Here is a 52325-nt window from a genome sequence, read left to right as displayed (position 1 = left end):
CCGGGGCGCTGTAGGCCACGGCAATCCAGGGGCGCATCCCAAGGCGATAGCTCAGTTCCCACTCCCGACCCATCCAGCAAAAGATGCCGATCAGGAAGTGAAAAATGATCAGTTGGTAAGGCCCTCCGTTGTAGAGCCATTCATCCAGGCTGCTGGCTTCCCAGATGGGATAAAAGTGCAGGCCGATGGCATTGGAGCTGGGCACCACAGCGGCCGTGATGATGTTGTTGCCGTAGAGCAGCCCGCCAGACGCGGGTTCGCGCACGCCGTCGATGTCGACAGGCGGTGCAGCGATGAAGGCGAGCACAAAGCAGATCGTCGCCGTGAGCAGGGTGGGGATCATCAGGGTGCCGAACCAGCCGATGTAAAGGCGGTTGTCGGTGCTGGTGACCCAGTCCCTGAAGGCCAGCCAGCGCGATCCACGCGCAGGGGCCAAGGAGGTTGTGGTCATGGTTGCAAAGAGTGCAGGACCGGAAGCCAAGGAGGTCATCCCCTCTTCCTATAACTACACTACCGTTATGAACTCCTAAGCGCGAGATTTCGCCATGCGTATTTCTGCTCAAATGTTTTGGGGCCTCCTGCTGGCCTTGGTTTTCGTGTTCCTTCCAGCCGGCGCCGGGGCGGCGGAGATCCAGCGCTGGGATCTCCGCGATGGCGATGGTGAGCCTTGGGGGCTGGTGGTGTTCCCGCAGCCTGATCCCGCTTACGCCCCGGGCTGGAGGCTGCGGCTCACGGCCCGCACACCTGCAGCGGCCCTGGATCACCATCAGCCCTTGCAGCTCGATGACGGCCTTGGCCACCGCTGGCAGCTCGACAACCGCAGTGCCGAGCTCGTGGCGCCAGGTGAGTCGGCATTGCCGCTTCAGTCGGCTCAGTTCGATCTGGAGGGCCTGCAGCCTCGCCCGAGTGCGGTGTTGCCCCTGCATCTCAAGCTGGTTCTGGCGGATGGGGAGGCAGAGCTTCTGCTCGGCCCCGACCAGGTGGCTGCCCTCAGCAACCTGCCCGCAGCGCCATCAAACCAGCCTTGAGCCCGAGGCGCGTTGCCGCTGCGCTGGATCCAGCACAGCCGCAATCGTGCGGATCAGCCAGCGGCCTTCGGTTGTCACCGTGGCCTGCCCGCGGCCGCTGTGTTCACTTAAGTGCACCAGCCCATCGCCGGCCAACTCCTGAAGCTGTTGCCACTCGAGGGCATAGCGCTCGAGCTCAAGCTCGAGGCTGAATGTGCACATCACCTGGCGAATCAGCTCACGGCGCTCCAGGACCTCCGGATCGCGCACCACCAAGCCTCGTTCCACGGGTAGATGCCCTTCGGCCAGGGCCGTGCTGTAGGCCTTGAGATCACGCTCGTTCTGGGCGAACAGGTGGGGAAATTGGCTGATCGCCGTGGGCCCCACCCCCAGCAGCTCCAGCTCGCCGCCGGTGGTGTAGCCCTGGAAATTGCGATACAAGCGGCCGCTTCGGGCCGCGGCGGCCAGGCTGTCGCCAGCCAGGGCGTAGTGATCCATGCCGATGGCTTCGTAGCCGCCGGAGCAGAGCAGGCGTTGGGCGTCTTCCAGCATCACGATCCGCTCCCGCTGGCTCGGTAGATCATCAGCCGCGATCTTGCGTTGCAGTGGCAGTTGCTCCGGCAGATAGGCAAACGAAAAGAGCGAGATGCGATCGGGGCGTAGCTCCTGCACCAGCTCCAGGGTCGTGCGGAAGCGATCGGGGGTCTGCAGGGGGAGGCCGCAGATCAGATCCACGTTCACGCTCGCGAAGTCTGCCTCCCGCAGCCAACCCATGACCCGCCTCAGCTGCTCGGCGGGCACCACCCGATTCACCGCCTTCTGCACCTCAGGGTCGGCATCTTGAATGCCGAAGCTGATGCGGTTGAAGCCCAGGGCACGCAGCTGCAGGGCCGCATCACGGCTGAGGAATTCGGGATTCACCTCAATCGAGGCCTCCAGATCCGGCTCCAGATCGAAATGGCGCTCGATCAGTTGCCAGAGCTGCCGCGTTTCGTCGGCATTGAGATAGTTGGGCGTGCCACCGCCCCAATGCAGCTGGGCCAGGCGCCGCCGCTGTGGCATCGCCGCGCTGATCAGCTCCAGTTCCTTGGCCAAGGCCGCCAGATACGGCTCCACCACCTTCGAGCCCAGCTGCGTGGTGATGCGGTTGCAGCCGCAATACCAGCAGGCATGGCGGCAGAAGGGCACATGCACATACAGCGACAACGGCGCCGTGGTGGGCTGAGCCAACTGCGCCCGCAGCTCCGCATCCCCCACCGCCGGGGTGAAGGCTGCCGCCGTGGGGTAGCTGGTGTAACGGGGAACCGGCTTGTCGTATTTGAGCAGCAGCTCGATCGGGCTGAGGCTGGTGGTGGCGGCAGCAGGCATGGCAGAGGTGGAGGGTGGGCGTGGGAATCAATGGCGCAGGCGGTTCAGCCCAGCTGGGCCAGCTCAGCCAGCAAGCGCTGGGTGGTGTGGAAGGCCAGAACGGCTTCCTCCAGCAGCTCCTCCTCTTCTTCTGCGGAGAGGTCCATCTCCTCGAAGCCGTCGTGAAGTTGATGCTTGAGGGTGGAGCGATCCTGGTCAAAGGCCCAGAAGTTCAGGGCCGGTCGCTCGTGGCTGCGCAGGATGGCGTTGGCCTGCTCCCCCAGCTGCTGGCCGCCGGAGAGGTCGCCGCCGTAGCGCACATACACATGGGCCATAAAGCGGTGGGGATCCTGGCGGGCCAGTAGCCGGAGCTGCTCCAGCCAGATCGCAGCGGCCGCGGATGGGGGTGTGGCCTCCACCGTGGAGAGCGCGGCTAGATCGTGTTGCAGAGCGGTGGTGCGCTCCAGCGCTGCCCAGGGAATCGAGCGGGCTCCAAGGGCGGAGGCCAGCTCTGGTCCTGCCTGCTCCAGCAGGGCGTAGGCCGGTGCCAGGGCGCGCATCAAGGCGGCCAACTGGCGGGGCGAAGCCTGGCCGTTGAGCAGGGCCCGGGAGAAGACCATGCCCTCCGCCTGGTGATGGGCCTTACCGATGCGGGCATGCAGCTTGCGCACCCGCGGGCCGAAGCCCTTGCGCAGCTGGGCGTCGGCGGGGCCGGCGTGGTCGGAAATCGAAGGCAGCTGAGCTGTGGAATCAAGCATGGATGCAACCGCGGCACCGCGGTGCGAACTAAGCCAACGTTATAACGCTACTGTTGTTACACAGTTCTCTGGTTGTAATTTCGTTGTAACCGCGCCGATGGCTCATCCCTTCGCTTCTCAGCCGTTTCAGTCGCAGCTTGATGTGCAGCTGTTGCTGGCCCCCAGTCGCCAGCTCAGCGGTGATGGTCAGCTGCGCGAATTGATGCAGGAACGCCGCCGCCATCTCGGCGATGGCAGCGGCGGCCTCTGGTATCTGTCGCCGGAGCGCCTGGCCGAGCTCCGGTTTTGCGGTTTGGAGCTCAGCGCGGGCAGCAACGAGGCTCTGGCGATCCGTGAACCGCGAGCGGCGGAGTGGTTGCAGTTGCGCTTCGGGGGGGCAGTTGCAGCCCATCAGCCTGAGCAGCGCCTGGCTGATGGATGAGGCGCTGCAGCTTCCCGCTCCTGTGCCGTTGGCCAACGTCGGCTGAGCGTCGCTCAGACCATGGCCGCCGCGGCCCCGGCCAGAATCCGCCGGGCCGCAGGCGGCTCGAAACCAACCGTTTCCAGCGCCTGCTGGAAGAGCTCACTGAAGCTGGCCAGCAGCTCGATCGGATCCATGCCGATCGCCTGGAGGTCGGCGGCGAGGCTCTGCAGGATGCTGAGGGTGATCGGCAGAGCCCGCTTCGCGATCGCGGCAGCAGACGTTTCCACGGCGGCAAAGCGCTCCCGCAGCCAGCGCTCGGCATAGCCGAGGTGTTCGCCTTCATCCGCGATCACAGCCGCGGTGATCGGTGCCGCATAGGCATCGGCCACGGGGAGATAGTGGCTGTAGGCCGCCACGGCGAAGCACTCCACCACCAGCCCCTAGATCACCAGGCAGCCGGCCAGATCGCCCGCGCGGTCGCGCTCCAGAAACAGGGCGTGCAGGGGCGCGAAGAGCTGCCGGGCTAGCCCCACATCGGGCTTCACCCCAAGATTGCGGCCGCAGCCCACGAAATCGCTGGCGTGGCGGCCCTCCATGGCCGCCAGCCTCTCCAGCTCCTGCTGGTCTTCCGGAATGGCCCTGGCGAGGAGGCGGAAGTGCCGGTCAGCCAGACCTTCTCCCACAACCACCATGCCGTTGATGCGGCTGTAGGCGTTGCGGTAGGCGGAAGAGGTGATGTCGAGCTGTGTTGTGGATGGTGTGGTCATCACAGTGGAAGGGGTGCGGATCAGGAGGGCGAGCCTGCAGCGGCTCGGGTCACCAGCACCGGGGCCAGGCGGATCCGGCGCGCCAGGCCGAGGCGATGCAGCAGGCGGATGTGCTGCCAGGTGAGGTCGACCTCCCACCAGCGGAACCCCATGCGGGCGCTGCTGGGATAGGCGTGATGGTTGTTATGCCAACCCTCGCCGAAGGTGAGCAGCGCCACCCACCAGTTGTTGCGGGAGCCATCGCCGCTGGCATGGCTGACATAGCCCCATCGATGGGTGGCGGAATTCACCAGCCAGGTGACGTGGTACACAAGCACGAGCCGCAGCGGAATGCCCCACAGCACCAGGGGCCAGCCGCCTAGGGCGTAGAGCAGTGCCGCCAGCGGCAGCTGCAGTAGCAGAAAGTTGCGGTTCAGCCAGCGGTAGTAGGGCACACGTTGCATGTCGGGCGTGAGCTGGTGCACGTAGCGCTGGGCCGGCACATCCCGCAGCATCCAGCCGAAGTGGCTCCACCAGAAACCGAGATGGCTGTTGTGGTGGTCGGCCGGATCGTCGGAATGGAGATGGTGGTGGCGGTGCAGCCCCACCCAGTCGATCGGGCCGTGCTGGCAGCTGAGGGTGCCGCAGGTGGTGATCAGCGCCTCCAGCCAGCGGGGCACCGTGAAGGCGCCATGGGCCAGGAGGCGGTGGTAACCGAGCGTGACCCCTACACAGGCGGTGAGCCAATAGAGCACCAACAGCGTGCCGATCGCCTCCCAGCTCCAGAAGCGGGGCAACAACGCCACCAGGGCGAGGGCGTGAATCACCACCATGAACACGGTGGTGCCCCAGCGGCGCCGCTGGCGGCGGGGGCTCACGCTGATGCCTCTCCTCAGCGGCGGCATGCTCCAGAGGGTGGTCATGCCGATACCTCAGCCAGCGGGGCATCGGAACGCTCCATCGGCTGCAGGAACTGGCGCAGCAGCAGGCTGGCGAAGTGCAGCTTCAGCCCGAGTTGGCGCATGGGTTGCGCCTGGCAGGCCTTCATCCCTCGGAAGGTGTCGACCAACTGATCGCGCAGCTCGAAATAGGTGGGCGTTAGCTGATACACCACCGGAAAGGCGCGGCGGGCCGTGCGGTTTGTCTGGCGCATCACCTCCGCATCAAAACGGTCGGGATCCATGCCGAGAAGGCGATAAAAGTTGCCGCGCTCACACACCGTGAGGCTGTGGGTGAGAAACACGCTCCAGAGGAAGAAGCGGCTGAGCAACCGGCCGCGCAGCCCGCTGTTGAGGCCGGGCCAGCAGCGGATCAGCATGTTGAAGATGTCGCCGTGGCGGTTCTCGTCTTGACACCAGGGCTCAAAGAAATCGAACAGCGGTGCGAAGGCGTTCTCGGGATTGGCCTTGAGATGGCGATCGATCAGGATGTAGCGCCAGTAGCCAATCTTTTCGGATAGATATACCGAATAGAGCACCCAATTCAACGGGAACCAGGTCACCGGCCGTTTGCCACTGAGGGACGGCAAATCGATCACAATGCCCTCGGCCACTAGGGCTCGATTCAGAAAGCCCGCGTGGCGAGCTTCATCGCGTGCCATCAGGTTGAACAGGCGGCTGAGCTCAGGCCGTTTGGCGAGCTTGAGCTGGCGGGAGAGTTCTTTGAAGAGCAGGAATCCCGAAAACTCCGACACGCAGGAGCGCACCAGATAGCTTTCATAGGCTTCTTTTTGCTCGGGGGCGAGGTCGCGCACGCGATCCAGGGGCGCCTTGCGATCGAAGTGGTCGCGGTTGTAGTCGGCCTCCATTTCGCCAAGCATTGCCTCGAAGGCGGGGCGCTCCGCATCGAGATCCGTGCGGGCTGCCTTGGCGATTTCGGTTGTGTAAAAGCGCGGGGTGAGTAGGTCTTCGCTCAGGTGCGGGGCAGCCGAGGCCTGGGGAGCGGTGAGCTGGGGAGAGGTGGCAGTCATCAGCGGGCAGAAGCGTTGGAGCGGGCGATGCCGTAGGCCGTGGCATCGGGGCCGTGGCGGTGGTTGGTGAACCAGCTCTGCAGTGCGAGCAACCAGCGCAGGCGTGCCTGGCGATCGCCGGAGGTCTCGAGCAGAGCGGCTTTTGTGTTTTCGACGGCTTGCCGATGCAAGCCGCGGTGTCCGGGGCAGAGGCAGCCCTGCGCTGAGAGCCAGCGTTCCTCCAGGCGCAGTTGCAGGCGCAAGTCCCAGCTCAGCCAGCGGCAACCACGCTCAATGGCCACAGCTTCTGCCGCAGTCCAGGCAGGGTGCATTGGGCCGTGGATCGAGAGCAGTTCAACTAGGTAGGCCTCGAGCCCGTCGTGTTGACGTTCGAGCAAAGGCTCTTGGTCGACCCAGCCCGGCGGCCATGACCAGGGCTTGGCGCGGATGGGTTGAGCGAGCAGCACAGCCATGGAGCAGGCCTCCGAAGCGAAGCGGATTCAGCATATAACGGCAGCATGATCCTGCAGATCACGCAACTGTGAGATCCCTGGAGCGCTGGAGCGCGCTATCTTTCTGCTGCGTGGCTAATGGGGCTATGGAGCACCTCGCTGAATACTTCAAGGTGTTTTCGGAGCCCAATCGCCTGGCGGTGCTTGAGGCTCTCCGGGGCGGCCCGCTCAACGTGACGGCAGTGGTGGAGAAGACCAGGCTCAGTCAGGCCTTGGTGTCGAAGCACCTCAAGCTGCTCACGATTGCCGGTGTGGTGCAGCGCCGGCCGGAGGGGTCGCTGGTGTTTTACGAGGTGAACGACAAGGCCGTGTTCAAGTTGGTGGCCCAGGCCGAGAAGTTGTTGCTCGCCTCGCGCCGTCAGCAGCTCAACGCTCTGGCCGCAATCCTCTAATGGAACCGCAGCCCAGTGACCTTGTTCAGCTGTATGAGGCGTTAGCGGCTGGACGCAAGGATCTTCGCTCTCTGAAGCTTGGGGAGATCGATGGTCTGGACCTCGATCTGTCCGGATGCAACCTGGATGGAAGCTGCTTCAAAGAGGCCCGCTTTGGCCATGCAACGTTTCGAAGAGCGCAGGCGCGTGGGTGTTGCTTTCAGCAAGCATTGATCTGGGGCGCCGACCTTTCTGAACTTGATGCGTCTTCGTCGTTTTGGCATGAAGCTGACCTGTCGGGATCACGGCTCCAGGGGGCCAATTTCAGCCTTGCGCTGATGCACAGGTGTTGTCTACGCGGTGTGGTGGCTGCCGGGAGTCGCTGGCAGGGTGCTCGGCTTGTCGAGGCCGACTTCCGCTCAGGCCTGGATCAACTCACCGACCTCGGTCACGCTGATTTTTCTGGAGCAGATCTGAGCTTTGCACTGCTTCAGGGGGCCAATCTGCATGCCGCCATTTTGAAGGACAGTTGCCTCTACGGAGCCAATCTGGGCGGATGTGATCTCAGGGAGGCTGATCTGCGCGGATGCGATCTTCGGGATACCCAATTGCAAGATGCTCAGCTGGAGGGCGCACTCATCGACTGAGCGCCTCGATCGCGATGAGCCGCCGACCGTCAAGCCATCCCAGTTTCAGGATGGCAGGGCCATGCTCTTGGGTCATCGCCGCTGCGTGGTTTGCGCGTCACTGAATACGATGTGGAAAGGCGCAATGGCGCTAGCTCCTGGGTGTTGGCTCGGATGAAACCGCCCTCGCCAGATCGATCGGTCCAGAGGTTGCGTCGCCGATCCGGTCTCTTGGTCTCGATGGATCGTCGCGGCGGCTGGCTGCGGCACTGGCGTGAGCCTTACCTCTTGGCGCTGGCTATGTCCTGGCCGGCCTTCCTCGTCACGGTGGCGCTGGTCTACCTGGCGATCAATCTGCTGTTTGCGGGGTTGTACTCGCTGGATCCTGCAGGGATCGGTGGTGCAACGGGAGAAGCCCTCAGCTTTGCTGAGGCCTTCTTCTTCAGTGTGCAAACCCTCGGCTCCATTGGCTATGGCGTTCTGCACCCAGTGAGCCTTTATGCCCATCTCGTGGTGACGGCGGAATCCCTCAGTGGGTTGCTGTTCATCGCCCTCACCACCGGTTTGGCCTTCGCGCGGTTTTCCCGGAGTACGGCGCGGATTCGCTTCTCCCACCTGGCAGTGATTCACACCTACAACGGCTCGCCAACGTTGGCGTTTCGCTTGGCCAATGAGCGCCGCAACGGATTGTTGGAGGCTCGCCTGCGGGTGTTCCTCTCGGTGGATGAGGTGAGCGTCGAGGGTCATCGCATGCGCCGTCTGAAGCCGTTGGCTCTGGAGCGTGATCAAGGCATTGCGTTTTTGTTGATCTGGACGGCCATGCATCGCATCGATGCCAGCAGTCCGCTGCATGGAATGGGCCCGGATCAGTTGCGCGAGCTCAATGCAGAACTGGTGGTGGCCTTCTCCGGTATTGATGAAACCCTCGAGCGGCCGGTTCATGCCCGGGCTAGCTGGCCGGTGGAGCAGATCGTCTTTGGCCGCTGCTTTGTCGACATGCTCGAGCATCAGGGCGATACAACCCAGATCGATTGGGCAGCGTTTGATCGCACGCGCCCCTGCTCGCTTTCTGCTGTCGCGTCATGACGTCTCCTGTGCCCGATACCGGTTCCTGGTGGGATCAGCGCTACCTCGACGGCACGGATCGCTGGGAGCTCGGTGCGCCGGCGCCGCCACTTGCACGCTTTCTGAAGGAGCAGGCCCAGGCACCGCAGCCGCCGGGGCGGGTGCTGGTGCCTGGCTGCGGCCGCGGCCACGAGGCAGCGCTGTTGGCTTCGCTGGGCTTTGAGGTGGTGGGGCTGGATTTCAGCGCTGAAGCTGTGCGGGAAGCCCGCCGTCTCCATGGTGAACAGGCCGGGCGCCTGACCTGGGTGCAGGCGGATCTGCTCGATGCGGAGGCGCTGGACGCGGCTGGTCTTGGCTCTGCCAGTTGCGATGGCGTGCTCGAGCACACCTGTTATTGCGCCATCGATCCGGCCCTACGCCAGGCCTACCGCAGCACTGTCGCCAGGCTGCTGCAGCCCGAAGGCTGGTTGCTTGGGCTGTTCTGGTGCCATCGCCGCCCGGGCGGACCGCCCTACGGCAGCGATGCCGACCAGCTGGTGGCTGACTTCACGGCGGCTGGTTTCAGCCAGGAGTTGTGGTTCCCCGCCACCAATTCCGCCCCTGGCCCCGACAACCAACCTCGTGACAACGAATGGCTCGGCCTCTGGCGCCGGGCTGCACACTGAAGGGCAGCGCGAACGAGCGGCCCTGAAAGCCCAGCAGCATCCTGATCTGATCATTGTGGGCAGCGGCCTCGGGGGCCTCTGCTGCGGAGCCCTGGCCGCGCGCCACGGCCTGGAGGTGCTGGTGCTGGAGGCCCACGATCGTCCCGGGGGGGCTGCTCACGGCTTCGAGCGCCGCGGCTTTCAGTTCGAATCCGGGCCGTCTCTCTGGAGCGGCCTGGGGCGCTGGCCTTCCGCTAATCCCCTGGCCCAGGTGCTGCGGGCGGTGGGGGAATCGGTGCCGGTGGTGTCCTACGCAGAGTGGGGGCTGCTGCTGCCGGAAGGCCAGTTGCGCATCGGCGTGGGTGCCGAGCCGTTTTTCGAGGCTGTGCGTCAGCTGAGGGGAGCGGCGGCGGTCGAGGAGTGGCGGGCGTTCATGGCCTGGTTGGAGCCCTATTGCCGCGCCGCCGGATCACTCCCGCTGCTGGCGATGCGGCCCGGCCTGGGCATGGCTGGAGTGTTGGGTGCGCGGGGTTCGGCCACGCTGTTGCGCCAGGCACCGCGGTTGGCTGCGCTGGGTGGGGCCTTCGGGCCGATGGCACGGCGGCATCTGCGCGATCCCTTCCTGCTCCATTGGGTGGAGATGCTCTGTTTCCTGATCTCCGGCCTGCCGATGGATCAGACCAGCGCCGCCGCGATGGCCACCCTGTTCGGCGAATGGTTTGAGCCGAATGCCAGCCTCGACTACCCCCTTGGCGGTAGCGCCGCGGTGGCCGAGGCGTTGGTGCGCGGTTTGCGGCGCCACGGCGGTGAGCTGCGCTGCCGAGCTGCTGTGCGCCAGATCCGCCTCGAGGGCAACCGCGCCATCGGTGTGGAGCTGGAGAACGGCGAGCTCCTTGATGCACGGCTCGGTGTGGTGAGCAATGCCAGCCCCTGGGACACGCTCGATCTTCTGCCCGAAGACGGCGTGCCACGGCGTTGGCACCGGCAGACTGCCGCCACGCCGGCTTGCGCCAGCTTTCTGCACTGGCATGTGGGTCTGCGTGGTGGTGAGGGAGTCGACGCCTTGCCGATCCACCATGTGTGGGTGGGCGACTGGCAGCGCGGCATTGGTGCCGAGCGCAACATGCTCGTGTTCTCCATGCCATCGCTGCTGGATCCGCAGCTGGCGCCGGAGGGCCATCACCTGCTGCATGCCTACAGCCCGGCCAATGAGCCGTGGGAGCTCTGGCGGGATCTGGAGCCGGGCAGTGCGGTCTATGAGGCGCTGAAGGCGGAGCGTTGTGAGATTTTTCGTGAGGTGTTCAGCCAGCTGGTGCCCGATCTGGCCGATCGGATCGTGCTGGAGCTTCAGGGCACGCCCCACACGCACCGTCGCTACCTGCGGGTGCATCAGGGGAGCTATGGACCAGCCATCGGCGCCGATCGTTCGCCATTCCCCGCTGGCAACACGCCGATTGAGGGGCTGCAGCTCTGCGGTGCCGGCGTGTTCCCAGGAATCGGTGTACCACCGGTGGCTGTGAGCGGGGCGATGGCGGCCCACAGCTTTGTGCCTTTGGCCAAGCAGAAGGCCTTGCTGCAGGAGCTGGGGCTCTAGGCGCCCTCAGCTGATCCAGTCAGTGTTGAAGGTGCTGATGCCATTCAGGCGGATCTGAAGTTCAGCTCTGCCATCGCCGTTGAGGTCGCCTTGAAGCAGGCCGCTGTCAAAGCGCAGTTGGCCAGCGCTGCCATCGAATGAATCGGAGCCGATGTAAGTCCATCCCGCTCCGCTCAGGCTGTTGGATAGGCCGAGCACAGCATTGATGCCTAGACGGTCGCCTTGTTCGGGATTGAAATCAAGGATCCGATCAAGCCCGCCCACTGCCGTGTCGGCCTGAGTGAAGCGAAAGAAGTCTGCCCCGGCGTCGCCCCGGAGACGCTCATCGCCACCTCGTCCTTCGAGGAGATCATCGCCCGGTCCGCCGGAGATCAGTTCCCCCCGGCCACGGCCAATCAGCACGTCATTGCCGCGTCGCCCTTGCAAAACCTGATCACGGCTTTGACCGATGATCAGATCATTCTCGCGTGTGCCATGAATCACGGGAGCTCGACTCTTGATCGTATTGGTGAGCGTGGCTTCAGCTGTGCGGCTCCGAACGCTCTTGAGTGTGAGTTCAATCGCATTGCCCAGCATGTGGTGGCCACTGCTAGTCGGATGCAGGTCATCGAAGTAGAGATAACTCTTTGTGGGTTGGCCTTGATCAATCGAGCTTTGTGCCGCGATCAGGGTGTTCTCGATGCCGTAGTCGGAAAAATCGCCCAGTTTCTTGCCAAACTTGTTGTACTGAGCTTGGTATTCCGGGTTAAAGTTGATGAGATTCGTGTACGGAAAGGCTTTCTGGACGTCGGCCACCATGGCCTCTACATCTGACCGGAATTGATCGATGATGCCGGCATCGATCTGAGCGACCCATTGCTTGAGCCAGTCGGGGGCTGTGGGAGCATTCCCGGCCAGGATCAAGCCCGTGAGGAAAGGCGCCTGGTACTCCACGCCATTCACGTCGCCTGTGATCGGTGCAATGGCGGCCAGAATCGCTTGCCGCGCATCGCCAAAGCGCAGGGTTGTTTCCAAGTCGTTGCGCAATTGGTTAACGACTTGATTCAGGGTTGAATCCAGCGGCTGTTCGGCGCCAGCTGCAAGTAGAAGGTCGTTGCCGCCAGCCCAGACGACGGCGAGTTGATCGCTATCAAGGCGTACTCCCTGCTGACCGAGGGCTGTGTTGATCTGAGTTGCAACCCCAAGGTTGTCCAGTTGCAGCTGCGCCGATAGCGCAGGGTCGCTGACTTGATAAATGGTGGAGGTTCCTGTGGTGGCGCCTCCAATGGCGTAAGACGTGCCGCGGCGCGTTTTGTTGGCTAGATCTGGTGGGCTGACCAGGTTGTTGGCGTACAGGTAATAGGGATCTGCTGGGAGATTGGCTTGATTGGTGAGCCGTCCCGGATGTAGACCAAGTGTTTTGGACAGGCGTGTCTGCCAATTGCTTTGTCCGTTACTGAAGGTAACGCCACTCCAGGATGGTGATGCATCGGGATAGAAGACCTCTCTCTCGGCTTCCGCAGCGCGAGAGCCGTAGTCGCTAAGGCTGTCGCCGAAAACATACAAGCCATCGAAGTGGCGGCGAAGGCTTTTTGCTTGAGAAGATGTCGCCATTATTTGATTCATTCTCTGGGCACCTTAGTCGTGGACCCTGGTGTTGCCTTGGTTGTGATGAATGTTCACCAACGCAGGAGGTCTTTTGGTTGGTTTGTGTGTTGCTCTGCCGCCTGGCCTGCATAGGGGTTTAGTGGTGGTTTCTGGGCGGGATTGGGCTGCTGGCTGGCTCAAGCTCGCTGTTGTCAATTTGGCTGAACGTTGATCCCCGAATGAAGTTGTTCAGCCCCTACCTTCTGCAGCTGCTCCGCCAGCGCCTCGGCGCTGCGCAGAGCGCCTTCCACCCGCCCGAAACCCAGGCCCGCGATCGCATCCCCGCAGAAGCCGATGTGGCTGTCCGGGCAGAGGCTCAGCTTGGGGGGCAGGCCCGGTTCCTTCGGAAAGGCTGCGCCCCAGCGCATCAGCTGACCCTCGCCGCCGGCGGTGCTCAGGTTGAGCGCATCCTGCAGGGCCTGATCCAGGGCTTTGATCACCTGCGCTTCGGCCTGGGGCTGCGGTGCCGCGCCCAGGACCTGGGCCGCTGAAGAGCGCGAGCCATGCACCTGCAGATGTCGCTCGGCGAAGGCGGCGCTGGATTCCACCACAACACCCCAGCGCCCGTCTGCCATCGCCTGCAGCGAGACCCGCCGGATACCCCAGCGCTCCTGTGCGTCCGGGGTGAACTGCAGAAGTGACCAAGGTTGCAGCCTCCAGGCGGCGGCGCTCACCTCGCCGAGGCTGAGCAGCAGGTTGCTGCTCGCGGTTGATTTGATTGCCGCCAGAGCTGCCGAAGCCTGCAGCAGTTGTGGATCGCCCCGCTGATCAGCAGCCCGCTGCAGCGGCACCTCAGACCACCCGAACACGCCTTGGCAGCGGGGATCCGCCAGCAGGGTTCCACTGAGCACCAGCCAGTGGCAATCCAGCAGCGGTTGCCCTTCGCTCCCGTAGAGCCTCCAGCCCTTGCCGTCGGTCAGGGGCTCGAGCTGGCGCACCAGGGTGCCGCTCATCAGCCGCGTTGGTTGGTTCTGTTGCGCCAGAGAGAGCAAGCCGCGGCAGAGGCCATCCATGTGAGGTGACCCTTGCCAAAGCGCGCCGCTGCTGAGCGGGGCCGGCAGCGCTGCCCCTAGCCGCCCATCACCATCAAGGCTGTAGATCGCACCCTTGAAGGGCGCGATCCAGCCGCCCTGGCGTAGCGGTTCAAGCAGTCTGGGCTCGGGGTTGGCGCTGATGTTGAACAGCGGAGCGCCGTGGTTGAGGGCGAAGCTCGGATCCCTGCGGGAACGCCGTGTGGCGGTGCGCCCTCCCGTGCCCCGACCGATCTCCAGCAGCGTGATCGACCCACTCCAGCCCCTGAGGCGCAGGGCGGCTGCCAGGGCGCAGCCCGCGGTGCCGGCCCCGATCACGGCCAGATCCACGGTGGACAGATCAGTTGCCAAGTTTCTCCAGCAACACGTCGGTGAGCTTGATCTCGCAGTTGGCCACGAAGATGCCAAAGCCGGTGCCCTGCAGCGACAGCGAGTTCATGTAGATGCAGGCGGTGTTGCGGGCTGCACGGAAAGCCTCGTATTGCTGCAGCGGATCAGGCGTGGTTTTGAAGACGTTGGTGAGGCTGTCTGTCCAGATGGGTTGAAAGGTTCCACCGGGTGTGGCTGCGGCCTCGCGTGCAACAGCCTGCATCGCCTGCCGGAGCTGTTGGTTTTTGCGCTCGAGGGCTTCGCGCGTGCACGCCGTGAGTTCCACGGTGCTGAAGGCTTGGTTGCAATCAACGGGTTGGGCCTGGGCAGGATGCCCCGGCGCAACAGCGATCAGCGCAGCAGCCGAGATGGCTGAAGAGAGGCCTCGCAAGGCGATGAAGCAGCTGTTAGGCAGTGTGATCGCTCAGATCAGCCTTGCCACCGTTAGCGTCTCGGGCCAGTCGTGCGGTGGTTGTGGCGGTTCAGGTGCTCACGGAGGCGCAGCGCCGCAAATGGGACAGCAGCGATGACCAGCTGTTCTATGCCGAACCCCGGTTCGTGCAGCATCTCGACGATGCCTTTCGCGCCCGGCTCACCCAGCTCTATCGCGACCGCATCCCGGCCCGTGCTGTGGTGCTCGACCTGATGTCGAGCTGGGTGTCGCATCTGCCGGACGACGGGATCTATGAGCGCGTGATCGGCCACGGCCTCAATGAGAAGGAGCTGGCGGCGAACAAGCGGCTCGATAGCTATTGGCTGCAGAACCTCAACCTCAATCAGGAGATTCCGCTCAAGGTCAACAGCGTGGATGCCGTGCTGATCGTGGCGGGTTGGCAATACCTGCAATACCCCGAGGCGGTGGCCGCCGAATTGCTGCGCATCACCCGTCCCGGCGGGCAGGTGATGGTGTCGTTTTCCAATCGGATGTTTTTCACCAAAGCCCCGCAGATCTGGGCGGATGGCAGCGACCGTGATCACCTCACCTATGTGGCCGAGGTGTTGATGGCCCAGGGATGGCTCAAACCCGAGATCGTGGCGGAAGAAACCCGCGCCGCGGGCCTGAAAGGGCTAGTGGGCGGCAAGGGGGATCCGTTCTTTTCCGTGATCGCTACCAAGCCGCAATGAGCGCATCCGCATCGTCAGAGGTGAGCGCCCGTGAGCTGCTGCAACTGGAGCAACAGGCGCGCCGCTCAGGCAGTGGCGTGGAGGCTGATGCGCTGCAGGGTTGCTGGCAGCTTCAGCTGGTGTGGCCCAAGGGGCAGCAGCGCGCCTCAGCTTTCAGTGGTTGGCTGTTGCGTGGGCTGTCCGCTCGGCTGGAGATCGGCACCGATCCAGAGGGCCTGCTGCTCAGCAATGCCGTGAATCTGGGGGCGGTGGAGCTGCGCTTCCGCGGTCGCGGCCGGCTGGAGGGCAAGCGGCCCCTGCTGCTGTTCAGCTTTGAGCAGCTGCAGCTCAGCCTGGGGGGATGGCGCCTTGTGGAGCGCACCTTGCCGGCGCCTGCTCCGCAGCGCATGCCTTTCTTCGCCTTGATCCACCGGGATCCATCGGGTTGGTTGGCGGCGCGGGGGCGTGGCGGTGGCCTTGCCCTATGGCGACTCGCCGATAACGCGTCCGCCGTTGCCAACATGACCGCAACCGCGCCCTGAGCTCGCCATGGCCTGTCCGCGTTGCGGCAGCTGGTCCGTTCGGGCCGATCGCAGCCTGGGGGGGCGCATGGTGTGCGGCCGTTGCGGTACCCCTCTGCAGGGCGTGAAGCAGGGCGGAAAAGGCATCCTGCCGCTCAGGTCTGGGCGGAGGTCTTGGCGTTGGTGGCTCCTGGGCCTGGTGATGGCCGCGGCGGCGCTGGCGGCCCTGGATCCAGGATCACGGTTGCCCTTCACACCCCATGGTTCCAGCGATCGCCCTCTCGATCGGTGGCAGTGATTCCGGCGGTGGTGCCGGCATCCAGGCCGATCTGAAAACCTTTCTGGCCCTGCAGGTGCATGGCTGCTCGGCCATCACCTGCGTCACGGCGCAGAACACCTGCGGTGTGAACCGTGTGGATGCCCTGCCCCCCGAGGGACTGACTGCCCAGATCGAGGCCGTGTTGAGCGATCTGCCGGTGGCGGCGCTGAAAACCGGGATGTTGCTCAACCGAGCACTGATCGAGGCCACCGCTGCCGCGTTGCGCCCATTGGCCATTCCGCGGCTGATTGATCCAGTAATGGTGTCGCGGGCGGGTTCGGTACTGCTAGAAGCCGATGCGATTGAGGCTTACCAGCAGCAGCTCCTGCCGCTGGCGGAGCTGATCACACCCAACATCCACGAAGCGCAGCTGCTGAGCGGGTTGCCGGTGGAAAGCGCGAGCGATGTGGAGCGGGCGGCTGCAGCCCTGCTGGAGCTGGGGCCTCAAGCGGTGCTGATCAAAGGCGGCGGCATCCCGGCATTGCGCGGTAGCGATTACTTGCTGCAGCGCCAGGCATCCGGCCAGTGGTTGCGGCATCAACCGGTGGCAACCACCCACACCCACGGCAGTGGTTGCACCCTGGGGGCGGCGATCACGGCGTTGCGGGCCAAGGGCTTGCCGCTGCTGGAGGCCGTTGAGCAAGCCAAGCGCTTTGTGGAGCGTGGCCTGCGCTTTGGGCTAGCCATTGGGGCTGGCCAGGGTCCACTGTGTCATTGGCATCCGTTGCTTGAGTCCGATGGCTGACGCTCCTTATCTGATTGCGCTGGCCCTGCTGGAGCAGAACGGCGAGCGGGCGATGCCGCTGCAGGGCAAATCGCTGCGAGAACCCCTGGCAGCCGATGCCGATCCTGGTGAAGTGGGGCACCAACAGGCGCTCGAACTCATGCTCCGGGTGTGGCAACGCAGCGACCAAGGAGCCCTCAGCCGAGCTGGCGGCGATCACAGCCTGTTGCTGGTCGCCGTTCCCATTGAAGCTCTGCAGGATGCACTGCCGGCGATGAAGGCCCGTTGGCTGAATACCGGCGACACCAAGGCCTTGCTGCAAGACCTCAAAGGTCAGGCGAGTGGGGGGATCTGGAGCCTCAAGCTGGAGCCGCGTCAGCCCTTGGCGTACGAACGGTTGTATTAGTTGTATTCGCCCGGGATGTCGTTTTTACGAACCGTCACCCGATCGAATTTTTTGCCTGAAGCCCTCAGCAGTTCATCCCCTGAGAACTCAAAGCCAAGCTTCAGTGCGATTTGAGCAACATCGTCGGCTGTAGCTGCAGCGAGCACCTGCCTCTTGAGGCTTTCATCGGCCTGCATCTTGGCCAGGAACGCCTTCAGTTGATCGAGAGACATGGCCCCTGCCGCTGCTGGTGCACCAGTTTCACAGGAAGGGGTCAAGGAAGCTGAGGGGCCGGTTCATCGTGGCGGAGAAACCGAGGATGCCTGGATCACGGTGGCTGTAGAGGAGGCTGTCGTCGGGATCGATCAGGAAGGTGCCGCCGCGTTGGGTGATGAAGTCGTTGCGGGGTACATAGGTGCCCCAGTTGCCCAGCACCTCCGTCATGTTGCGCAGCCGCACGGTGGCGAGTTCAAAGGGCCGTTGGAACCCCTCTCCACCAGCGAAGCGGAACAGCGGGCTGTCGATGCGCTGCGGGGCGTTGCGATCACCGGTGTAGCCGCGCAGCACCTCAGCCAAGGTGCCTGGCGAGCCGATGCCGGCACACATCAACAGCAACCCGGGCCATGGGCCGCCAGGGGTTTTCAGGCCTTCGTAGAGCCCCAGGTCTCGATGGAGCGTGGGCTCGGCATCCACCTCCAAGGCGGTGCGGGGAAACCCGGTGTGGCGGCAGAAGCGTTCGGCTCCGGCGGCGTCGCCAATGGCAATCGCCAGGGTGTGGATGCCAGCCCCTTCCAGCTTCGGCAGCTCTGGTGCCAGGGCCTGGGCGTACTCCATCGAGTCGAAGTCGCCAAGCTGGGTGAGCAGCAGCACCAGCCGGCGCCCGCCTTGCATGCCGGCTGTTGCTTGCAGGCGTTGCAGCAGAGGGGCTGGGGCTTGCATCAGCGCACGTTGAGATCGCGGCGCACATCCTCGAGCGGCCGATCGATCCAGGTCCAGAAGTCCCAATGGATATCTTTGATCGGACCCACCACGTTGGAGCCGCGCTCCAGGGCAGCAGCAAAGGCGGGGGCGCGGAGCTGATCTTTCAGTTTCGGCGCCACACTGCCAGCGAGGGGATCGGCAATGCCCACCTGGAACTGCATCAGCGGTGGGATTGCGATCAGCAAGGCGTGTTCGGGGAAGAGGCCCATGGTGAAGGCCAGCACCTGGAGTTCACCATCGGGGTCAGTGGCATAGCCACCAATCACGTGATGCACGTCATGCAGGGCGACGTAGTCGTAAGGCAGTCCTTTGCGACTACCGGGGTAGGGAAAGCCGTTGTGTTGGTAGTACGTGTTCAGCGCGGCTCCCAAGCTGCCGGGGGATGAGGCGGGCAGGGCTTCGTAGCGGGCCTGATGGGTTGTATCGATGCCGATCCCCAGCATCGGCAGGATGAAGCGACTGAAGCCCTTCACCATCCCGTCGTTGTTGAGGTCGTGGAAGCTGCGCCGGTAGAGATCGCCAAAGGCCTTGAGCACATGGCCGCGGCACACCTGCTCGAGATCCTCCACCACACCGGCTTCAAGTCCCAGGTCATCCGCCAGGCGCCTGAACACGTCGATCTTCTGGGCTTCCAGCTGAGGCTCCAGAAAGGCCAGCAGGGTGAACAGTTGCATCACCTCCTGGCGTTGCCGCTTTTGTGTGATCAGGCCCGACAGTCCCACTGGCAGTTGCGGCACTACATCGGCGGGCCAGGCCGTGCCCACCAGAGCGGGAAAGATCTCCTGCAGCTGCTCGCGCTCCTGCGCGCTGGGGGAGATCTGGCCTTCGGCACTTACCAGGGCCTCGCAGGCCTGGGCTAGTGCCGTGATGGCCGCGGGTTGGAGTGACTCCAGTGCGTGGAAGGCCATCTCGGGAAACGGTGCAGCATCTGGTATCAGGATGGCAACGGTGAGCTGCAATGGCCCACAGTTGTTGCTGGGTTGCGTTGGATGGATCGCCGTCACTGGCTGCTGCTGTTGGCCGCTATCGCCTGTATCGCCGGCCTGCTGCTCTGGATCGGTGAGATCGATCTGGGCATGGAAGACTCGATCACTCCGGCCCCAGCGCCTGCCGCTGCCCCCCAGTCATGACTGCCTTGCTGCTCACGCTCACCCTGGCGCTGTTCCACTGGGTGGGGCCGGTTCCCGCTGATTTAGGTGTGCGTAGCGGTGCGCTTGCGCCCTGCGCGAGCCCTGCGCATTGCGCCCGTGCTGATTGGGCCGTGACTGATCCGCAGGCGGCCCTCAACGCTTTGGTGCCGGTGATTGAAGCCATGCCCCGCACCGAAATCGTGGAGCAAGTTGATGGCTATCTCCATGCCACTGCTACGAGTGCGTTCTTTGGCTTTGTCGATGATTTGGAGTTGTATGCCGACTCGGCGACGGGTGTGCTGCAGGCCCGTTCGGTGTCGCGGCTGGGTGATTCCGACTTGGGTGTGAACGCCAAGCGCTTGGCGGCTCTTCACGATCAACTCAAGGGTTGAGCCGATCCTCCTGCCAGGCCTGATCCGCCCGCCAGCGGCGGCGCTGGTGGGGATGGCCGGTGAGCTCCAGCAGCTCCACCTGCTCGATCGCAATCCGCACCAGCTCAAAGCAGGCCGGCATTGGGCTGCCATCGGCCAACTCGGCTGGAAAGGCGGCATCCCCCTCGAAGGGGGCGCCGGGTTCGGGCCAGCCCCAGAGGGATCGGGCTCCTGGATGGAGTTGTTGCCAATGCTGCTGGCTGGCTTCCTCGATCGCCTGCGGTGGCATCGCCAGGCGCTGGCCCCGCAGGCGGAACTGCGAGCGGGCTTTGGGCAGGAGCCAGCACAGTTCCACCCGTGGTTCGGCCGAGAGCTCCGCGCTTTTGCTGCTGCGGCGATCGGTGAGCAGGTCGAGTTCAGCGGGGCCAGCCCAGCCCCGAAATACCAGTGTGCGAACCCTCGGGGCGCCATCGGCTCCAAGGGTGGCCAGCTGCAGCCAGCGGGCCTGGGGGGAGCGCCCCTCCCGCTGGCGGGCGCCGCGGAGCAACGGCCGCCAGGGGGGGAGGGACATGGATCGTCAGCCGACCGGAGGGGTCTTCAGCAGATAGCCACTGTCGATTGTGCTCTCTGGTAGCGGTTGGCTCTCCTCGTTCGGAATCATCACTTCCACATAGGCCGCGCTGTCGTACGCGTCGATCTGATCGAGCACCAAGTCGAGTTCGGCCACTGTGCTCACCCGGGCGCTGATCCAGTTCTTGCAGCCGAAGGCCTCGGGCAGCAGGTGATAGTTCACCGGGGCGAGGTCGTCATAGCCATGGCCGCGCTCGCTGATCACATCCTCCACGCCGTAGAGGCCGTTGTTGAGCACGAAGATCCGCGGCTTCACGCCGTAGCGGCCCATCACGGCCAGTTCGTTGAGGGTGAGTTGGTGCGCTCCATCGCCGGTCACCATCCAGGTGTGGCCTGAGGTTTTGGCCATCGCCACCCCGAGACAGGCCGGCGTAGCCCAGCCGATGGAGCCCCAGAGGCCCTGGCCTTCGGCGCTCACGCCCTCCGGGAGCAGCACCTTGTTGAGGTGAATCATGCCGGTGCCGGTCTCGATCACAAGCGTGTCGCCGGAGCGCAGCCGTTGCTGCAGGCGTGGGTAAAGGTTGGCGGAACAGGTGGGATCGCCAGGCTCACCCACCAGCGGCATGGTGTCCAGTTTCAGCCCGTGATCAGGGCAGCGGGTGGTGACGCGGCTGCAGAGGGCGTTGAGCACGTCGTCGATCGCCACATTCACGAACACCTTGCCGCCGGCGCGCACGAAGTTGTCCTGAATCGACACCACCTTGGCGGGGTCATAGTTGCCGGTCCATAGGCCGGTGTTGAGTTCGGTGGTGACGATCCCGCCAATGTCGAGCACGAAGTCGGCATGGCCGACTAGATCGCGCACCTCGTTCGACGATGACCAGTCGCCGGCGTACATCCCGGCGTATTGCGGCATCGCTTCGTCGATGGTGCCCTTGTCGTTCGGGGTGATGGCGGTGGGCAGATTGGTTTTGCGAATCAGCTCCAGGGCCTGCTCGCGCACGCCGTAACGACTCACAAGGTGGGTGAGCACCGCCACTGGGCGTTGCGCTGCAGCCAAACGGGTCAGGATCGTGCCCACCGCGGCCTCCAGTTCTTCGGGCACGCTGTGTTGCCGCTTGATCGCCGTGAGCGGTTGTCCGGTCACCGGTGTGCCAAGCACGGGTTGGCCGCCGTTCAGCTCCGAGATCACCAGGTAGGCCGGCATGCTCTGGCGCAGGGCCTCGCGGATCACGCGCTCCAGCTCGTCCACGCAGTTGTCGGGCGTGAGCACGGCAGTCACGCAGGCCGCTTCTGCGGAGAGGGCCTGGAAGCGGTCGTAGACCGCATCGCCCAGGTTGTGGTGGGTGATCAGCCCCAGCTTCTGGATGCGTTCGCCGGGCATGCCCACCAGATGAAACACCGGCAGGCGATGCGCTTTGCTGCCCAGCACGCCGTTGATCGCCGACATCTCACCCACGCCGTAGGTGGTGGAGAGAATCGCCGCACCGCGGATGCGGGCGTAGCCGTCGGCGGCGTAGGCGGCATTCAGTTCATTGGCGCAGGCCACCCACGACAGGCCGGGCACCTGCTCGGCTGCATCGTTAATGGCAAAGGCGTAGTCGCCCGGCACTCCGAAGATGCGGTCGATGCCCAGCTGCGACAGGCGGCTGAGGGCGTATTGAGCAACGGTGGGAGCAGTCATCCGTGGATGCCAGCGAGCAGAACTTCTGCCGTTCTAGAGAGCGCGACTGCAGACCACAGCCAATCGGCAGAGATCGAGATAGGAGCTTCTGTGAAGAGCGCATTCTCGGTAAGACGCTTTACGTCTTTGGCTGACATTTCTGTGCTTTCGCCAACCTGTTCTGTCGCCATGGCGAACAGTTCGCCTGAGTGTTGACTGCTTCGCAGCGCCTGGGGCTTCACTTGCTCCAGTGCGCCAAGGCGTGACGATGACGGGGGATCGCAGATGGATGACAGCGTGGCGGGTCGTCGCTAGCCAAGGGCAGCCCGTCCTGTTCCCATGGATGCTGTCGCTGCTGAGCTGATCCTTTCAGGCGGATCGATTCTCACGATGGAGGGTGTTTGCCCTCGCGCTGAGGCGATCGCCATTGCCGGCGGCCGCATCCTGGCGGTGGGTGCCCGCGCTGCGGTGATGGCCCATGCCGGGCCCGACACCAAGCAGATCGATCTGGCTGGCCGCACCCTGCTGCCGGGCTTCATCGATGCCCATGGCCACTTTGCCAATGCCCTGCAGGTGGTGGGTTGGGCCAACATCCAACGGCTGCCGGCTGGGCCCGTCACCAGCATTGCCGACCTGCAACAGGTGTTGCGCGAGCACGTGGTGAGCCATCCCGTGGCCAAGGGCGAATGGGTGATCGCCTACGGCTACGACCCTGACGGCTTCAGCGACGGCCGCCCGCTCGACAAGGCTGATCTGGACGGGCTGTTTCCGGACAACCCGGTGATGGTGATCCACAACTCCAACCACGGCGCCGTGCTCAACAGCGCGGCCCTGGCCCTGGCGGGTTATGACGCCAGCACCCCCGATCCGGCCGGTGGTGTGATCGTGCGCCGGCCCGGGAGCACCGAGCCGGCGGGTCTGGTGATGGAGACCGCCTTCATCCCGCTGTTTTTGCACATGCCGCAGCCCTCGGAGGACGCGCGGCTGGCGGAGTTTGAGGCGGCCCAGCGGCTGTACACCTCCAAGGGCATCACCACCGTGCAGGACGGTGCCACGGTGGCCGCCGATCTGACGCTGTTTCAACGGGCCGCCCGGGAAGGTCGCCTCTGCGTCGACCTGGTGCTACTGCCGCTGGTGCTCGATGTGCCATCGATGCTGCGCGAGCGGTTCCCTGACTTCCAGGGCCAACCGCTCGAGCTCCCCCAGCCGGCGCGTGAGGCCTTCGGCAGCTATCGCGATCGCCTCAAGCTGCAGGGCATCAAGCTGCTGGTGGATGGCTCACCTCAGGGCAAGACGGCCTTCTGGGGCGAGCCGCTGCTCACCCCTGGTCCTAATGGGGAGGCCAACTGGCGCGGTCAGCCGGTGTGTGCGCCTGAGCAACTGATGGAGGCGGTGGCGCAGCTGAGCGCTCAGGGCATCCAGTTGTTTTCGCACTGCAATGGCGATGCCGCCATCGACCTGATGATCGAGGCCTGCCGCCGGGCTGGACTCAACCCTGAGCAGGACCACCGCACCGTGATCATCCACTCGCAGTTCATGGCGCCCGCTCAGCTCGAGCAGTACGCGGAGCTGGGCTTGCACCCAAGCTTCTTCACGGTGCATGCCTTTTTCTTCGGCGATGTGCACCTGGCCAACCTGGGGCCCGAGCGCGCCGGGCGCATGAGCCCGATGGCCAGCGCCATGGCTTTGGGGCTGCATTGCTCGAACCACAACGACTTTTCAGTGACGCCGATCGAGCCGATGCGCATGTTGGAAACGGCGATGACCCGCCGTACCCGCACGGGTGTGGTGCTGGGGGCATCGGAGCGGGTCAGCGCCGAAGCGGCCCTCCGCGCCCTCACGATCGAGGCCGCCTGGCAGATCCGCGAGGAAAGCAGCAAGGGCAGTCTGGCCACCGGCAAGCGCGCCGATCTCGTCATCCTCGATGCCAATCCCACCGAAACAGCACCCGAACGCCTGAACGACATCGCTGTGGTGGCCACGCTCAAGGACGGGGTGTGCGTCTACGGCTCCCTGGAAGGAGACAACGCATGAATGATGTCTCTGTGAACCAATCACCCCTGGGGCGCCTGCGTGGCGTGCCGGCCACCGTGGTGGGCGGCTACCTGGGCTCAGGTAAAACCACCTTGATCAATGGTTGGCTCCGGGACGGCGCCTGTCAGGGCTGGGCCCTGCTCGTGAACGACCTCGGCAGCATCAACGTGGATGCCGAGCGGCTACGCCAGGGCGATGGACGCGTGGTGGAGCTCGGCGGTGGCTGCGTGTGCTGCACCCTGCGCGATGGTCTGGGGGCGGCGCTGCTGGAGTTGGCCAAGCGTGACCAACCTCCAGCCCACGTGCTGATCGAAGCCAGTGGCATGGCTGTGCCAGAGCGATTGGCCGGCCAGTTGTCGTTGCACGGGCTGGCTCTGGTGCGGGTGCTGTTGGTGGTGGATCTAGAGCGGATCGAGGCCCTCTGGCATGACCGCTGGGTGGGCGAGTTGGTGCAGCAGCAATTCGAGGGCGTTGATCTGCTGCAGTTCAGCAAGCGCGACCTGCTGACTCCGCCTGAAGCCGAGCGCCGTGAGCAGTGGCTGCACCAACAGCTGGACGCGAGCGGGCAGCGGACCTCGCCGCCGTTGCACCGGGAACGGCAACTGGCGCGCAGTGATTCCTGGCTCCAGCTCGAGCCGCTGGAACGCAGCCAGGTGCTCGCCTGGGCTGCCCAGCTGGGCCCAGAGGTGCTGCGTGCCAAAGGTGAGCTCTGGCTCGCGGAAGCTCCGGATGGTCCGGTGTCATTCGATCGCGTCGGCGATCGGGTGAGCCTGGCCGCGGCGCCTAGCCGCCCCTGGAGCGCGCCGCTTCAACGCCGCGGACAGCTGGTGGTGATCAGCCGTGCCAGTGCTCAGGCTCCCCACTGGCCCTCCCTGTTGCCGTCGACCCGTCTCATCCCCGCATGAATGCATCCACTCCCAACCCGCTGGCGGTGCCCTTCCTTGGGGTGCTGGCCAGCCTGCAACTGATCGATCCCACCGTGGCCAACACCGCCCTGGTGAAAGCCGCCGAGGCCCTGCAGATGCATGGCTCCACCATGGCTTTAGCCGCCAGCATCTCCACCTTGGCCCAGGCGGCCACGGTGTTGTTGATGGGGTTTCTGGGTGATCGCTTGGGTCGCCGTGAGGTGCTGATGGCGAGCTTGCTGCTCTCGATCGCGGGCGATGCCATTGCCCTCTCGGCTCCCAGTGCCGAGCTGTTCCTGTTGGGGCGCGCTCTGGTGGGGATTGGTGTGGGAGCGGTGCTGGCCCTCACCTTTGCGTCCGTGCGGTTTGTGAGTCGGCCTGAGCAGCTGGGTCAGGCTTTGGGTGTGTGGAACCTGCTGATCATTGCGGGGTTTATTGGTGGCTCCCTGTTAGGCGGCGTGCTGGCCGACAGCAGTTGGCGTCTGGCCTTGGGCCTGGTGCCAGTGATCGCCCTGCTGTGCCTTCCGCTTGTTCCCGTGTTGTTGCCGGAGATGCCCGCCAACCGTGAGCTGCGCGCCGACTGGCCGGGCCTGATCACCATCGCCGGGGCGATGGTGCTGGTTCTCACCGGCGTGAGCCATGCGGTGAGTGGCTTCACGTCTCCTGAATTCCTGATTCCCACCCTCGCTGGTGTGCTGCTGTTCGGCGTGCATGTGTGGATTGAGCGCAGCCGCCAGGCACCGATCTTTCCGGTGTCGTTGTATGCCCGTGGCTGTTTTGCCGCCGCCATCGTGAGCGGCATCGCCTGGAACTTTGCGCAGGCCGTGGTGCAGTTGCAAACCAGCAATTTCTGGCAGGTGGTGCAGCGCTACAGCACCAGCCAGGTGGCCTTCGCCCAGTTGCCGCTCTTGATCTGCTTTGCCATCGGCGGTGTGGTGGCGGGTCGGTTGATGAGCCCAGGCCGCCGCACCACGCAGCTGATGGCTGGCGGGGTGATCGCTTTGGTTCTCGGCTTGTTCCTGCTCGCTGGTCTGCGGGCCGACAGCGCCTATGCCGCGTTGGTGGTGCCGTTGCTGCTGGTGGGCACCGGGCTCGCGTTCATCTCGGTGCCCCAGTCGGCGTTGTTTGTTCAGGAAGCTCCGCCGCGTTATTTCGGTTCGGTGACGGCCTTTCGCACCACCACCGGTCAGTTGGGCTTTGCCCTGGGCTTTGCAGCCAGCGGCGCCATGGTGAATGGATTCGGCTTTGCCAGCCTGCGCGATCGCTTGCTCAAGCTGGGGGCTTCACCAGCTGAGATCCCCGCCCTGGAGGACAAGGTGCGCGCCCTCTTGAGTAGCGGTGCCCTCGCGCATGGGAACGCCACCACGTCGAAGGCGTTGGAGGTGATTGGCCAGTCATATGCCAGCGGCTTGGCGGGCACCATGATCGTGGTGGGGTTGCTGGTGGCCTTGCTCGGTGCCATCAGTCTGCTGCTGTTGGTGATCGGCCATCAGCAGGGCAATCCCCGGCTTGGTGATGCGCAGCCATGAGCATCGTTGTTCTTGATGGCTACACCACCAATCCGGGTGATCTGAGCTGGGAGCCGTTGTCTCCCCTGGCCCCGTGCACAGTGTGGGATCACACGGCCCCAGCCGACGTGATCACTCGCCTCGCAGATGCCGAGATCGTGCTCACGAACAAAACGCCTCTGGCGGCGGAGACATTGGCGGCTCTGCCGAAGCTCAAATTGATCAGCGTGTTGGCCACAGGCGTCAATGTGGTCGACGTGGCAGCGGCCAAAGCGCAGGGGATCGCCGTGTGCAATGTTCCCGCCTACAGCACTCCAGGAGTGGCGCAGGCCGTCTTTGCCCTGCTGCTGGAGCTCACCAACCGCACCGGCCATCACTCCGACACCGTGCACGCCGGGCGCTGGAGCGCAGGGCCCGATTTCAGCTACTGGGACGGCACCCTGGTGGAATTGGCGGGCCTCACGCTCGGCATCGTGGGCTATGGCGCCATCGGAGCAGCGGTGGCCGCGGTGGGCCGTGCGTTTGGCATGCGCATCCTGGGGAACCGGCGAACGGCCGAGGGGCCGATCCCTGAGGGTGGCGACTTCGTGGACCTCGATCGCCTCTTCCAGGAGAGCGATGTGGTCACGTTGCACTGTCCGCTCACTCCGCAAACCGAAGGGCTGGTGAATGCGGCACGGCTAGCGCAAATGAAGCCCACGGCCTATCTGATCAACACAGCGCGTGGTCCGCTGGTGCAGGAATCCCACCTATGTGATGCCCTTCAGGCGGGCTGTCTGGCTGGTGCGGGCCTCGATGTGCTGAGCGTGGAACCTCCCGCACCGGATCATCCATTGCTCCAGGCCCCGAACTGTGTGATCACCCCCCACATCGCCTGGGCCACCCGGGCCGCTCGCCAGCGGCTGATTCAGCAGTCTGCGGTGAATGTGGCGGCCTTTCTGGCTGGAGCTCCCGTCAACGTTGTGACGCCAGCCTGAAGCGAGTAGCGCTACGTTGCAGCACCTTCAGTTGGCTTGCTGTGGCAGTCGCTCAACGGCTTGGGATAGTCGCCGGTCTGCTCTGCACCGGCATGGGCTTGCTGCCCTCCGCCTGGGCGGAAACGGAATCCCCTGCATCTGAAGCGTCTTCATCGCCGCCCAGCGCGGCAGATGCTGCTTCACAGCAGAGCAACGATGCCAATACGGCGAATAACCCGCTGACCGTGATTCCCGCGGTTGTTCTTCAGAATTACTACCAGCCGGTACTCAGAGGTGCGCCTGGAACTGGTGCTAATCAGCCAATTCTCAGGGCGGTGATGCCACATGAGGCCTTCGGTGGCAGCAACTTGCTGCGTCTTTCATTGCCTGTTGGCTCGGCTGCCTGGGGGAACGGCAACAGCAACGCCGGTCTTGGTGATCTCACCCTGTTCAATGTTCGGATCTTTGATCTGAGTTCCACCGCGGGGATTGGTGTGGGCCCATTGGTTGTGCTGCCCACAGCCACCGATGCAGCCTTGGGCTCACGGCAATGGCAGCTGGGCGCCCAGGCAACCGTGAGCTCTCACTTCAACTGGGGCTTGCTGGCGGCTCTGGTGAGTTATCAGGCCAGTGTGGACGGTGATGCCAACGCGCTCACGATTCAACCCTTTGTGTTTCGCAATCTCGGCAAGGGGTACTACCTGCGCTCCAGCGGAATCATGACGTTCGACACTCGCACGGGTGATGGTGTGGTTCCGATCGGTCTGGGTCTTGGCAAGGTCACCAGGCTTGCTAACGGCAATATCGTCAATGTGTATCTCGAACCTCAGATCTCTGTGGATGCCCGTGGCACGGGGCAGCCGGAGTTCCAGCTGTTCGCTGGCTTCAATATTCAGTTCCCTCCCAAGGCCAAGGCCGTTGCAACGGCTCCTGCAACGTCAGATCCGTCGGCATCGACTCAGCGACCTGACTGACTTTCTCCAAAGGGGTGATCAGTTGTTGGCCGTCGTGGCGCGTTCACAGGCATAGTTCTCCCAGTCGCCACGCCGCTGGGCGAACTCCGGATGATCGGGATCCAGCGCCTGCCACCACCAACGCCCATCGCTGTAGCTGGGGGTGCCGGCGTTGTTGGTGCGCGGCAGCTGCAGGCTCACGCCGCGCCACTGCAGCACGATGAAGGCCCCAGGCACGGTGCCGCTGGAGTTGTTGGGGATCTCGGCGGCATCCACGGCGCCGAGATGCACAGACGCCACCAGGGGATCGGCATCGCAGAGGAAGTGCTCTGGAGCCGGATCCACCAGGGCCAAGCCAGCCGGCGCTGCGATCAGATCCCAAAGCGGCAGCGTCAAAGCCAGGAGCAGTGCCAGGAGCTGGGTCACGGCAAGGGAGCGGGCCTGATCAGGATGGCGCAATGACCCTGGTGCTCGTGTACGACGGCGGCTGCCCCTTTTGCCGTCATTTCGCCCTGCGGAGTGAGCTAGTGGGTGGGGTGCCCGGGCTCCAGATCCGCGATGGCCGCGCCGATGCCGCGCTGCGAACGGAGCTCAAGGCTCGCGGGTTCAATCTGGCCCGCGGCGCGGTGTTGCTGGAGGGGGATCAGGCTTGGTATGGCGCTGAGGCGATTGCTGAGCTCTGCACGCGCTTGCAACCCAGCGATCCACTGCTGGCTTTGCTGTGGCAGTTGTTCGCCGCACCTCCCCAGGCACGCCGCTTGTACCCATTGCTGCTCTGCGCCCGGCGCATGGCCTTGCATTGGAAAGGCCTGCCGGAAGACCCCGATCAAACGGTGCTCCGGCAGGCCTGAGGGATCAGCGGCGGCTGGGATCAGGCCACAGCAGCAGCAGCGCGATCGAAGTAGGTGCCGATCTCGCTGATCAGAGCGGAGCAGTCGCCGGGGGTGATGCCATCGCGATCGTTGGCGATCGCGATGGCGGCATCCTTCATCTTGCGCACGCCCTCAGCCACGGAAGCACCAGGAACGCCCAGAGCCAGGTAGGTCTCACGCAGGCCGTTCAGGCAGCGGTCTTCCAGCACGGACGCGTCACCGGTGAACACGGCGTAGGTCACGTAGCGGAGGATGATCTCCATGTCGCGCAGGCAAGCAGCCATCCGGCGGTGGGTGTAGGCGTTACCACCGGGGGCGATCAGGGCGGGCTGCTGATCAAAGAGGTCGCGAGCCGCGCCGGTGACGATCTTGGAAGCGTTGGAGGTGATGCGGTTCACAGCATCCATCCGCTTGTTGCTCTCAGCCACCATGGCGGCGAGGGCATCAATCTGACCAGCGTTCAGGAATTCGCCGCGGGCATCAGCCTGAGCAACGACCTTGGTGAAGGCGTCGAACATGAAGAATTGTGTTCTCGGGCTCAGGAATCTAGGAAGCGGCGTGCTGGCCCCGCGAGCGTGATCCGATGAAACACCGTTTCTCTGCGGCCTGGTTGGCTGTGGGCTGTCTGACCCTCACCCTCCCCCCCGTAGGGCGCGCGGAGCTGCCCCCGGCTGTCTACGCCCAGGAGCAGCGCCAGGCCCCCTATGCGCTTGAACTGCTGGTGCGCAGCGTGCACCGCACGGGCAGCGTGGCTGCTGGCCAACAGTTGCAAGTGGTGGCCCAGGTGCTGGAGGTGAAACGCCAGCCCGCTAGCGCCCGCTTGAAGCCGGGTGATCAGATCCGCCTGAGCTATGGCCTTCCCCCCGCGCGTCCGCAGGGGTGGGCTGGCCCCTCCCCGGTGCCGCCACTCGAGCCCGGTGAGCGCGTGCCCGCCTGGTTGAGCCCCGATCCAGCTGGGCCTGGCCGCTTTCAGCCCGCCGCGGGTGGCCGCTCGTTTGGCCCAGCCATTGGCCTCGATGGTTGAACCGGCCCCGTTGCGGCTGGAGCCTCTGGCACGGGGGCGCTTGCCTACGGTTCGGCCAGCGCAGTGCGAGTCGGGGAATCCATGCAGGAGTTGGTGCAGGCCTATTACGGCCAGGAGTTGCAAAGCAGCGCCGACCTCAAAACGAGCGCTTGCTGCGATGCCGATGCGGTGCCGGCCTGGTTGAAGCCGTTGCTGGCCAAGGTGCATCCGGAGGTGAGCAGCCGCTACTACGGCTGCGGCCTGGTGTGCCCGCCTCTGCTGGAGGGCTGCCGGATCCTCGATCTCGGCAGTGGCAGTGGCCGCGATGTGTATCTGCTGGCCCAATTGGTGGGTGCCAGTGGCGAGGTGGTGGGCGTCGACATGACGCCGGAGCAATTGGAGATGGCCAGGCGCCATCAGGCCTTCCACGCTGAAGAGTTCGGATTCAGCAACGTGCGTTTTCTTGAGGGGCGCATCGAGGCCCTTGAGCAGCTGGATCTCGAGCCGGGCAGCTTCGATGTGATTGTGAGCAACTGCGTGCTCAACCTCTCCACCGACAAGCCTGCGGTGCTGCGTGGTGCTCAGCGCCTGCTGAAGCCAGGCGGTGAGTTTTATTTCTCGGATGTGTACGCCGATCGGCGCCTGCCTGCGGCGGTGCAGAGCCATCCAGTGCTCTATGGCGAATGCCTCGGAGGCGCCCTCTACTGGAACGACTTTCTGCGCATGGCCCGCGGCGCCGGCTTTGCCGATCCACGCTTGGTGAGCGACCGGCCGCTTGAGATCACCGAGCCGGCTCTCGCTGCCTTGGTGGGTGAAGCGCGCTTCTATTCAGCCACCTATCGCCTGTTCAACATCCCCGAGCTGGAAGACGCCTGCGAAGACCATGGCCAGGCCGTGGTCTACCGGGGCTCGATCGCGGAATCACCCACACGCCTCATGTTCGATAAGCACCACAGCATCGAAGCCGGCAAGGTGTTTCCGGTGTGCGGCAACACCTATCGGATGCTTCAGCAAACGCGATTTTCCCCGCACTTTGAGTTCATTGGTGGGTTTGATCGCCACTACGGCTTGTTCGAGGGGTGCGGTAGTGCCATCCCATTTGATCGTTTCGCCGCACAACAACTCCAAGTTTCGGAGGGTGCTTGTTGTTGATTGAATTATCGTTTGGCGATTGGGGGGAGCCTTATGGCTGGTCTGCGCTGCGCTTTTGGTGTCGGGATGTTGTCTGGCAGCTTTGTCTTGGTTGGTGGGCCGGTTCACGCCTTGGAGCGAATCCCTGTTTTGCCCACAACCAGCGCTGCCCAGGCAGCTCTGAAGGCACTTGAGCAGTGCCGCCTCAATGGGTATGCCGTTGCCGTTACTGTGGTGAATCTTGAGGGCAATGTGATGGCGGCACTGCGCGACGAACACGCTGGCCCACACACCTTTGACAACAGTTTCAACAAAGCTTTCACAGCCAACAGCCTAGGCAGGGCCTATGGCCTGGACAGCACTGGTGAAATTGTGAACAGAAGCCTGGCTGGCAAAGCCCCTGGTATCGGTAGCTTTCCCTTGCCTGCCAGCCCCCTCCGTGGCCTGAGCTACAGCGCAGGCGGCCTCGTGATCAAGGCAGGCCCAGTGGTGATTGGAGCGCTGGGTGTGTCCGGGTCTCCCAGCGGCGGGCTTGATGAGGCGTGTGCGGCCCGTGGAGTTCAATCCATTCAGGCCGCTCTGAAGTAGCCACGACTGATTACCCGAAGAACCCCTTGCTGTTGAGCCAGAGGCCGAGTGCCAGCATCGGCAGAAAAACCGTGGCTGCAATCTGCAGCTTGATCCTGAAGCCTTCGCTCACCGCTGGCTTTGCCGCTGGGGTTTTCGATTTGGCTTGAGTTCGGCTCGCCATGGGCACGACGTGGAGATGGTGGGGTTTCAATCTCGCGCTTTGAGCAGCGATGTTGGTGTTCAGCGATGTTCAATCAGATCGCTTGCGGCGTAGCGCACCTTCGCCAGGCTGGCGTATTTGTCGTCGGCACTGCGGTAGCCGCAGGCGCACACCACGCAGCTCTGGTACTCGCTGCTCTCCAGCCCAAGGATGCGGTCGTACTCAGCCGGGCTGAACCCCTCAATCGCGCAGGTGTCCACACCCAGCAGGGCGGCGCTGGTGAGCAGGTTGCCCAGGGCGATGTACACCTGATTGCCGGCCCATTGCCCAATGATCTGGCTGCGGGGGCCATCGATCAGATCCACCTGGATCATCTTGCGGTAGCCATCCAGCAGGCTGGCCTCAATGCCGCGGGTGCTGGCGGTGGCTTGGATCAATCGATCGGCATCGGCGGCGGTGATGGTGCGCTTCTTCAGCAGCACCACCAGATGGGAGCAATCGGTGATCTGGCTCTGATTCCACGAATGGGGGCGTAGCTCAGCGCGAATAGCGGCGTCATTGATCACCAGAAACTTCCACGGTTGCAGGCCGTAGCTGGAGGCGGTCAGCACCAGGGCGTTTTCGAGGGCATTCCAGGTGCTGGTATCGATCTGCCGGCTGGCATCAAACGCTTTGGTGGCGTAGCGCCAGCGCAGGGCGTCAAGCAGGGTGGTGGTGTCGGCGGTCATGCCATCGGGCCAGATGGCATGCATTCTCCGTGTTGGCCTCACCCGGACGCGAAAAGCCCCAGCTTTCGCCGGGGCGGGGGGTGTGAGGAATGGTGCATCTCAGTGAGGTGCCCATTGCCGCCGGCTTGGAGCAGTGGGGCGCTGGTGGCCGCGCCGTCACCTCGGCGGTACTCCATCCCTAGCAACGTTGGTGCTACTGCGCCACAACCAGAGTGTTGGCTCCGCTGCGATGAAGCAGCTCGGCGAGGGCGTACATGTCCTGGGAGTGGATCAGGCCGATGCAGCCGGCCGTTCCACTGTTCCAGTTCCGGCCGGCGCTGGGATCCAGATGGATCCCCAGTACGCGCCGGCCGGTGCTGAATTCCGGTTCGATGCCGATCCAGATTGGGCCGAGCTCTCTGTGGTCCTGCCGGCCCAGGCCTTCGGCGGCCCCGATGCGATAGCGGCCCATGGGCAGTGGAGCTTCGCTGCCCATGCGGTCGCGATTGGCGTTCTGCCGGTCCGCCCGGCCACTCACCGCATCGAAGTGGCGGTCGGGCTCTCCTGGAATTTCCAGGCGCAGGTCCCAGATGGGATCACCGGTGCGCGGCAACCTGCGGGCGGTGCGCTCCAGGGTGAGCAGCGGTTTGGGTTGCAGCTCCGCGGCCGGCGAGGCCAGGCCCACCTCAAGGGCGGTGGCTGCAAGCAGCATCGGCAGACCCATCCAGCGTGACCAGCACAGAGCTGATGACTACTAGACGTGATTGTTTTCCGCTAGTGAACCCAAATCCGGTTGTGCGGCTGGCACCCCGCCCCTAGTAGCCGTAGGGCAGGCAGGCTTGCTGCACATCGGCCACCGAAGCCATCACCTCGGTGGGCACGGCATCACGCATGGGAAGCAGCTTGATCACGGCCTCAAGCTCGCTGATCTCTTCCTTGCAGAGATGGGAGCTGCGCCCGTAGGCAGGGTTGCTTTTGAGGGCGCTCACCCGCGCTTCTGCTTGGCGGCAGGTTGGTGCGCTGCTGGTTTCGAGGCAGGCCTGAACGCCACTCTCGAGGGTCCAGAGGTTTTGACCGGCTACGACTGGTCCGGCGCTGAGCACCACCAGGGCGGCAGCAGCTCGATGCAACGGGCGTTGGGTGGGGCGGGTGAACATCGATCGGCTCCGGTCGCCACGGGGACACCACTGATTGTGGCGCCGTTGCTGACATCGCGTTCGCCCATGGCCAGCTTGAGATCAGCACATCGGACTTCATGGCCGAACAAGACGTGCAGCTGTTGGAGCACCTGCAAGGCGATCCAGCTGGTCTGACGCACGAGGAAGCAGCTCGCCGCCTGGCTGAGCTCGGGCCTAACACCTTGCCTGAGCGGAAGCGCAGCCGCTGGATGGTGTTGCTCTCCTATCTCTGGGGCCCAATGCCCTGGATGATCGAAGCAGCGATCCTGCTGTGCGCCCTGGTCGGCGATTGGGTCGATTTCGGGATCATTGCCGCCCTGCTGGTTGGCAACACAGCGATTGCCTACGTGGAGGAGACCTCTGCCGGCGATGCGGTGGCGGCTCTCAAGGCGAGGTTGGCTTTGGAGGCTCAGGTGATGCGCGATGGGAGTTGGCAGGCTGTTCCCGCGGCTGAACTCGTGCCGGGTGACCGCATCCGTGTGGCGATTGGCGCTGTGATACCCGCCGACATCACCGTGCTCAGCAGCCAGCCTTTGCAAGTGGATCAGGCGGCACTCACGGGCGAATCCATGGCGGTGCAGCGCAGCCAGGGCGATCTGCTGTATTCCGGTTCGGTGCTCAAGCAGGGCCTGGCCGAAGGTCTTGTTACCGCGACTGGGGCTAACACCTTCTTTGGAAAAACTGCAAAGTTGGTGGGTGAAGCTGAGAGCAGCGATCATCTGCAACAGGCTGTTGTGAAGCTCTCCGACTATTTGATTCTCCTCAATATCCTGCTTGTTTGTATTATTCTTGTTGTGCGTATTCATCTTGGTGATGATGCGCTCCAGGTTCTAAAGTTTTGCCTGGTTCTCACTGTGGCTTCGATTCCGTTGGCGACGCCAACGGTTCTGGCCGTCACCATGGCTATTGGTGCCCAGGCCCTGGCCCGCAAGGGGGCTTTGGTGACGCGGCTGGCTGCCATTGATGAGCTCGCCAGCGTCACAATGCTTTGCTCCGATAAAACCGGAACCCTCACTCTCAATCAGCTCAGCTTGGCGGAACCCTTCATGTTGCCGGGTGTGAGCGCTGATCAGCTGCTGCGTTCTGCCGCCCTGGCCAGTGCTCCTGAGGAGGGCGATGCGATTGATCAGACCGTGCTCGCTGCGGTTGAGCACACCGAGCTGCTGAAGGGCTACCAGCCGCAAGCCTTTACCCCTTTTGATCCAATCACCAAGCGCACGGAAGCCCGGGTGCTGGATCCCCAGGGGCAACCGCTGCGGGTCAGCAAGGGAGCGCCGCAGGCCGTTTTTGCACTCGTTGCTGGTGATGCAGGCGTCGATCAAGCCCAGGCTCAGGTGGAGGCACTGGTCGGCCGGGGTTTCCGCGCCTTGGCGGTGGCCCAGGCGCTCGTGGATGCCCCTGGCAGTTGCTCGGTGTGCTGTCGCTTTCGGATCCGCCCCGGCCGGATTCCCGTTCCACCGTGGCGGCAACACGGGCTCTTGGTGTGCCGCTCAAGATGATTACAGGGGATCAGGTGTTGATCGCTCGTGAAACCTGCCGAGAGCTGGGCCTGAGTGATCAGGTGCTGGATGCCTCGATTTTCAGGACCACCCCGGCGAGCCAATTGGCTCAGTTGGCTCGCCGCATTGAGACGGCTGATGGCTTTGGTCAGGTCTATCCGGAAGACAAGTTCCACATTGTTGAGTCTCTTCAGAAGAGCGGTTATGTGGTGGCGATGACTGGTGATGGAGTGAATGATGCACCGGCGCTCAAGGAGGCCGATTGCGGCATCGCGGTGTCGGGAGCCACCGACGCGGCACGGGCGGCAGCCGACATTGTGCTGCTCACCCCAGGCCTTTCGGTGATCGTGGAGGCCATTCGCTTGAGTCGGCGGATCTTTCTGCGAATGGATAGCTATTGCTTGTATCGGGTGGTGGAAACGGTGAGGATTCTGATCTTCACGACCCTTGCGATTCTTTGGTTTAACCAGTACCCAGTGAGTGTGGTGATGCTGGTGATTCTGGCTCTGATCAATGATGGCTCAATGGTTACCATCGCCTACGACAATACCCAGGAATCACCCGCCCCTCTGCAATGGAACATGCCCCGATTGCTGATGATGGCCACGGTGATTGGAATGGTGGGAGTGGTGGAAACGATCCTTCTCTACGACTACGCCACGCTGCGTCTGCAGTTGCCTCTTGAACAGGTCCAGACCCTGATGTATTTGCAGTTGGCTGTGGGGGGGGATGCTCACGATCTATTGCACCCGGGTGCGCGGCCCGTTCTGGTCTGTGGCTCCCGCGCCCACGATGCTGGTTGCCACCGGCGCCTCAGTGTTGTTGTCAACGCTGATGGGTTGCTATGGCTGGTTGATGGCACCCGTGGGCTGGGGCTGGACTGCGTTCAGCTGGCTCTATGCCCTGGTTTGGTTCGTGGTGTTTGATGCGGTGAAGCTGTTGCTCTACCGCCTGCTTGATCCTCAGCGCAGCGTGATTCACACCGTTCGCCTCAAGTTGTCATGACCGATCTCCAGCACCGCCTCAGCCATCACTTCCGCGTCGGCAGCGGCGAGGGTTTTCAGCTCAACCAGATCGATCCCGGCAGCACCGATCACGCCCGGGTCAGCGATAAGCAGGCAGCCCAGGTCGCGCTGGCGGATGGGGTTGAGCGGATGGCCGCGTTGCAGGACAAGCTCTACGCCCAAGATCGTTGGGCCCTGCTGCTGGTGTTTCAGGCCATGGACGCTGCTGGCAAGGATGGCACGATCAAGCATGTGATGAGCGGGGTGAACCCCCAGGGCTGCCAGGTGAGCTCCTTTAAGGCGCCCTCCGCCATCGACCTGGATCACGACTACCTCTGGCGTGCCAATCAGTGCCTACCGGAGCGGGGCCGGATCGGCATCTTCAACCGCAGCTACTACGAGGAAACCTTGGTGGTGCGCGTTCACCCGGAGCTGTTGGCACGGCAGACGATTCCCGATCAACTGGTTGATCACAACATCTGGCAGCACCGCTTCCGTGACATCCGCCACTACGAGGACTATCTGGGCCGCAATGGCGTGGTCGTACGCAAGTTTTTCCTGCACGTGTCGAAGCAGGAGCAGAAGCGGCGCTTCCTCGAGCGGCTGGACAACCCTGAGAAAAACTGGAAGTTCTCAGCGGCTGATATTCGCGAGCGGGCCCATTGGGATGCCTACATGGAGGCCTACGAGCAGATGATCCGCCACACCGCCACCGATGCCGCTCCCTGGTATGTGGTGCCGGCTGACCACAAATGGTTCACTCGCCTGGTGGTGGCTGATGCCGTGATCGACACGCTTGAATCGCTCAACCTGGCTTACCCCACTGTGGGCGATGCGGCTCGCCGTGAACTGGCAGAGGCCCATCGGCAGCTGCTGGAGGAGTGATCACTGTTGATCACGGCTTGCTTGTGCAGATGATCCCCAGCTGAACTCAAGCGCTGCCGCGACCCAACAGCAGGAGGGTTAAACAGCCAGCGAGAGTGGTGATTTGATAGATCAGGTCAACCTGGTTGATGCGTTCCATGACTTGTGGGTGCTGATCCTCCGGAGCCCTGCTGATCAAATTGGTGCCCCACACAAACAACCAGAACTCAGCTGTAGCTGCGAGATAGCCAAAGAGGTAGAGCTTGTCGAGAAAGGTGAGGTAATCGAATGCCGGTAACTCTGCATGTGCACCTTCCTGCAAAAACACCAGCGTGAGCAGGGCGGTGGAAGGGATCGCAAGGCGCAGGTCGTTGAGATTGCCTTCCAGGTTTGGCGCTAGCAGCAGGATCACCATCACGGCCACCCAGGGCAATACGTAGCGATAGAACGCCGCCCAGCCGTTGGTGCGGTAGCTGATCTCAAATGTGGCCATGCTGTAGTCGCCGGAATTGGCTACGCCTTCCTCCCCAAAGGTGGTGGTGTAGGAGTGAATGGCGCTGGAACTTCTCGCGCCTGCAACGCTGTAGCCGTTCAGAGCGATGGAATGACCCTGCAGTTCCTTGGCGTGCAGCTTCGGGACCAACACCACCCCTCGCGCGCCCATCGAGAATTGCGACGGGCGCACTTCAAGGTTGATCGGCAACTCCAGGGTTTCGAAGGGAAACGACCTTAGGTTCTGTTGCTCGTCGTAGAACTTGCTGGAGAAGCGGAACGTCTGCAGGTAGCGCCCACCCTCTAGGCGTTCGGGTTCGGTGCTGTCGGGCTCGAGCTGCGCGTCGTAGCTTTCCACCTGATTCTCCAGTTCCACCAGCTCGGTGATCGGAATCTGATCGGATTCGATCAACTGTTGGATGCTCTCCGGCCATTTCAACCAAAACCAGCCGTCGGCAGAGAAGGTTTTGTCCTTGAGGGAGAGGTTGTAGATGTTTCTGATGTGCATGCCCACCTCGATCTGGCGGGCGGCAGGCACCGTTGGGGCTGGCTTGAGCTGGGTGTTGGTGGCGTCGGGCTTTCCCAGGGTGGTGATGCTGAAAAGAGCCACCGCAACTAGGCCGATCATTCCGGCCATCCATGACCGTCTCAGCTTCATTTCGACGCTGTTCTCCCAGAACCTGCTCAGGCTACGGGCGGTAGGGATGTGCTGACACGAGCGCTCCCCGGCGGGTTGTGGCGGCGAACATGACCGCATGTAAAGGACTTAACGCGATGACCGAGGCGAAGCGACCGCTGAGCTGGTTGAAGAAGCTGGTGCCGTCAGCCCTTCGTTCGGGCTCTTGCTCGGATTCGGCCAAGAAGCCCGCCGCGCCTGCCAGCGCTCCCGCAGCTTCTCCAGCGGGTCAGCCTGCTGCCCCGGTGACCACCCATGTGGTGTTCCTGCCCCGTGATCCCCAGTGGGCTTACTGCTTCTGGGCCATCAGCGATCTGGATCGTCAGAAGGCTCGCGATGCTGGTGCCACCAGTTTGTGTCTGCGGGTTGCCGATGTGACTGGCCTCGGTGCTGATCAATCCCATCCCCACGCCCTTCAGGAAATGGTGGTGGACAACCACGCCAGCGAATGGTTTCTGCCGGTGCCCGTGGATGGTCGTGACTACCGCGTGGAGCTTGGCTTCCGGCTGCGCAACGGCGGCTGGTACTCCCTCGCTTTCTCGGCCGTGGCCCAGGTGCCAGCCCTTGAGCCCAGCCAGCGGGTGGCGGATGCCTTCGTGCCCTTCAGCCTTGATCAGCCCCTTCAGCCCGCAGCCTCCCCTGAGGTGACTTTCGGTGGTGGTGTGGCCCACGAGCAGATCTATCAAATCGCCACGGCAGCTGGCACCCGCAGCCGTCGCGTCGGCTCCGAGGTGCTGCATGAGTTGGATGCCAGCCAGCAGGGTCTGCTCAACGACTCCGGCGCAGGTGTGTGGGCCAGTGGCCGCAGCGAATCCGGCAGTGGCCTGGTGCGTCAGCGCTCGTTTTGGCTTGTGGCTGATGCCGAGCTGATCGTTTACGGCGCCACGGATCCCAGCGCCAGCCTGTTCATCGGTGATCAGCAGGTTCCCCTCTCCTCAGACGGCACCTTCCGAGTGCACGTTCCCTTCCGCGACGGGGAGCAGCTCTATCCGATTCGCGCGATTGCCGCTGATGGTGAACAGGAGCGCTCGATCCGCCTGGAGTTCGAGCGCCGTACACCTGAAGCCCGTGTGAATCGCCGCGAGGATGCTGTAGCGGAGTGGTTCTGAGGCCTTAGGCCTCAGGCCACTTTCACCGCCTGGGCAATTCGCTGGAACATGTAGCCCATGCCCCGGGCGGTGAGGATCAGTTCAGGATTTTCCGGATCGTGCTCGAGCTTGGCGCGCAGGCGTGAGATGTGCACGTCCACAACCCGGCTGTCGGAGGAGCGCTCAGGCTTGTAGCCCCAAACCTTTTCGAGCATGTCGAGCCGGCTGATCGGTTCGCCGGAGCGACTGATCAGCAGTTCCAGAAGGTTGAATTCCATGCCGGTGAGCCGGATGCGCTCGTCGGCGCGGAACGCTTGGCGACGGTTGAAGTCCACGCTCAGATCGCCCACCACCACAACGTTGGCGGCCGATCCCCCAGCGCTGCCGCTGACGCTCTGCCCCGAGCTGGCTCGCCGCATCACACAGCGGATGCGCGCCTCCAGTTCCTTCGGGCTGAAAGGCTTCACCATGTAGTCGTCAGCGCCCAGCTGCAGACCGGTGATCCGATCGGCCACATCGCCCAGGGCGGTGAGCAGGATGATCGGCACCTCCGATTGGGCCCGGATCCGCTCCACCACAGCGAACCCGTCCAGTTCCGGCATCATCACGTCGAGCACCACCAAGTCGGGCTCTGAGCCGCGGAACAGCTCGAGGGCCTCGGCACCGTTGCAGGCCATCAGCACCTCATGCCCCTGCATGGTCAGGCGGGTTTCGAGGATGCGGCGGATGTTCGCCTCATCATCAGCCACCAGGATCTTCAGCCCTTCAGGACGGGTTCCCTCACCGCTCTGACTCATCGCGCTCACATCCTTTTCAGGCAGTTTCACTGCCAACAGGGCCTGATTCACGCCCTGGCCTCCCGTTTCGGGGCGACTGTTACAAGGACGCGCGGAACGGTTTCCCGTCGTCTGCAGCACCCCCCAATCCCTGAAAAACCACCCAGACTCGCCTCAGGACCGATGGGGATAGACATGCAGGATGTGGTGTTCGAGCTGATCAGCGATCAACCGGGGCAGCTCGTGGCGGCGGCCCGCCAGCAGCATCTCCAGATCAGCGCCACCAATCTTGAAGAGCTGCAGCACGAAGCCCGGGAGGCGCTGATCAGCCATTTCGGCCCCAGTCATGTGGCTTACCGCGTGCGTTTGCGTCGGCCGGTGCGCCATGGTTTGCAAGCTGGCGTGGCTCAGTTTGCGAGAGGTTGCGCACCTGCGGCACGATCCCTGAAGCGGTGCTAATCAACGCTTGCCTCTGATACACAGGTCATGAATGTCCTGCTGTTTGCTTCGGCTGTTGCTCCAAAAGGCCTGCCGGTGATTCTTCCTGCGCTGGCGGGTGCCGGCATCCTCATCGTTTTGTCGCAGCTGTTTGTTCCCAAGACCTGAGGCGGTCATGTCCGGTTGACCTTGCCGGGCAGTGCGGTCTTTTTCGGCTGATCAGGTCAAAATGACCGCACCTCACAACGCAGACCGTGGCTCAGCCGGATCTGGTGCCGCTCTCTCAGTTGGAGCAGGACCTGGGAATCAGTCGGGTCGACTTGCTGTTGTTGCTGCGCCGGCTCGGGATTCAGCCCATCCGGCGCGGTATGCGCACCCTGCTCAGCGCTGAACAAGCCGAGCAGTTGATCAGCCACGTGGGCAGTGGCGCTTCGCTGGAGCCGATCACGGCGGAGCTGGTGTTTGATGAACCAGGCCAGGACAATCTGCCCGTGCCGGTGGGTGATAGCTGGGGTGAAGCGGCTCGCTATGCCCAGCTGCGGCTGTTGCGTGAGCGGTTGGAGATCCTGGAGATGCTGATGCGCAGCGGCATCGAGTTGGATACCCGCCAGCTCTGCGATCTGCTGGAATTGCGTCGCCTGCCTGCAGCTCAGCCTCTCGAAGATGGCGCGATGGGCTTCATCCGCCTGGGTCTTCAGTTTTCACGCAGCACGCGGCAGGGTCAGCGCAGCAGCTGGCGGATCAGCAGGGCCTGAGCCCGGGGCCTGAGGGCCCTGTTGTTCGGCTCCTCGGTGATGGTGGTGGGTCTGCTGGTGCGGCTGCATCCAGCCGAAGCGCTCACCTTGGCGATGAGCGATGTGGACCTGGAGGATGGGTTTGCACGGCGCGTCGTGCTGTTGCAGGCGATTGTGAGTGTTCTGTTTTAGTCCACCATCTGCAGCATGGTGACCAATTTGATGGTCAGTTGACTGTGTTGCGGGTGTGGCTGTGGAAGCTGTTGAGGCTGCGCAGCTCCGCCAGCACCAGTGGGATGTCGGCCAACAGCACCGTTTGTAGGGGGCTGATGGTGAGCCCCGCCGTTGCCACCGACGACAACAGATGGGTGAGGCCGATCATCACTGCATTGCTATCGGTGGTGCGCTTCAGGCTGCGGCTCAGCACCACCAACCGCGGCAACCATTGCGGATCACGGCTCAAGCAGAGATCGCAGAGCTTGTTGGTGAGCATGCCCGCTTCATCGAAATCGAGCCCAATCGCCACATCCGCCCTGGCGAGAGCCGGGATGTCGTGGATCACATCGCCCAGATAGCCCACCCGTTCACCAAGGGCTTGGTACTTCTCGACCCGCTGCAGTCGCTGGTTGGCCTCGCTGGCATCGTGCACGGCCCGGCCCACATACTCCACGGTGATCCCCAGCTCTTGGAGTTGCTCGCGCACCAGCGTCCAGCTGTCATCCGGCCTGCGCTCCACGATCACCCTGCCGAGGCAACGCTCGTTGTCGCGGAACTCCAACGGGGCCACCGTGACGGCGTGGCTCCGGTTCGCCGCCGGATCCCCGCTTCCATGCACGATCTGCAGGCTGCGGCCGTCCTCGAGCTTCACCTGCCAGCCCTCCTGGTTCAGGTCGTGCAGTTCCAGATGCTTCACACCGATGGGATCCGACACGTTTTCCAGTTGCGTCGTCCAGATCGGCACCGTGTTGTCTTGCACGAGCCACTGCTGCAGCCCGGCCAGGATCCGCATCAGCTCGCCGGTGCGCAGAGGGCTGCCGGCAGGGAGCTCTTCTCGCAGCTCCAGCCGGTGCAGCCGCTCCGCGCAACTGTGGCTCACCAGCAGCCGCTGAAGCCGTCCGAGTTCGGTAAAAACATCCGGGTTCGCCACCGTGATGCCGTGCAGCCGCAGCTCAGCTGCGGCAGCGAGGCGGTTGGCATCGCGGCTCGTTTCCCAGTCGTTGATCGGATTGAACTGAAACGCCGCCAGGGCCCGCTCGCTCGCACCCGCGAGAGCCCAGATGCTGCCCAGGGCGAACAGCAATGGATTGAGCACGCGCTGCCCAGCCTGCCAAGCCGCATTGCGTTCTGGATCTTTCCGAGAGGGTGGAAGTTGAAACAGCGGGCAATCGCTGAAGGCTTGCAGTACCTCCAGTTCCGCTTCACCGCACACCACCATGCAGCCCAGCTCCAACCGATCGCCAGGTCTCACTTGATGGGGATGCCAGTCGCCGGTGAGCTGGCGGTTGATCGCCACCAGCGATCCGCTCACAACGCGGCAGGGCATGAACACCAGATCGCCAGCCTTGAGCCGGATCCGATCCCCCTGGCTGAGCTGGCCGATCGGTTGTTCAAGGCCTCCCGGGGTTGCTGTGCATACCCGTTCCTGCTCGGCGAGCCGGGTGATCAGATCGCGGTAATCGCTGCGGCTCAGCTCGTGATGGCCCCTGTCGCGCAGGAGGCTGCTGCCGTCGTCGAGGGCTAGATCCATCAGCGCTTCGCGGGGCAGCCCCTGCTGGAGCAGCACAGCGCTGAACCCCAGATCGAGCGCTTCCACCGGCAGAATGCGTTCGCGGCGGAGCGTGTGAAGCAGCTCCAGCAGCACCGGCAGCATCAGCAGAGCGGTGGCTCCCTGCAGGGCCAGAAGTGGCACGCCCACAAGCCAATCCAGACCGAACAGCCCAGCGCAGATGGCGGCGTGGCGGAGGCTCTGCTGGCTGCGGCTTCTGCCCTGGTTCAGTTCCTTCAGGGAGGTGAAGCCATGGGGGAGGGTGAGGGCCAGCTGCAGCAGCGGGCGGAGGTCGTGGCGCCGATGGGCCGGAAAGCGCAGGCTCAGGCAGCCGGCGATCGGGTTGATTCGAAATCCCTCCAGCCAGTGGCAACCGGTGAGCACAGTGCGGCAGTGGCGCCGTAGCGGCTCCGATTCATGCAACTCGCTGCATCGCAGCCTGAGTCGCCCGGGCAAGTCGCTGCGGATATCCCAGGCCGGAGCCGCCGATGCTTGGGCTGGTGTTGCCAGCACGATTCAACCCGCCGCCGTGAAGGGCCGGCGCAAGCGGAAGGCCGTTTCCACCAGCACAAACGCCAGGAGCAAGAGCGGGAGACCTGGCGCCAGCGGCAGGATCAATCCAAGGATTCCGCCCAGGGTCAATAGCGCCGCCATGCCCAGCAGGCCGCTGGCCGCCAGGAAGCTGAGCAGGTTGGCCGGCGCCATCAGCCAGCGCATGAGTCGGGAGGGGCGATCCCGCATCACCTGCACCCTCACGTGCACCACCTCAGCTTCAGGTGGCTTGGCGCCGCACCGCTCCAGGGCTGCCACCAAGCCCTGCCAACCCTGGTGTTGTGGCTGGGAGTCCCGGGCCTCCAGCAGCAGACTGCTGCAGTGGCGATTCAGCCGCCAGTGCCAAGGGCCCAGGGGCAGGGAAGCCTGAAGCTCTAGCTCCAGGCGAGCCCACTGAATTGGGGTGGCGCTGCGCAGGCGATAGCGCCAGCGGCCTGGCAAGGCATGCACCAATTCAGCGCAGCTCGACACCATGACCTAAGCGATGGCCCGGCGGTAGGTGTTCGAGCGATCGCAATACGACCAGGCGTAGCCAGCTGGATCGAGCGACTGAATCCAGGGGCCGAAATCGCCGCGCTTGCGCCGCGCCGTGATGCTCTGGTGAGCAACGCCCAGGCGTTTGGAGAGCGCCGAGAGGCTGATGGCCTCCTGCTCTTCCTGCATCGCGGCTGCGGGAGGTCTTGCGATGGGCTCGCCTGCGGCAGTGGCGGGTTCGCCTGGGGCTGCAGAGGCCAGTTGTTTGCCCTTGAAGCCGAGCACACGCATGGCATTGGCGGCGGCCACAAGCGCTGAACCGTTGTTCAGCACCACGGCTGCGATCGGGCTTACGGGCAGGAAGGTGCCGAGCAGCAACGCCGAGAGGTTGGGCACACCCACGATGCCGATGTTCTGCTTCACCAGGCCGAACGTTTCGCGGGCCAGGTCTTGGGCCACGATCAGATCCGACACCTTGTCGTTGGTGAGCACGATGTCTGCCGTTTCGCGGGCGAGGTCGCTGCCGGAGGCGAAGGAGATCGACACATCGGCGTAGGCCAGGGCGGCGGAGTCGTTGATGCCATCGCCCACAAAGGCCACCTTGTGGCCCTGTTGGCTCAGTTCCTGCACCAGCTTCGCCTTCTCATCGGGCAGAGCATCGGCGTGCACCTCCTCAGGCCGCAGGCCCAGCCGCTTGGCCACGGCATGGGCCACGCTGCTCACATCACCCGTGAGCATGTGGGCCTGGATCCCGCGGCGGTGCAGCTCGGCCACCATGGCCTGGCTGTCGGGGCGCAGGGCGTCGGCGGCGTAGATCACCGCCACTACCGTGCCATCCACGGCCAGATACACCGGGGTGGCGGTTTCCAGCTCGGGATCCACGCTCGGTGTGGCGGGCTCAAGCTTCTCTTCGCGCAGCAGCTTGGCGTTACCCACCAACACCTGATGCCCTTGGATCGTGGCGGCAACGCCGCGGCCGATGCGGTAATCCCAGGCCTCGCACTCTTCGGCGCTCACGCCCAGTGCTTCGGCGTGCTTCACGATCGCTTCTGCCACCGGGTGGTTGAGTCCCTGCTCCGCCGAAGCGGCCAGCTGCACGAGCTTGTTGATCGAGTGGGCGCCGGCCACCACTTCCACATGCACCACGGAGGGATGCCCCTGGGTGAGGGTGCCGGTCTTGTCGAACACCACCACGTCGATATCCACCAGCTGCTCAAGCGAGCGGCCGCTGCGGATCAGCAGCCCCTGGCTGCCGGCGCGGGTGAGAGCGGCCATGATTGCCGTGGGTACGGACACGCGCAGACCCGTGCCCAGATCAAACATCAGCAGCGAGGCTGCCTGGGCGATGTTGCCGCCGCTGAGCAGCAGCGACAGACCGGCCAGGGCCAGGGTGGGGAGAACAAAGCGGTTGGCCACCTTGCCGGCCACATTGCCCACGCGGGTGTCGTACACCGGGGCTGATTCGATCATGGCGGTGATCTGGCCCACCCGGGTGGCTTCGCCCACCGCCTGGGTTTCCACCACGAGGTTGCCCTCCAGCAGGATGAAGCCGGCCAGCACTTCATCGCCGGGGCTGGCGTGGCGGGGCACCGATTCACCGGTGAGCTTCACCACATCGAGCGAGCCTTCGCCGATTTCGATGCGGCCATCCACAGGGATCTGATCGCCGGGGAAGAGGGCGATGCGATCGCCCGCCTGCAGGCTCGTGCTCGGCACGATCACCTCGGTGCCATCCACCAGCAGGCGCACGTCGGTCTGCAGGCTGGCCAGCAGATCGGTATTGGCGGAGTGCGCGATGCGCTGGGTGGCGTCGCGCACTGCTTCGCCGCCCTCGATCATGGTGATCATCATCGCCGGGCCCACCAGGAACCCCTCCAGGCTGTGGAGGGTCACCGCCAGGGCGTCGAGGAAATCGACGTTGATCTTGCGCTCTTCTTTAAGGCCCTGCCAGGCGCGCTTGAAGCTCAGATGGGCCGACACGAGAATGAAGGCGGCTACTGCCAGCGGCGGCAGCGCCAGCGGGCCCGCCAATAGCGCCAGCGCCAGGGAGCTCACCGGCAAGATGATTCGGCTTGGAACGAAGCTCTCGTCGTCGGCTTCGCCCTCTTGAGGCTTGGCCTCGGGCCTGGTTGTGGTCGGTGCCTCGGCCAGGCGTTGCAAGGCCGGCAGTGCACCGGGCAGCTGCTGCAGCCACTGAAGCGGATCCACCGCGGCGCCGCGATCAAACTCCACCACGCAACAGCCCGCCACGGGGTTGAGGCGCACGTGTTTCACCTCCGCCGCCTGGCTCAGGGCCTGTTCCAGCTTGGGCCAGCTAGCGGCGGAGCCGCCTACCCGGAAGCGCACACGCCGAGCGCTGTGGTGCAACACCTGTTCCACGCTGTAGTCCTGCGCTGTCCCATCGCGCTCGGTTGAGCTGCTGTTGCGGGAGACGGGAACCACCGAGAGGTGTGGCAAACGCGGGGGTTCGGCGAGCACAGCGAAGAAGGGAAAGGATCGGGGGGGCGAGAGCTGGTGCGACCGTCGTTCAGTCGACGTTCACCTTGGTGATCGCCTTCTCGGGTGAGGCTGCGGGCGCGCTCGCGGCGGCGTTGGCTGCGCTCGATTCATCCATCTCCGATTTCGCTTCTGCGACCAGGTCGACAAATGATTCGGCGGCTTCCGCCGCGGTACGCGCCACGTTGCGGGCAGCGCTACCGGCCACGCCGGCCACGGTGACACCCACCTTGATCCCGTTCTTGGCCATGGATTTGCCCACGCTGCTCATCGAGTCGCTGAGCTGGTGGTTCCCCATGCGCTTCACCATTGGCGCGAGGGCGACAAGGCTGGCACCCACGCCGAAGGCGAGAACGGTTTCAAACTCAAACATGACCTGGGGTGCGTTGACCAATCAGCGCTCGCGGCTGCGCTGTTTTCCAATTTTCACTGTAAAGCTGATTTGCTGCTGTGCCGCTGCACACGCCCCAGGATCAGCGCTTCAATGATCGCCCATGGATTTACTTGGATCGGATCTGCATTGCGTCAGCGCTGATCTGCCGTCCTTGGCCTGCGCGTTGGTGGAGGCGGAGCAGCGTTTGCCAGGGAGGGCAGGGGCAGCTGTTCTGGATCTGAGTGGCGAGCAGTGGTTGGCGCCGCCGTCAGGGGCAACTGCCGCTGCTGGCGCCTACACCGCTGTTCCCTATGCGATGCAGCTCTGGCAGCAGCTCGAGCCTCGCCTGGAGGCCTGGCTGCAGCTTCTGCAGCTTCAGCAGTTGGAGCCGTTGCTGGTGCCTCCCCTCCCCGGGGTCGACATGCTGCTGCGCTGCCTCGCTCTGGCGGAGGCGTTGAGCGAGCAACGGCCACTCACGGTGCTGCTGCCAGCTCCTGGTGAAGCGCTCGCCTTGCTGGAGCTGGCGCGCACGGGACCGGCGCTGGTGGAGTCGCTGCTCGAGCCGCTGTTGGCCTGGTGGGATCAGACCCGTCAATCCCTGTCCAGCCTCGAATTGATGCTGCGGTTGAAGTTGCCGTCGTCGGAGAGCCTGCGCCTCGATGCCAGCTGGCGGCAGCGCTTAAAGCAGATGGCGGCGCTGTTGGCGCCGGAGGCTGACTGGCAGTTCAGCCTGGCACTGGAGTGCCCGGATCCCCAGGCACGGCTGCTGCGCCAACGCTTCAGCGCCATCAGCCTGCGTGGCTTCCTGCCCAGCCGTGTGGGCTTGCACGGAGCCGCAGCCGCACTGTTGGCGGCCCAGCGCCCCAGCTGGTGGCCCGAGGAACTCACGGCCACAGCCTTGCTGAACCTTTCGGATCCGAAGGCGTTGGAGGCCTTTGTGGCACAGGAGCCCTGCGCCGCGCGGCCGCACCTTGATACGGAGGCCGCAGTGTTGCGGCTCCCCATGCCCGGAGTCGGTAAGGCACAGCTCGACGTGCAGCAGATCGGCGCGCAGATTGTGCTGATCAGCGGCGGGCTCCGCCGCTTGGTGGCGCTGCCGGAACGTCTTCAGAACCAGCGCTGTTCAGGTGCTCGGCTGGAGCAGGGCTGGCTGGAGCTCCGCTTCAGCTGAGGCTGCTGGCTCGGGCTCCGGTCGCCATCCCAACCACCAAGCGAGCAGGAAAAAGGGTGTACCCGGCAGGATCGGCAGGGCCCAACCGGCAATCGCGAGCGCCATCAACACCTTGATCGATCCTTGGCGGCTTTGTCCCAGCCAGCGCTGCAACGGCGTGGGCGGTTCAGCTGGGCCATGCGGATCCGGTGCGCGCAGCGCGGTATCCACAACGCCAGCCACCACGGCTGGGCACAGGCGCTGCTCAGGTTGGCTGCTCACCACCACACCGCGGCGGTGAGCAGCAGCTCGGACCTGCCAATCGGGTTGGAGCTGCTGCAGAGCGGTTTCAATCAGCCACAGCTGTTCGTTGCTCAGCTCTTGTGGGCAGTCGAAACGGAGGCGATGGGGCAGCTGATGGCGAATGTTCAGCGCGATCCGTGCCCCGGATGGACTCACTTGCCGGTGGAACGAGCTTGGGCCAGGTCAGCCTTGGCTTCGGCCAGCACATCGGTGAAGCTCTCGCCCACTTCGGCCAGGCCACGGCTGAATCCCTTCACGGCGCCGGATGTCTTGTCGGCTACCACCAGGCCGATCTTCAGACCCTGCTTGGTGATCGAGCGACCGGTTCCGCTCACCGCATTGGTGATCTTGCTGTCTTTGCCCGCAACGGCGGCCACCACCGGAGCTAGAGCCATCAGGCCTGCACCAAGGCCAAAGGCCAGCAGAGTTTCCAGCTCGAGCATGACGAACCTGATCACGGCACCTGGCCAAAATTTAACGCTCGTTGCCAGAAGACGCCCCCGAATTGGCGTTCTTTGAGCAGCATGGTGTGTGGCTGAAGACAACCATCGGGGAGGCATTGGTGACCCCATCGCAGCTCCAACTCATGCACGCCACTCCGCAGCGTCTGCGTCTCGCCTATGGCCAGGGCATGCGGGCCGAAGATCTGGCGGGTTTGCAGGTGGCGCTCGGGGCACAGCCCTGGGTGCGGTCGCTGCTGCGGCGAAACGCCAGCGGCAGCCTGGTGGTGGAGCTCGAGCCCGGCTGCTCCGAGCTGCGTTGGCAGATGGGGCTGGCGGATCTGGGTTGTGATCTGATCGATCGGCGCCGGCACGAGCCGCCGATGGATTCCGCCTGGGGGCGCATGCTGCGCCAGATGGGCGGCAACATTATTGGTGCGGCCTTGGGGCAGGTGCTACTGGGTAGCAGTGCCGGTGTGCTGGGTGCCTGGTTGTTCGGTGCGCGCGGGGCGGTGATCTTCGGCGCGGGCGGTGCCTTGCTGGGGTCGGTGATTGGTTCGGTGGCCGGTGGGGAGTTGGCCGATGGGGAGTTGGCCGATGGGGAAAGTCCTCTGCGCAAGGGCGATCTCGGCTCGGTGTCGATCCGCAAGCTCGGCGGCAAGCTGGGCGAGGAAGCCGGCTGGAGCACCGGTGCAGTGGTGGGTGCCGCTCTGGCTGGACCTGCCGGCGCTGTGGCGGGGATGACGCTCGGTTCAATCGTGGCCGGCCAGGCGGTGGAGGACCTGATTCGCAGCCATGGACGCGATCGCCAGGTGGGGCGCCTCAGCTGGCTCGTGCGGCTCGGTGAAGATCAGGCCGGTGAGCGGGCCACCGAGGCGGTGATGGGAGGCCTGGGCCGCGGCCTGAGCGGCGGGCAGGAGTGGGGGGCTCAGCTGGGCACACGTCTGGGCAGTTCCCTCGGCCGCAAGATCGACTGGGCCAGCAGCTGGAGCCGGCATCACCTGGTGAGTCGGATCAAGCCACGCGCTGCGACCCAAGCCAGTTGATCTCGAGGTTGTGCAGCACAAAACAGGCGGCGTGAACCTCCAGCTGGCCGCTCTGGAGACGCTTCCGCAGCAAGGCGCTGCTGTTGATCAGCTCCTGTGCCGTGATCTGGGCGTGCAGGCCGTAGGCATGGGCGAGATCCACCTGCGGTTCGAAGGGCAGGCCAGCTCCCTTGAGGCCGTTGCGGATATGGCCCACGTGATCCATCAGTGTGGGGGTGAGCAGATGCTCCGGCACGCAGGCTGCACCAACGGCTCCACAGCCTGAGTGACTCATCACCAGCACCAGCGGCACCTGAAGGGCTTCTACCGCATATTCCACCGACGCCAGGGTTCCTGGTGTTGCGGAATTGCCCGCGTTGCGGATCACGAATAGATCGCCAAATCCGCTGTCGAAGATCAGCTCCACCGCCACGCGTGAATCTGAGCAGGTGAGAACAGCGGCATGGGGGGCCTGGCTTTGCTCCAGTTCATGCAGGCGGGCCTCGCTGGCATGCGGATGAATGGAGTTGGCCTGCTTGAAGCGTTCATGGCCCGCCTTCAGTTCGCTGATCACCTGGGCGGGCGTTGGGCTGGCGGTTTGGGTCACGCGGAGTGGGCTGTCGGGGCGGTTGACCACCGTTAGTGTGCCGCTGCCAGGCTTCTCTCGCTGTGAGCCGAACACACCCAGCCTGTTTCCGAGACAGCAGTCGCTTTGTTCTGTCGCTGTTGGTGGGGGTTGTGGTCACGTTGCTCCTGGCTGGATTGCTGCGGCTTCGAGAAGCTTTCCCCATCGGCTTTCTGGCCGCGATCGTGTTCGATCAGACGCGCTTTTTTCTGCAGGCCTTTCGGATCAATGCAGTCCAGACTCGTGACATCTTCGGGCGATGGCTTCCCAGCCGTGCACTGCTCTTGGAGCGCACGGTGATCTTTACCTTTATCAGCGTTGGGCTGCTGAGCCTGTGTGTGCGTGACGTGCATAGCGCCGATTCGCTCCTGCCCCAGGACTGGCGCACCTTCATTTACTTCGCCTCACTGTTTGCCGTTTGGTTGCAGATGCATAACGGCTTCGGTATTTACTACGCCAAGAAGTATTTCAAGCTCAATCCAAGGCCGGCAGCTGATGGCCCCAATCCGCAGGGGTTTGTGTTTGCAGGCTCCGATGAACCTGAGTTCACTGATTTTCTGTATGTGTCGTATGCGGTTGGGCTCACCTACGCGATGAGCGACACCAACCTCGAGGACAGTTCGATTCGGCGTGTTGTGCTCTTCCACTCCGTGGTGAGCTTTCTGTTCTATTCCACGGTGATCTCGGCGGTGATCAACCTGTTTACCTCCGGCTGAGCGGTTCAGATCCCCAGCGAGCGCAGCCAGGCTCCGATACCGCTGTGGGTCATCGGTGCCTCCATGTTGCGATCCAGGAACCACAGGTAGCCCGCGGCGGCATTGAGGGCGAGAACCAGGGCCCAGACGCGCCATCCCTCGGGCAGTTTCATTGCGGTTGGTTTCTCATTCATGGGTGGCACGTTACGAAATACGTGCTTTGCGGCGGTCATCGCGCGCTTGGTATCGGCGCGAACGCCAGTCATGCTCGCCCAGGCGCAAAGTATGGGGGTAGCAACCGCTACCAAAACGTTCGCCTCGCACCCGCGAGGCGCAGTTCGATCCAGGCCATGGAACGGGGACCTGGACTTGCCTGTGGACAACGACCATGACCCTCACCTATCGCGGCCAGAAGTACGAGCAGAACAAGCAGGCTGCTCCGCAGCAGCATCCCGCTCTTGCCTATCGCGGCATTCGCTACCAGAAGTGATCAGCCTCTAGAGCTGACGCCACAGCCCCGCACGGCGGGGCTTTTTTTGTGGCTAGCGCGGCCTCAGCTCACGAAGCGCTTGTAGAGCCAGCGCACGAAGCTGCCGATCACCGGCACCGGCTCAAAGGTGGGGCCCACAAAGTCGAAGTAGTCGCGGTGGTCCACGATTTTTCCTTCGTCGTTCAGCAGAAGCCGGGTGGCGCCTGGATAGATGAATTCAATGCCTTTGATCTTCAGGCCCATCTCCCACTCCACGAAGGCGGTGTTGCCGTCGCAGGCAATGGCGAGCGGCTTGAGCAACACATCGTCGCAGCGGCGCAAGAGACCCTCCTGGGCGGCCAGGTAGGCCTTGAGCCCTTTCTGTTTCTGAGTCGGGTCTTCAAACACCACGTCTTCGCTGTAGGCCTCTCGCCATTGCTGTTCTGTGGGGGCAGGTGCGCCGTAAGGCTTGCTGAACAAGGCGCGCAGCTGTGTGGTGTTCACTGGAATTGGCCGTGAGCATCATTCTGGCGCCGTTGCCCTAGGGAGGCTCTGGAAAACCGAAGCGATTCACGGGACAATTACCCTCTGTGAT

General features: G+C 63.9%; 64 protein-coding genes and 1 pseudogene (1 of these 65 running past the window's edge). 34 read left to right on the top strand and 31 right to left on the bottom strand.

What is annotated here, in order from left to right:
* Positions 1-451 carry the beginning of a photosystem II q(b) protein gene (gene psbA / locus H9532_RS00405; protein WP_296364658.1) on the bottom strand. 629 nt of this gene lie to the left of the window's left edge, so only the first 451 of its 1080 coding nucleotides appear in the window; its start codon is at positions 449-451; its stop codon lies off the left edge, out of view.
* Positions 452-563: 112 nt separating this feature from the next.
* On the opposite strand from psbA, the gene H9532_RS00400 reads away from it, so the two are divergent.
* Positions 564-1028, top strand: a complete 465-nt coding sequence (locus tag H9532_RS00400; protein ID WP_296364656.1) for a DUF3122 domain-containing protein — start codon at positions 564-566, stop codon at positions 1026-1028.
* On the opposite strand, the gene hemN is transcribed toward H9532_RS00400, so the two are convergent.
* Together hemN and H9532_RS00390 are read right to left on the bottom strand one after the other, a co-directional pair.
* Positions 1014-2375 (bottom strand): oxygen-independent coproporphyrinogen III oxidase, encoded by a 1362-nt coding sequence (hemN, locus tag H9532_RS00395; protein ID WP_296364654.1) that lies wholly within the window; start codon positions 2373-2375, stop codon positions 1014-1016. The two genes, H9532_RS00400 and hemN, sit on opposite strands and share 15 nt — an antisense overlap.
* Before the next feature lie 44 nt (positions 2376-2419).
* Entirely contained in the window at positions 2420-3112 is a 693-nt protein-coding gene (locus H9532_RS00390) for a biliverdin-producing heme oxygenase (RefSeq protein WP_296364652.1), read from the bottom strand.
* Positions 3113-3209: 97 nt separating this feature from the next.
* Between H9532_RS00390 and H9532_RS00385 the strand changes: the two genes are divergently transcribed.
* Positions 3210-3533 carry a hypothetical protein gene (locus H9532_RS00385; protein ID WP_296364650.1) on the top strand — a complete coding sequence of 108 codons (324 nt, stop codon included), beginning with the start codon at positions 3210-3212 and terminating at the stop codon, positions 3531-3533.
* 53 nt (positions 3534-3586) lie between these two features.
* Here H9532_RS00385 and H9532_RS00380 read toward each other — a convergent pair.
* The 4 genes and pseudogenes from H9532_RS00380 to H9532_RS00365 form a co-directional block, all read right to left on the bottom strand.
* Positions 3587-4282, bottom strand: a pseudogene (locus H9532_RS00380) (long-chain fatty aldehyde decarbonylase).
* Between the two features lie 20 nt (positions 4283-4302).
* Complete coding sequence (locus tag H9532_RS00375) at positions 4303-5184, bottom strand: fatty acid desaturase (protein ID WP_296364648.1); 882 nt, start codon at positions 5182-5184, stop codon at positions 4303-4305.
* Positions 5181-6230 (bottom strand): magnesium-protoporphyrin IX monomethyl ester (oxidative) cyclase, encoded by a 1050-nt coding sequence (gene acsF, locus H9532_RS00370; protein WP_296364646.1) that lies wholly within the window; start codon positions 6228-6230, stop codon positions 5181-5183. Before acsF ends, H9532_RS00375 begins: the two co-directional genes overlap by 4 nt.
* Positions 6230-6682, bottom strand: a complete 453-nt coding sequence (locus H9532_RS00365) for a hypothetical protein (protein ID WP_296364644.1) — start codon at positions 6680-6682, stop codon at positions 6230-6232. Before H9532_RS00365 ends, acsF begins: the two co-directional genes overlap by 1 nt.
* A gap of 125 nt (positions 6683-6807) precedes the next feature.
* Here H9532_RS00365 and H9532_RS00360 point away from each other — a divergent pair, with 125 nt between their 5' ends.
* The 5 genes from H9532_RS00360 (at position 6808) to H9532_RS00340 (ending at position 11021) form a co-directional block, all read left to right on the top strand.
* Complete coding sequence (locus H9532_RS00360; RefSeq protein WP_296364642.1) at positions 6808-7113, top strand: metalloregulator ArsR/SmtB family transcription factor; 306 nt, start codon at positions 6808-6810, stop codon at positions 7111-7113.
* On the top strand, positions 7113-7739 hold the full coding sequence (locus tag H9532_RS00355; protein ID WP_296364640.1) for a pentapeptide repeat-containing protein: 627 nt from the start codon (positions 7113-7115) through the stop codon (positions 7737-7739). The genes H9532_RS00360 and H9532_RS00355 overlap by 1 nt, the downstream gene beginning before the upstream one ends.
* Before the next feature lie 219 nt (positions 7740-7958).
* Positions 7959-8804, top strand: a complete 846-nt coding sequence (locus tag H9532_RS00350) for an ion channel (protein ID WP_296364638.1) — start codon at positions 7959-7961, stop codon at positions 8802-8804.
* Positions 8801-9448 carry a methyltransferase domain-containing protein gene (locus H9532_RS00345; RefSeq protein WP_296364637.1) on the top strand — a complete coding sequence of 216 codons (648 nt, stop codon included), beginning with the start codon at positions 8801-8803 and terminating at the stop codon, positions 9446-9448. The genes H9532_RS00350 and H9532_RS00345 overlap by 4 nt, the downstream gene beginning before the upstream one ends.
* A gap of 55 nt (positions 9449-9503) precedes the next feature.
* Complete coding sequence (locus H9532_RS00340) at positions 9504-11021, top strand: NAD(P)/FAD-dependent oxidoreductase (protein ID WP_296364634.1); 1518 nt, start codon at positions 9504-9506, stop codon at positions 11019-11021.
* Positions 11022-11027: 6 nt separating this feature from the next.
* On the opposite strand, the gene H9532_RS00335 is transcribed toward H9532_RS00340, so the two are convergent.
* The 3 genes from H9532_RS00335 to H9532_RS00325 form a co-directional block, all read right to left on the bottom strand.
* The gene (locus tag H9532_RS00335) at positions 11028-12614 is read right to left on the bottom strand and encodes an SGNH/GDSL hydrolase family protein (RefSeq protein ID WP_296364632.1); all 1587 of its coding nucleotides are present in this window, start codon (positions 12612-12614) and stop codon (positions 11028-11030) included.
* 185 nt (positions 12615-12799) lie between these two features.
* Positions 12800-14029 carry an NAD(P)-binding protein gene (locus tag H9532_RS00330; protein WP_296364630.1) on the bottom strand — a complete coding sequence of 410 codons (1230 nt, stop codon included), beginning with the start codon at positions 14027-14029 and terminating at the stop codon, positions 12800-12802.
* Positions 14019-14438, bottom strand: coding sequence for a lysozyme inhibitor LprI family protein (locus H9532_RS00325; RefSeq protein ID WP_296364628.1), 420 nt, complete (start codon positions 14436-14438; stop codon positions 14019-14021). The genes H9532_RS00330 and H9532_RS00325 overlap by 11 nt, the downstream gene beginning before the upstream one ends.
* 83 nt (positions 14439-14521) lie before the next feature.
* Here H9532_RS00325 and H9532_RS00320 point away from each other — a divergent pair, with 83 nt between their 5' ends.
* From H9532_RS00320 to H9532_RS00300, 5 genes are read left to right on the top strand one after another with little or no spacing between them, the layout of a single operon-like run.
* Complete coding sequence (locus H9532_RS00320; protein WP_296364626.1) at positions 14522-15172, top strand: methyltransferase domain-containing protein; 651 nt, start codon at positions 14522-14524, stop codon at positions 15170-15172.
* On the top strand, positions 15169-15693 hold the full coding sequence (locus H9532_RS00315; protein WP_296364624.1) for a hypothetical protein: 525 nt from the start codon (positions 15169-15171) through the stop codon (positions 15691-15693). The genes H9532_RS00320 and H9532_RS00315 overlap by 4 nt, the downstream gene beginning before the upstream one ends.
* Before the next feature lie 7 nt (positions 15694-15700).
* Positions 15701-15970: a hypothetical protein gene (locus H9532_RS00310; protein WP_296364622.1), complete on the top strand. Its 270-nt coding sequence runs from the start codon at positions 15701-15703 to the stop codon at positions 15968-15970.
* Positions 15933-16736, top strand: a complete 804-nt coding sequence (gene thiD, locus H9532_RS00305) for a bifunctional hydroxymethylpyrimidine kinase/phosphomethylpyrimidine kinase (protein ID WP_296364620.1) — start codon at positions 15933-15935, stop codon at positions 16734-16736. The genes H9532_RS00310 and thiD overlap by 38 nt, the downstream gene beginning before the upstream one ends.
* Entirely contained in the window at positions 16729-17121 is a 393-nt protein-coding gene (locus H9532_RS00300; RefSeq protein WP_296364619.1) for a hypothetical protein, read from the top strand. The genes thiD and H9532_RS00300 overlap by 8 nt, the downstream gene beginning before the upstream one ends.
* Here the strand turns inward: H9532_RS00300 and H9532_RS00295 are convergent.
* Genes H9532_RS00295 through H9532_RS00285 form a run of 3 tightly spaced genes read right to left on the bottom strand, consistent with a single transcriptional unit; the run spans position 17118 to position 18989 of the window.
* Positions 17118-17333: a Nif11-like leader peptide family natural product precursor gene (locus tag H9532_RS00295; protein ID WP_296364617.1), complete on the bottom strand. Its 216-nt coding sequence runs from the start codon at positions 17331-17333 to the stop codon at positions 17118-17120. The two genes, H9532_RS00300 and H9532_RS00295, sit on opposite strands and share 4 nt — an antisense overlap.
* Positions 17334-17361: 28 nt before the next feature.
* Positions 17362-18039, bottom strand: coding sequence for an AhpC/TSA family protein (locus tag H9532_RS00290; RefSeq protein WP_296364614.1), 678 nt, complete (start codon positions 18037-18039; stop codon positions 17362-17364).
* Complete coding sequence (locus H9532_RS00285; protein ID WP_296364612.1) at positions 18039-18989, bottom strand: hypothetical protein; 951 nt, start codon at positions 18987-18989, stop codon at positions 18039-18041. The genes H9532_RS00290 and H9532_RS00285 overlap by 1 nt, the downstream gene beginning before the upstream one ends.
* An 81-nt stretch (positions 18990-19070) precedes the next feature.
* Here H9532_RS00285 and H9532_RS00280 point away from each other — a divergent pair, with 81 nt between their 5' ends.
* Complete coding sequence (locus tag H9532_RS00280; RefSeq protein WP_010309998.1) at positions 19071-19211, top strand: hypothetical protein; 141 nt, start codon at positions 19071-19073, stop codon at positions 19209-19211.
* Complete coding sequence (locus H9532_RS00275; RefSeq protein WP_296364609.1) at positions 19208-19603, top strand: DUF1499 domain-containing protein; 396 nt, start codon at positions 19208-19210, stop codon at positions 19601-19603. The genes H9532_RS00280 and H9532_RS00275 overlap by 4 nt, the downstream gene beginning before the upstream one ends.
* Here the strand turns inward: H9532_RS00275 and H9532_RS00270 are convergent.
* Together H9532_RS00270 and H9532_RS00265 are read right to left on the bottom strand one after the other, a co-directional pair.
* Complete coding sequence (locus tag H9532_RS00270) at positions 19593-20153, bottom strand: pyridoxamine 5'-phosphate oxidase family protein (RefSeq protein WP_296364608.1); 561 nt, start codon at positions 20151-20153, stop codon at positions 19593-19595. The genes H9532_RS00275 and H9532_RS00270 overlap by 11 nt on opposite strands.
* A 6-nt stretch (positions 20154-20159) precedes the next feature.
* Positions 20160-21836 carry a thiamine pyrophosphate-binding protein gene (locus H9532_RS00265; protein WP_296364605.1) on the bottom strand — a complete coding sequence of 559 codons (1677 nt, stop codon included), beginning with the start codon at positions 21834-21836 and terminating at the stop codon, positions 20160-20162.
* A gap of 318 nt (positions 21837-22154) precedes the next feature.
* Between H9532_RS00265 and H9532_RS00260 the strand changes: the two genes are divergently transcribed.
* The 5 genes from H9532_RS00260 to H9532_RS00240 all read left to right on the top strand — a co-directional run bounded on the left by H9532_RS00260 (position 22155) and on the right by H9532_RS00240 (position 28192).
* Positions 22155-23849, top strand: a complete 1695-nt coding sequence (locus H9532_RS00260) for an amidohydrolase (protein ID WP_296364603.1) — start codon at positions 22155-22157, stop codon at positions 23847-23849.
* Positions 23846-24754, top strand: coding sequence for a GTP-binding protein (locus H9532_RS00255; protein WP_296364601.1), 909 nt, complete (start codon positions 23846-23848; stop codon positions 24752-24754). Before H9532_RS00260 ends, H9532_RS00255 begins: the two co-directional genes overlap by 4 nt.
* Positions 24751-26283 (top strand): MFS transporter, encoded by a 1533-nt coding sequence (locus H9532_RS00250; RefSeq protein WP_296364598.1) that lies wholly within the window; start codon positions 24751-24753, stop codon positions 26281-26283. Before H9532_RS00255 ends, H9532_RS00250 begins: the two co-directional genes overlap by 4 nt.
* Positions 26280-27239 carry a D-2-hydroxyacid dehydrogenase gene (locus tag H9532_RS00245; RefSeq protein WP_296364596.1) on the top strand — a complete coding sequence of 320 codons (960 nt, stop codon included), beginning with the start codon at positions 26280-26282 and terminating at the stop codon, positions 27237-27239. Before H9532_RS00250 ends, H9532_RS00245 begins: the two co-directional genes overlap by 4 nt.
* A 92-nt stretch (positions 27240-27331) precedes the next feature.
* Complete coding sequence (locus H9532_RS00240; RefSeq protein WP_296364594.1) at positions 27332-28192, top strand: hypothetical protein; 861 nt, start codon at positions 27332-27334, stop codon at positions 28190-28192.
* 18 nt (positions 28193-28210) lie between these two features.
* On the opposite strand, the gene H9532_RS00235 is transcribed toward H9532_RS00240, so the two are convergent.
* Entirely contained in the window at positions 28211-28597 is a 387-nt protein-coding gene (locus H9532_RS00235) for a hypothetical protein (RefSeq protein WP_296364592.1), read from the bottom strand.
* 32 nt (positions 28598-28629) lie between these two features.
* Here H9532_RS00235 and H9532_RS00230 point away from each other — a divergent pair, with 32 nt between their 5' ends.
* On the top strand, positions 28630-29022 hold the full coding sequence (locus H9532_RS00230) for a DCC1-like thiol-disulfide oxidoreductase family protein (RefSeq protein WP_296364590.1): 393 nt from the start codon (positions 28630-28632) through the stop codon (positions 29020-29022).
* 20 nt (positions 29023-29042) lie between these two features.
* Here the strand turns inward: H9532_RS00230 and H9532_RS00225 are convergent, their stop codons facing one another.
* Positions 29043-29561: a phycocyanin subunit beta gene (locus H9532_RS00225; RefSeq protein WP_296364588.1), complete on the bottom strand. Its 519-nt coding sequence runs from the start codon at positions 29559-29561 to the stop codon at positions 29043-29045.
* Positions 29562-29626: 65 nt separating this feature from the next.
* Between H9532_RS00225 and H9532_RS00220 the strand changes: the two genes are divergently transcribed.
* From H9532_RS00220 to H9532_RS00210, 3 genes are all read left to right on the top strand, one after another.
* Positions 29627-30067, top strand: a complete 441-nt coding sequence (locus tag H9532_RS00220; protein ID WP_296364586.1) for a hypothetical protein — start codon at positions 29627-29629, stop codon at positions 30065-30067.
* An 81-nt stretch (positions 30068-30148) separates the two neighbouring features.
* Positions 30149-31198 carry a methyltransferase domain-containing protein gene (locus H9532_RS00215; protein ID WP_296364585.1) on the top strand — a complete coding sequence of 350 codons (1050 nt, stop codon included), beginning with the start codon at positions 30149-30151 and terminating at the stop codon, positions 31196-31198.
* A gap of 129 nt (positions 31199-31327) precedes the next feature.
* Entirely contained in the window at positions 31328-31765 is a 438-nt protein-coding gene (locus H9532_RS00210) for a heme-binding protein (protein WP_296364584.1), read from the top strand.
* Between the two features lie 222 nt (positions 31766-31987).
* On the opposite strand, the gene H9532_RS00205 is transcribed toward H9532_RS00210, so the two are convergent.
* From H9532_RS00205 to H9532_RS00195, 3 genes are all read right to left on the bottom strand, one after another.
* Positions 31988-32659: an NAD(P)H-dependent oxidoreductase gene (locus H9532_RS00205; protein WP_296364583.1), complete on the bottom strand. Its 672-nt coding sequence runs from the start codon at positions 32657-32659 to the stop codon at positions 31988-31990.
* A 169-nt stretch (positions 32660-32828) separates the two neighbouring features.
* Positions 32829-33326 (bottom strand): L,D-transpeptidase, encoded by a 498-nt coding sequence (locus tag H9532_RS00200; RefSeq protein ID WP_296364582.1) that lies wholly within the window; start codon positions 33324-33326, stop codon positions 32829-32831.
* Between the two features lie 103 nt (positions 33327-33429).
* Positions 33430-33771 (bottom strand): hypothetical protein, encoded by a 342-nt coding sequence (locus H9532_RS00195; protein WP_296364580.1) that lies wholly within the window; start codon positions 33769-33771, stop codon positions 33430-33432.
* Positions 33772-33869: 98 nt separating this feature from the next.
* Between H9532_RS00195 and H9532_RS00190 the strand changes: the two genes are divergently transcribed.
* The 3 genes from H9532_RS00190 to H9532_RS00180 all read left to right on the top strand — a co-directional run bounded on the left by H9532_RS00190 (position 33870) and on the right by H9532_RS00180 (position 37180).
* Positions 33870-35291, top strand: a complete 1422-nt coding sequence (locus H9532_RS00190; protein ID WP_296364578.1) for an HAD-IC family P-type ATPase — start codon at positions 33870-33872, stop codon at positions 35289-35291.
* Positions 35207-36217, top strand: a complete 1011-nt coding sequence (locus H9532_RS00185; protein WP_366664499.1) for an HAD-IC family P-type ATPase — start codon at positions 35207-35209, stop codon at positions 36215-36217. The genes H9532_RS00190 and H9532_RS00185 overlap by 85 nt, the downstream gene beginning before the upstream one ends.
* Before the next feature lie 75 nt (positions 36218-36292).
* Entirely contained in the window at positions 36293-37180 is an 888-nt protein-coding gene (locus tag H9532_RS00180) for a polyphosphate kinase 2 family protein (protein ID WP_296364573.1), read from the top strand.
* 46 nt (positions 37181-37226) lie between these two features.
* Here the strand turns inward: H9532_RS00180 and H9532_RS00175 are convergent, their stop codons facing one another.
* Complete coding sequence (locus tag H9532_RS00175; RefSeq protein WP_296364571.1) at positions 37227-38261, bottom strand: hypothetical protein; 1035 nt, start codon at positions 38259-38261, stop codon at positions 37227-37229.
* A 164-nt stretch (positions 38262-38425) separates the two neighbouring features.
* On the opposite strand from H9532_RS00175, the gene H9532_RS00170 reads away from it, so the two are divergent.
* On the top strand, positions 38426-39436 hold the full coding sequence (locus H9532_RS00170) for a DUF4912 domain-containing protein (protein ID WP_296364569.1): 1011 nt from the start codon (positions 38426-38428) through the stop codon (positions 39434-39436).
* An 11-nt stretch (positions 39437-39447) separates the two neighbouring features.
* Here H9532_RS00170 and rpaB read toward each other — a convergent pair whose 3' ends face one another.
* Positions 39448-40212 carry a response regulator transcription factor RpaB gene (gene rpaB, locus H9532_RS00165; RefSeq protein WP_296364567.1) on the bottom strand — a complete coding sequence of 255 codons (765 nt, stop codon included), beginning with the start codon at positions 40210-40212 and terminating at the stop codon, positions 39448-39450.
* Between the two features lie 174 nt (positions 40213-40386).
* Here rpaB and H9532_RS00160 point away from each other — a divergent pair, with 174 nt between their 5' ends.
* From H9532_RS00160 to H9532_RS00150, 3 genes are all read left to right on the top strand, one after another.
* Complete coding sequence (locus H9532_RS00160) at positions 40387-40650, top strand: hypothetical protein (protein WP_296364566.1); 264 nt, start codon at positions 40387-40389, stop codon at positions 40648-40650.
* A 233-nt stretch (positions 40651-40883) separates the two neighbouring features.
* Positions 40884-41384: a hypothetical protein gene (locus H9532_RS00155; RefSeq protein WP_296364564.1), complete on the top strand. Its 501-nt coding sequence runs from the start codon at positions 40884-40886 to the stop codon at positions 41382-41384.
* A 21-nt stretch (positions 41385-41405) separates the two neighbouring features.
* Entirely contained in the window at positions 41406-41555 is a 150-nt protein-coding gene (locus H9532_RS00150; protein ID WP_296364562.1) for a hypothetical protein, read from the top strand.
* Between the two features lie 34 nt (positions 41556-41589).
* Here the strand turns inward: H9532_RS00150 and H9532_RS00145 are convergent, their stop codons facing one another.
* The 4 genes from H9532_RS00145 to H9532_RS00130 all read right to left on the bottom strand — a co-directional run bounded on the left by H9532_RS00145 (position 41590) and on the right by H9532_RS00130 (position 47023).
* Positions 41590-43551, bottom strand: coding sequence for a hypothetical protein (locus H9532_RS00145; RefSeq protein ID WP_296364560.1), 1962 nt, complete (start codon positions 43549-43551; stop codon positions 41590-41592).
* A gap of 93 nt (positions 43552-43644) precedes the next feature.
* On the bottom strand, positions 43645-44154 hold the full coding sequence (locus H9532_RS00140) for a hypothetical protein (RefSeq protein WP_296364559.1): 510 nt from the start codon (positions 44152-44154) through the stop codon (positions 43645-43647).
* Between the two features lie 3 nt (positions 44155-44157).
* Positions 44158-46596, bottom strand: coding sequence for a heavy metal translocating P-type ATPase (locus tag H9532_RS00135; protein ID WP_296364558.1), 2439 nt, complete (start codon positions 46594-46596; stop codon positions 44158-44160).
* A gap of 85 nt (positions 46597-46681) precedes the next feature.
* Complete coding sequence (locus H9532_RS00130) at positions 46682-47023, bottom strand: hypothetical protein (protein ID WP_296364557.1); 342 nt, start codon at positions 47021-47023, stop codon at positions 46682-46684.
* A gap of 121 nt (positions 47024-47144) precedes the next feature.
* Between H9532_RS00130 and H9532_RS00125 the strand changes: the two genes are divergently transcribed.
* Positions 47145-48194, top strand: a complete 1050-nt coding sequence (locus H9532_RS00125; protein WP_296364555.1) for a hypothetical protein — start codon at positions 47145-47147, stop codon at positions 48192-48194.
* Here H9532_RS00125 and H9532_RS00120 read toward each other — a convergent pair.
* Positions 48147-48632 (bottom strand): hypothetical protein, encoded by a 486-nt coding sequence (locus tag H9532_RS00120; protein WP_296364551.1) that lies wholly within the window; start codon positions 48630-48632, stop codon positions 48147-48149. The two genes, H9532_RS00125 and H9532_RS00120, sit on opposite strands and share 48 nt — an antisense overlap.
* Positions 48629-48919: a hypothetical protein gene (locus H9532_RS00115; RefSeq protein WP_296364549.1), complete on the bottom strand. Its 291-nt coding sequence runs from the start codon at positions 48917-48919 to the stop codon at positions 48629-48631. The genes H9532_RS00120 and H9532_RS00115 overlap by 4 nt, the downstream gene beginning before the upstream one ends.
* 143 nt (positions 48920-49062) lie before the next feature.
* Between H9532_RS00115 and H9532_RS00110 the strand changes: the two genes are divergently transcribed.
* Complete coding sequence (locus H9532_RS00110; protein WP_296364547.1) at positions 49063-49962, top strand: hypothetical protein; 900 nt, start codon at positions 49063-49065, stop codon at positions 49960-49962.
* On the opposite strand, the gene H9532_RS00105 is transcribed toward H9532_RS00110, so the two are convergent.
* Positions 49931-50548, bottom strand: a complete 618-nt coding sequence (locus H9532_RS00105) for a carbonic anhydrase (RefSeq protein WP_296364545.1) — start codon at positions 50546-50548, stop codon at positions 49931-49933. The two genes, H9532_RS00110 and H9532_RS00105, sit on opposite strands and share 32 nt — an antisense overlap.
* Before the next feature lie 131 nt (positions 50549-50679).
* Between H9532_RS00105 and H9532_RS00100 the strand changes: the two genes are divergently transcribed.
* Positions 50680-51282 carry a DUF1345 domain-containing protein gene (locus H9532_RS00100; protein WP_296364543.1) on the top strand — a complete coding sequence of 201 codons (603 nt, stop codon included), beginning with the start codon at positions 50680-50682 and terminating at the stop codon, positions 51280-51282.
* Between the two features lie 5 nt (positions 51283-51287).
* Here H9532_RS00100 and H9532_RS00095 read toward each other — a convergent pair whose 3' ends face one another.
* Complete coding sequence (locus H9532_RS00095; protein ID WP_296364541.1) at positions 51288-51527, bottom strand: hypothetical protein; 240 nt, start codon at positions 51525-51527, stop codon at positions 51288-51290.
* 122 nt (positions 51528-51649) lie between these two features.
* On the opposite strand from H9532_RS00095, the gene H9532_RS00090 reads away from it, so the two are divergent.
* On the top strand, positions 51650-51751 hold the full coding sequence (locus H9532_RS00090; RefSeq protein WP_296364539.1) for a DUF4278 domain-containing protein: 102 nt from the start codon (positions 51650-51652) through the stop codon (positions 51749-51751).
* Positions 51752-51814: 63 nt separating this feature from the next.
* Here H9532_RS00090 and H9532_RS00085 read toward each other — a convergent pair whose 3' ends face one another.
* A complete protein-coding gene (locus H9532_RS00085; protein ID WP_296364538.1) occupies positions 51815-52234 on the bottom strand; it encodes a nuclear transport factor 2 family protein in 420 nt (139 codons plus the stop codon).
* Positions 52235-52325: the final 91 nt, after the last annotated feature.

Source organism: Vulcanococcus sp. Clear-D1, from assembly GCF_014654725.1.
Taxonomy (GTDB): domain Bacteria; phylum Cyanobacteriota; class Cyanobacteriia; order PCC-6307; family Cyanobiaceae; genus Vulcanococcus.
This window is presented reverse-complemented; position numbering and strand designations above follow the sequence as displayed.

Bases quoted from the DNA above. Each gene is read 5' to 3' on its own strand.
- H9532_RS00095 (WP_296364541.1), bottom strand. From the start codon at position 51,527: ATGACTGGCGTTCGCGCCGATACCAAGCGCGCGATGACCGCCGCAAAG.
- H9532_RS00195 (WP_296364580.1), bottom strand. From the start codon at position 33,771: ATGTTCACCCGCCCCACCCAACGCCCGTTGCATCGAGCTGCTGCCGCC.
- H9532_RS00390 (WP_296364652.1), bottom strand. From the start codon at position 3,112: ATGCTTGATTCCACAGCTCAGCTGCCTTCGATTTCCGACCACGCCGGC.
- H9532_RS00275 (WP_296364609.1), top strand. From the start codon at position 19,208: ATGACTGCCTTGCTGCTCACGCTCACCCTGGCGCTGTTCCACTGGGTG.
- H9532_RS00290 (WP_296364614.1), bottom strand. From the start codon at position 18,039: ATGCAAGCCCCAGCCCCTCTGCTGCAACGCCTGCAAGCAACAGCCGGC.
- H9532_RS00295 (WP_296364617.1), bottom strand. From the start codon at position 17,333: ATGTCTCTCGATCAACTGAAGGCGTTCCTGGCCAAGATGCAGGCCGAT.
- H9532_RS00270 (WP_296364608.1), bottom strand. From the start codon at position 20,153: ATGTCCCTCCCCCCCTGGCGGCCGTTGCTCCGCGGCGCCCGCCAGCGG.
- H9532_RS00360 (WP_296364642.1), top strand. From the start codon at position 6,808: ATGGAGCACCTCGCTGAATACTTCAAGGTGTTTTCGGAGCCCAATCGC.
- H9532_RS00255 (WP_296364601.1), top strand. From the start codon at position 23,846: ATGAATGATGTCTCTGTGAACCAATCACCCCTGGGGCGCCTGCGTGGC.
- H9532_RS00375 (WP_296364648.1), bottom strand. From the start codon at position 5,184: ATGACCACCCTCTGGAGCATGCCGCCGCTGAGGAGAGGCATCAGCGTG.
- H9532_RS00300 (WP_296364619.1), top strand. From the start codon at position 16,729: ATGGCTGACGCTCCTTATCTGATTGCGCTGGCCCTGCTGGAGCAGAAC.
- H9532_RS00115 (WP_296364549.1), bottom strand. From the start codon at position 48,919: ATGCTCGAGCTGGAAACTCTGCTGGCCTTTGGCCTTGGTGCAGGCCTG.
- H9532_RS00205 (WP_296364583.1), bottom strand. From the start codon at position 32,659: ATGCATGCCATCTGGCCCGATGGCATGACCGCCGACACCACCACCCTG.
- H9532_RS00355 (WP_296364640.1), top strand. From the start codon at position 7,113: ATGGAACCGCAGCCCAGTGACCTTGTTCAGCTGTATGAGGCGTTAGCG.
- H9532_RS00335 (WP_296364632.1), bottom strand. From the start codon at position 12,614: ATGGCGACATCTTCTCAAGCAAAAAGCCTTCGCCGCCACTTCGATGGC.
- H9532_RS00130 (WP_296364557.1), bottom strand. From the start codon at position 47,023: ATGTTTGAGTTTGAAACCGTTCTCGCCTTCGGCGTGGGTGCCAGCCTT.
- H9532_RS00345 (WP_296364637.1), top strand. From the start codon at position 8,801: ATGACGTCTCCTGTGCCCGATACCGGTTCCTGGTGGGATCAGCGCTAC.
- H9532_RS00260 (WP_296364603.1), top strand. From the start codon at position 22,155: ATGGATGCTGTCGCTGCTGAGCTGATCCTTTCAGGCGGATCGATTCTC.
- H9532_RS00110 (WP_296364547.1), top strand. From the start codon at position 49,063: ATGCACGCCACTCCGCAGCGTCTGCGTCTCGCCTATGGCCAGGGCATG.
- H9532_RS00250 (WP_296364598.1), top strand. From the start codon at position 24,751: ATGAATGCATCCACTCCCAACCCGCTGGCGGTGCCCTTCCTTGGGGTG.
- H9532_RS00140 (WP_296364559.1), bottom strand. From the start codon at position 44,154: ATGGTGTCGAGCTGCGCTGAATTGGTGCATGCCTTGCCAGGCCGCTGG.
- H9532_RS00350 (WP_296364638.1), top strand. From the start codon at position 7,959: ATGGATCGTCGCGGCGGCTGGCTGCGGCACTGGCGTGAGCCTTACCTC.
- H9532_RS00315 (WP_296364624.1), top strand. From the start codon at position 15,169: ATGAGCGCATCCGCATCGTCAGAGGTGAGCGCCCGTGAGCTGCTGCAA.
- H9532_RS00245 (WP_296364596.1), top strand. From the start codon at position 26,280: ATGAGCATCGTTGTTCTTGATGGCTACACCACCAATCCGGGTGATCTG.
- H9532_RS00180 (WP_296364573.1), top strand. From the start codon at position 36,293: ATGACCGATCTCCAGCACCGCCTCAGCCATCACTTCCGCGTCGGCAGC.
- H9532_RS00225 (WP_296364588.1), bottom strand. From the start codon at position 29,561: ATGTTCGACGCCTTCACCAAGGTCGTTGCTCAGGCTGATGCCCGCGGC.
- H9532_RS00230 (WP_296364590.1), top strand. From the start codon at position 28,630: ATGACCCTGGTGCTCGTGTACGACGGCGGCTGCCCCTTTTGCCGTCAT.
- H9532_RS00190 (WP_296364578.1), top strand. From the start codon at position 33,870: ATGGCCGAACAAGACGTGCAGCTGTTGGAGCACCTGCAAGGCGATCCA.
- H9532_RS00285 (WP_296364612.1), bottom strand. From the start codon at position 18,989: ATGGCCTTCCACGCACTGGAGTCACTCCAACCCGCGGCCATCACGGCA.
- H9532_RS00200 (WP_296364582.1), bottom strand. From the start codon at position 33,326: ATGCTGCTTGCAGCCACCGCCCTTGAGGTGGGCCTGGCCTCGCCGGCC.
- H9532_RS00220 (WP_296364586.1), top strand. From the start codon at position 29,627: ATGAAACACCGTTTCTCTGCGGCCTGGTTGGCTGTGGGCTGTCTGACC.
- H9532_RS00400 (WP_296364656.1), top strand. From the start codon at position 564: ATGTTTTGGGGCCTCCTGCTGGCCTTGGTTTTCGTGTTCCTTCCAGCC.
- rpaB (WP_296364567.1), bottom strand. From the start codon at position 40,212: ATGAGTCAGAGCGGTGAGGGAACCCGTCCTGAAGGGCTGAAGATCCTG.
- acsF (WP_296364646.1), bottom strand. From the start codon at position 6,230: ATGACTGCCACCTCTCCCCAGCTCACCGCTCCCCAGGCCTCGGCTGCC.
- H9532_RS00215 (WP_296364585.1), top strand. From the start codon at position 30,149: ATGCAGGAGTTGGTGCAGGCCTATTACGGCCAGGAGTTGCAAAGCAGC.
- hemN (WP_296364654.1), bottom strand. From the start codon at position 2,375: ATGCCTGCTGCCGCCACCACCAGCCTCAGCCCGATCGAGCTGCTGCTC.
- H9532_RS00280 (WP_010309998.1), top strand. From the start codon at position 19,071: ATGGATCGCCGTCACTGGCTGCTGCTGTTGGCCGCTATCGCCTGTATC.
- thiD (WP_296364620.1), top strand. From the start codon at position 15,933: ATGGTTCCAGCGATCGCCCTCTCGATCGGTGGCAGTGATTCCGGCGGT.
- H9532_RS00265 (WP_296364605.1), bottom strand. From the start codon at position 21,836: ATGACTGCTCCCACCGTTGCTCAATACGCCCTCAGCCGCCTGTCGCAG.
- H9532_RS00240 (WP_296364594.1), top strand. From the start codon at position 27,332: ATGGGCTTGCTGCCCTCCGCCTGGGCGGAAACGGAATCCCCTGCATCT.
- H9532_RS00090 (WP_296364539.1), top strand. From the start codon at position 51,650: ATGACCCTCACCTATCGCGGCCAGAAGTACGAGCAGAACAAGCAGGCT.
- H9532_RS00365 (WP_296364644.1), bottom strand. From the start codon at position 6,682: ATGGCTGTGCTGCTCGCTCAACCCATCCGCGCCAAGCCCTGGTCATGG.
- H9532_RS00385 (WP_296364650.1), top strand. From the start codon at position 3,210: ATGGCTCATCCCTTCGCTTCTCAGCCGTTTCAGTCGCAGCTTGATGTG.
- H9532_RS00160 (WP_296364566.1), top strand. From the start codon at position 40,387: ATGCAGGATGTGGTGTTCGAGCTGATCAGCGATCAACCGGGGCAGCTC.
- H9532_RS00310 (WP_296364622.1), top strand. From the start codon at position 15,701: ATGGCCTGTCCGCGTTGCGGCAGCTGGTCCGTTCGGGCCGATCGCAGC.
- H9532_RS00170 (WP_296364569.1), top strand. From the start codon at position 38,426: ATGACCGAGGCGAAGCGACCGCTGAGCTGGTTGAAGAAGCTGGTGCCG.
- H9532_RS00125 (WP_296364555.1), top strand. From the start codon at position 47,145: ATGGATTTACTTGGATCGGATCTGCATTGCGTCAGCGCTGATCTGCCG.